Consider the following 57,671-nt stretch of genomic DNA (forward strand, 5'->3'; position numbering starts at 1 on the left):
GCGAAAGGCTCGTCGGAGGCTTTACCTGATGCAACGTTGCGGTGGGCTGCCGAGCGGCCGGGAATTGTCCTGCCTGTGAGGTGCCCTTAGACTACGGGCAATGTTGCGGCCAGAACTATGTGTATGACGTGCGGAAATGGGTGGACCGATTGTGAGTTTGTCACAGTTGCTGCGGGATCTCCTGGCGTCGGTCACGGATGTGGAAGCCGAGATCATGGCCCGCGTGTGGGGCGATGGCTACGACAATCAGCAGGTCGACCGGACCGATCTGTCCAGTGCCATCTCCTTCAACATCCCGTGGTTGCTCAAGTCGCTGAGCGCGGGCGCACCGGTAGACGACGCCGAGGCCATCGCACTGGCAAAGGACACCGGCCGTCGCCGCGCCATACAGGGCGTCCCACTGGATGCGCTGATCCGGTCATACCGCACCGGTCAGCAGGTCATCGAGGACAGGCTGATAGCCAATGCGGACAAGGGCGATGCGGCCGAACTGCTGGGTGTCATCCGGGAGCTCGGACGCCTCCTCGGAGAGCTCACCGACCACGCCGTGGAGATGTATCGGACCGTGGAGCAGGAGGTCACCGGGCACTACGACCGATTGACGACCGATCTCGTGGCGCAGATCGCGTCCGGCAGCTACCTCAGTTCCGAGGAGGTGACCCGCCGCGCCCGAATCGTCTCTGCGGATCCGAGTGCAACATACGCGGCGGTCGTGATCGGCATCCCCGAACGAGAGGACCCGGCGACCCATCTATTGATACAGCGACACCTGCTCAGCCGCCTGGGGTTGCCGATCAGATCTCGTATCCTGGTGGGCACCTTGCAGAACCGGCCGCTCATTCTGGTGCCGACCGGTGCCGGCGGGGTGGAAACTCTGAGCGACCAACTGGCCCGGGTATTGGCATCGGACAGCCTGCCCAGCGGACTCGTCCTCGGTCTCGGTGCGGCCAGCTCACCGCTGGGGGAAATGTATGCAGCCGCTCAGCAGGCGCGGCTGGCGGTGGAAGTCGCCCAACGCGGTCGGCGGAAGATCGGCGTGGTTCGCTACGAGGACGTAGCCGTGGACACCTTGCTGGTTCGGGAGCCCCAGACCGCCGAGCTGCTCGCGAGCCTGCTGGCACCTCTCGAGGCGCGCCCAGAACTGCTCGAGACGTTGGGTGCGCATTTCGCCAACGGCTTTTCCGCCCGCGCGACGGCGCGAGAACTCTATGTCCATCCGAATACGGTGTCGCACCGGCTTCGCACCATCGAACGTGAGCTGGGCCGGCCGGTGAACGATGCGCTGGGATGCGTCGACCTCATCCTGGCGCTGCGCTGGCGAAGCCTCGGGGGCAGAGCGGAGTTCGTCCGCCCGGACGGCACCCCGGGCGAATGACGAACCGCTCAGGCCCGGTAGTTGCCGGCGTCGATGTCGGCAAGCAGCCCGGGCTGCCCGGGTGACCAGCCGAGCAGATCGCGGGTGAGCGCCGCGCCGGCGGGTTGATCGACGGAGGCGAGCATTCCGAGGAATCCGAGGGTTTCCGGGTCGACCACCCCCGCCGGGACGCCGTTGGACCGTCCCAATGCTTCGGCGATCTCTCGGAAGGCAATTGCCTCGTCGCCGACCGCGTGCAGGACCGAACCGGCGGGCGCGTTCTCCAATGCGAGTCGGTACAGGTGTGCGGCGTCGGCGACATGAACGGCCGGCCAACGTTGTTCGCCGTCACCGACGTACCCGGACATCCCGGCCTCGACGGCGAGCCGCGCCAGCTGGGAGACGAAACCGTGGTCACCCGTGCCGTGTACCGAGCGGGGCAGACGCACCACGGACACCCGGACGTCCCGGTCGGCATAGGACAACGCCAGGTCGGACACCTGCTCACGCCCGGTGGCGGGAGTGCCCGCGGCGGCCTTGTCCTGCTCGGTCGACAGGCGGCCCGGAGTTGCCGGCGTGCCGCTGGTGATCACCAGCGCCCTACCGCTGCCGGCCAAGGCTTCTCCCAGGGTGCGCACCACCTGGGCATCGAGTTCGACCGCCGAGGCGAAGTTGGCGAAATCGTGGCGGAACGCCAGGTGCACCACGCCATCGGCTTGCGCGGCCTGCTCGGCGATGACGTCGCGCGACTCGAGGTCGCCGGCGACGGCTGCGGCGCCGAGCGCCTCCAGTGCTTCGGCTGATGCCTCCGATCGTGCGAGCCCGGTGACCTGATGCCCCGCGGCGACGAGCTCCGGGACGAGTGTCTTGCCCACCCAGCCGGATCCTCCGGTGACGAAAACCTTCATCGCTGGTCCTTTCGATAGCAGTTACTGCTATCGACCGTAGCACCGGATGGCAGTCACTGCCATCACCTACACTGCTCGCATGGGACGATGGAAACCCGATGCGCGCGGCCGCCTCGCCGCGGCCGCCTTCGCGCTGTACCGGGAACAGGGGTACGAGCAGACCTCGGGTGCCCAGATCGCTGCCCGCGCGGGCATGCATGAGCGGTCCCTGTTCCGGCTGTTCGGAGACAAGCGGGAAGTCTTCTTTCACGGAATGGCGGATGTGGCAGCCCATCTGAGCGAGCTCATTCGCGACGCGCCGGGCGAGGCCTCGGCGATCGACATGGTCGAGCAGGCGATGGCGGCCCAGTGTGGCCAGATCCAGCAGAACCCCGCGCACGCAAGGCTCCGAGCCGCCGTCGTCGCGAGCAACGCCGACCTACGGGAACGTGATCTGGCCAAGCACGAGGAGCTCGGCGACGCGGTGGGCGACGCGCTGCGGCTCCGCGGTGTCGACGACGTTTCCGCCCGACTCGCAGTGGGGGCCGGAATGGTCGCCTTTCGTGTCGCGCTTGCCGATTGGTTCTCGGCGGACCAGCGCACCGATCTCGTCGACCTCTTTCACGACACGATGAGCCGGCTTGCCGACGAGGTGGCCGACCGGTCGACGTAGGGCGCCGCGAATGTTGGTCGCGTGCTCGGAGCTTGTTGACCACTCGGCGAATCGGCGTGTCCGGGAGTCGCCGAACCATGCGTCAGGCGCGCTGGGGCTTGGTCAGCTCGGGCCCGAGTGCCTCGAGTTCGGTGATCCCGGTGGCAAAGTCGCCACCGACCGACGCCAGCCGCACGTGATCTGCGCCCGCGGCGAGGTGTGTCTCGATGGTGTACAGGATCTCGTCCGGTCCGCCGTGCGGTACGACCTCGGCCAGGACACGTTCGTCGAGGTCGCCGTTCGCGTCGAGCAGTGCGACACCTTCGCGTGTCAGAGCTCGCGCATACGGGCTATCGCCTTGTCCGAGAACTTGTTCGGCGAATGAACTCGCCTTCTCGCGTGCGACGCGCGGGTCGTCGGCGACGGAGATACTGAGGCCGACGACGAGCAGCTTCTCCGGCCCGAGGATTTCTCGCGCACGCCGCGTGAACGCCGGTGGCAACAGCGTCGGCAGCGCACCGTCGGCGAGCGCTCCGGCGATCTCGAGCATCGCCGGGCCATTGGCGGCCAGCAGGCGCGGATACCGGACCTCTGTTGCCGGGCTGATGGGGACCGGCTCGGTCATGCGGTCGAGGTAGTCGGTGGCCACTGTGCGGGGCTTGCCGAATTCCCGACCCACCGCGGCGGCCTGGAAGGGGTATCCGACTCCGAGTCCCAAGACGATTCGGTTGCCGAATGCCTCGACGAGCTGCGTGGCCCCGCCGTGCGCGGTCTGCGGCGATCGGGCCCACATCGAGGCGACGGCGGTCCCCAGAACCGCGCGGTCGGTCGCCGACATCAGCAGCGCAGCCTGGACCAGGATGTCCTTTCCGCCGACGCCCTCGTTGATCCACAGGGTCGAGTAGCCGGCCGCTTCGATTCGGCGCGCGGCGTCTCGCTGTTGTTCGGCTGGAACGGGCGCAGCGAACGGGATGTTGGGCAGAAATGCGCCGACGCGGCCCATCGCCGCACGGACTCCATCCCAGGTCGGTCCGACCGGGCCCGCTGCCGCTATTTCGAAATCATCCATTTTCGAAATGTAGCACTGTCGATATGATGTGGCCATGAAGCCACCCATCGTCGAGCAGAAGCCGAACCGCCGCGGCCGCCCGCGAGATCCGGTCACCGAGCGCGCGATCTTGGATGCCGCGTTCGAATTGGTTGTGCAGCAGGGCTTCTCGTCGGTGACGATGGCCGCGATCATCGATCGTGCGGGCACCTCGTCGGCAACGGTATACCGACGCTGGCCGACGAAACTCGATCTCGTCGCCGCTGCGATAGCCTCGCGCCGCTCGGTGGTCGACGACGTGGACACCGGTGGCCTCGAGTCCGATATCGAGTCGTTCCTACATCGACTGGCCGAGCGGATGTGTCTTCGTCCCGAGGATCTCGGTGACGCGCTAATCAACGACCTGCGCGGAGAGCCCGGGCTCACCGCGGCGATCGCCGAGACGATGGTGGCCCCTCGGCTGCAGGTGATCGAAGCGATTCTCATGCGTGCCCGTCGGCGGGGCGAGCTGGCGGTCGCGCCACCAAGCGCTGCGGCATACAGCCTGGTCGTCGGACCGTTGGTACACCTGGTTCAGGTTGCCGGTGATCGTCCGAGCGCCGAGTTCGTCACCGCCACGGTGGCCGGCGCGCTGGCCGCATTGCGCGGCTATCCGGTCAGCGCGGCGTCGGGCGGACCGAGTACCGGCGTTCGATCGCCGCGGTGACCCGGCCCCACTCGCTGGCCATCACGCGTGCCTGATGGGCATCGAAGGCCTCATCGTCGACGAACAGTTCGTCGACCTGCCAGACGTACGGGTCGCCGGTCGGTCGAACCTCGAAGGAGAGACAGCCCGGTTCGGCACGGGACAGGGCCCGGTGGTGCGGCAGATGCCGCCGGACGGCCGCCAGCTCCTCGTCGTCGCGACAGATCAACTGTCCGCTCAGTGCGACTCCTGGCTTCATTCCCCGATGATCGCATCGGCCCGGCGGCCGGCGATCGACGGGAATGCGTTGCGTCGGCCGTCGAGGGGGTCCGCGTTCGTGGTGGGGTGCGCTGACCCCCGCTAATGACAGTGGTTGTCATTAGTCTCGTGTCCACATCTTCCCCCATCCGACTGCCCGTCACCGTGCTGTCCGGCTTCCTCGGTTCCGGCAAGACCACACTGCTCAACAATCTCCTGGCGAACAGGGAGGGCCGTCGCATCGCGGTCATCGTCAACGACATGAGCGAGATCAACATCGATGCGGCGCTGCTCGATCTGGGCGGTTTCGACCGCACCGAGGAACGCATGGTCGAACTGACCAATGGGTGTATCTGCTGCACCTTGCGTGAGGATCTCATCGACGCCGTCGGTGAGCTGGCGCGCGCCGGCCGTTTCGACCACCTCGTCATCGAGTCCACGGGCATCTCCGAGCCCATGCCGGTCGCGGCGACCTTCGATTGGGTCTTCGACGACGGGTCGTCGTTGTCCGACCTCGCCGTGCTCGACACCATGGTGACCGTCGTCGACTGCACCACGTTCCTGGGCGAACTCGCCCGGGGCGAGCGGCTCGCCGACCGGGAACTGGAGGCCGGCGCGGGTGACGAACGCACGATTGCCGACCTGCTCGTCGATCAGGTGGAGTTCGCCGACGTGGTGATCCTGAACAAGACCGACCTCGTCGACGACGATCATCGTGGGCGCGTGGAGGCGATGGTGCGCAGACTCAATCCGCGCGCCCAGATCATCGTCACCGCGCACTCTGATGTGCCGCTGGATCGGGTGGTCGGCACGGGACTGTTCGACCACGACGCGGCGTCCGCGGTCGCCGGCTGGGACGACGAACTCCTCGGTGGGCATGTGCCCGAGACCGAGGAGTACGGCATCGGATCGGTGGCCTTCCGATCCGATCGCCCGTTCCATCCGCTGCGGCTCGCGCAGGCGCTCGACACGCTGCGAGGAATCCTGCGCAGCAAGGGATTCTGCTGGATCGCGAGCCGTCCCGACATCGTGGCGGTCTGGTCGCAGGCCGGACCGAATAGAACGATCGAACCGGTGCAGTACTGGACGCCGCCCGCCGACGACCCGCTCGCCGGGCCCGGCCAGGAACTGGTGTTCATCGGGGTTCACCTCGACGAGCACGAACCGTTGCGCGTGCTCGAGCCGGCGTTGCTCAGCGACACCGAACTTCGGTTGGGGCCGGCCGCATGGGTGGACTATCCGGATCCGTTGCCGCGCTGGAACCTCGACGCGGCGCACCGGCACTGACCGAGATCCCGTGGAACGTCAGGCGATCCACACCGACTTCAGGTTGCAGAATTCGCGAATGCCGTGGGCGGTCAGTTCGCGCCCGTACCCGGACCGCTTGACGCCGCCGAAGCCGAGTTCGGGATATGACGTGGTCATCCCGTTGATGAAGACCTGGCCCGACTCGATCTCGTCGATGAACCGGTCCTGCTCGGCGGGGTCGTTCGTCCACGCGTTGCCACCGAGCCCGAACGTGGTGTCGTTGGCGATGGCGATCGCCTCGTCGATATCCGCGGCGCGGTACAACGCGGCGACGGGCCCGAACGCCTCGGCCGAATACAGCTCCATGTCGGGGCTGATGTTGCTGATCGCCGTCGGCGGGTAGAACCAGCCCGGACCATCGACACGTTTACCGCCGGTCAATACCGTGGCCCCGGCAGCCACCGCGCCATCGACGAGCTTCTCCAGATCGTCGCGCCCCTGCTCGGTGGCCAACGGGCCGACATCGGTGGCGTCATCGGTGGGATCGCCGACGACGAGCTCCTCCAGCCCGGCGACGAACGCCGCGGCGAACTCGTCGTAGACATCCGCGTGGACGATGAAACGTTTTGCCGCGATGCAGGATTGGCCATTGTTCTGGACCCGCGCGGTCACCGCGGTCCGCGCAGCCGCGGCGATGTCGGCACTGGGCATGACGATGAAGGGATCACTGCCACCGAGTTCGAGGACGGTGCGTTTGACCTCGTCACCCGCGGCGGCGGCGACCGCGCGGCCCGCCGGTTCACTGCCGGTCAGCGTCGCGGCAACCACCCGCGGGTCCCGCACGACCGCCTCGACCATGCCCGACGGGATCAGCAAGGTCTGGAAACAGCCCTCCGGAAAACCCGCCCGCCGCAACACATCAGAGATGTAGAGCGCGCACTGTGGAACGTTGGACGCGTGCTTGAGCACGCCGACGTTCCCGGCCATCAGCGCCGGTGCGATGAACCGGACGGCCTGCCAGAGGGGAAAATTCCACGGCATCACCGCAAGGACGACACCGAGCGGTTGATAGCGCATGTAGGCCTTGCTCGCCCCAACGGCCCCGGCGTCGGCGATCTCGTCGGCGAGCATCGCCGCGCCGTGCTCGGCGTAGAAGCGGAATGCGCGGGCGCACTTGAGCGTCTCGGCTTTCGCGGACGAGAGGGTCTTGCCCATCTCCGTGGTCATCATCGCGGCGACCGTCTCGGCCTCCGCCTCGAGGAGATCCGCGGTCGCACGCAGCCAGGTGGCCCGCTGCGCGAAGGTCGTCTTTCGGTGGTCGGCGAATGCGCGGACAGCACGGTCGAGTGCGGCATCGACCTCGGCATCGGTCATGGCGTCGAATTCCCGGATCGTCTCGCCGGTGGTCGGATCGATGGTGGCGATGGCCATGGTCGGTGCCCTTCCGTCGTGGGTGAAGCTGCACCTTCATGCCTACCACCCCGTGCCCGTCGCCGACCCGGTACAGCTCAGCGGGGCAACGACCGCACGGTGACCTCGGAGAGCCGATCGCCGGCGTCGGTGCGTGCGCGGGTCCGCCGATGCTCGCGGACGACCATGAGCGCACCCAGCGCCCAGAACGGGATCTGCCAGCACATCGCGATCCGGAACGACGAGAGGTCATATGCCCCACCCGGACCGGACGTCAGGTTGAGGGTGAGGCCGATCGGCAGGATGACCATGACGCTGGCGGTGAACCCGCCGGCGTTGACGATCCCGGTCGCCGTACTCAACCGGTATGCCGGATTGTGTTCGCGCACGAAGTCGAAGGCCACGATGGAGGCCGGACCTCCGATGCCGATCGCGATCGCGACGGCAAAGAGCATCCAGGTGGGCGCATCACCGACGGCCAGCACCACGGCCCAGGCGACGAACTGACATGCGACCAGCCCCAGCACCAGATGCATCCGGTGGGCGGCGAACCGCACCGATGCCACGCCCATGACGGGTCCGGCGACCACGCCGACCACCACCGTCGTCACCAGTACCGCCTGCGCGCCGGATGCCTGGAGACCCTCGCCGGCCACCAGGAACGGAAAGCCCCAGAGCACCCCAAAGGTGTTGGACGAGAAGGGCGTCACGAAATGTGTCCAGAACGCCAGGCGGGTCCCTGGTTCGGCCAGCGACTCCCGCAGCCGGCGCAGCAATGTCGGACTCGCGTCGCCGGTGGCGGGCGATGACATCGCCGGGGTGCCGTCGCTGACGACCACCACCGAGAGCACGGCCACCAACGCGCCGGTCGCCGCGAGCAGCAGAAATCCCGGCCGCCATCCGATCACATGGACGAGATGGGCGAACGCCGATGATGCTGACGATCTGGCCGAGTTGTCCGATCACCGCAGTGATCTGCACCATCATCGGTGCCATGCGGCGAGGGAAGCGGATCCCGATGATGCGCAGCACACAGGGAAAGACGGCGGCGTCGCCGGCACCGAGCAGGATGCGTGCGGCGATCGCGATCCAGACACTCGGCGCCAGCGCCAGGACCACCTGGGACACCGCCATCATCGCCGCGCCGACGGTCAGGACGACCCGCGAACCGTACCGGTCCAGGGCCATCCCGACGGGAAGTTGCCCGGCGCCGTAGACGCCGAGTTGGATGACCGCGAACAGCGACAGTGTCGCCGGGTCGATGGAGAAATGCGCGGCGGTGTCGATTCCCAACGCCGACATCGAGGTCCGGTTGGTGATCGCGACCAGATAGGCGAAGGCCCCCACTGCCCACGTCGCGACGACGGCGGGCCCCAACCGGGCGGTCGGGACCCGATGCGGACGGGACATGAGGCCTTTCGCCGGGCACGAGACGGGGATGGATGCAGCGGGTGATGCTACGCCCGCGCCCGGGTCGGCGCTGTTCTCGCGCCCTGGCCGACGGACACTGTGGTGTGCCCCGGCGCAGGTCGGACGAGCCCCGCGAGGTCAGCGTGTGCCGAAAGCCTCGACGATCACGTCCACGAACCGGTCGATGTCGCCCGCCTCGGTGTCCCACGACGTCATCCACCGCACCACCCCGTGCGCCGCACCGCCTGGGCGATCCCAGTCGTAGAAGTGTGCGCGCGTGCGTATCCGGTCGGCGACGTCGACCGGTAGGCGCGCGAAGATCGAGTTCGTCGGACTGGGGTGGACGAATTCCAGCCCCGGCAGCGAGCCGTCGGAGATTCTCGGCTCCAGGGCGGCGCGCAGCCGGGCGGTCATCGCATTGGCGTGCGAGGCGTTCCGCAGACCCAGATCGCCGTCGAACAGCGCCAGCAGCTGTGCGGAGATGAAGCGCATCTTGCTCGGCAGCTGCGTCGTCGACTTCCGGACGTATCCGGTGCCGGCGAGTCGGTCCGGATTCAGCACCACGACGGCTTCGGCACCGAGCGCCCCGATCTTGGTGCCACCCAGGCTCACGACATCCACGCCGACGTCGGTGGTGAATGCGCGGAAGGGGAGATCGAGCGCGGCCGCGGCATTCCAGAGGCGCGATCCGTCGATGTGTACGGCCATGCCCAGATCGTGGGCGGTGTCGCACAACGCCGCGATGTGGGTGGGGGAGTAGACGGTACCGAGCTCGGTGGACTGCGTCAGGCTCACCGTCGCCGGCTGTGCGCGCTGCTCGTCACCCAGCACCCGGCCCGCGTTGATGATCTGCTCGGGCACCAGCATGCCGTCGGCGGTCGGCGCAGCGAGGATCTTGAGACCCGAAACCTGTTCGGGTGCAGCCCCTTCGGAAGTATTGATATGCGACGAGGCGACACTGAGCACCGCACCGGACCGGGGTGTGGCGGCCGTGAGCGCGACGACGTTTGCCCCGGTGCCGTTGAAGACGGGGAAGACCTCGGCCCGCTCGCCGAAGTGCGCCCGGATCACCTCCCGTAATCGCTCGGTGTAGACGTCGTGGCCGTAGGCGGATTGGTGGCCGTCGTTGGCGGCGACGACCGCGCTCAACACCTCCGGATGGGCACCCGCGTAATTGTCGCTGGCGAAGGCGTGCCACGACGGGTCGTGTAATGGGGACAACGTCACAACCATCAGATTCTCATAGGACCCGAGTCCGCGAGATGTCGCGGGCCGGTCGGGGTCTGCGGCAGACTATGGCCATGCCGACCGACAGTGCGCCGCCCGCCGATCGTCCCCTGCGTTCGCTGGGTTTCCTCACCATCGGGTCCTTCGACGAGTCGGATCCGGCCGCCGGGCACCGCGCGACACTCGACATCATCGAACGGGCCGAGGATCTGGGCTTCGACAGTGTGTGGTTGCGCAACCGGCACCTGCAGTACGGAATCTCCTCGCCGGTGGCGGTGATGGCCGCGGCGGCGATGCGGACCAGCCGGATCGCGCTGGGCACCGCCGTCATCCCGCTCGGCTGGGAGAACCCACTCCGGCTGGCCGAGGACCTCGCCACCGTGGACATCCTGTCCGGCGGGCGTGTCAATCCCGGTGTCTCCGTGGGTACTCCGATGCACTACGAGAACGTCAAGTCGGCTCTGTATCCGGAAACCCACGACATCCAGAACTTCTCCAAGGACCGGGTCGCGCGGCTGCTGTCATGCCTGCGCGGCGAGGTCGTCAGTGACTTCGAAGGCGTGGAGGGCATCGAATCGTTCTCCCGGCGCGTCCAACCACATTCGCCCGGACTGGCCGGTCGGCTCTGGTACGGCGGCGGACTGGACTCGGCGATCTGGGCCGGCCGCCAGGGGCTGAACTACCTGACCTCCTCGGTGGTGACGACCGAGGGGGCACAATCGCGCGACTTCGCGGGCATCCAGGCCGAACACATCGACGCCTACCGTGCGCACCACCCCGACCCGGCGTCGGCGCGGGTGTCGCAAGGGCTCGTGGTCATCCCCACCGACTCGGCGACACCCGACCAGCGCGACCGCTACCGGGCCTACGCGGAGTCCCGGCGCGCGCGGACACGGAGCCCGCAGGGCCCGCGGGGCCTGCTCTTCTCGCCGGACTTCGTCGGTACATCCGATGAGCTGGCCGAAATACTGCATCAGCACAAGGGATTTCAACGAGCCGACGAGGTCGCGTTCGCGTTGCCGTTCACCTTCGCCGACGAGGACTACCGGCAGATCATCACCGACCTGGCGCAACGGCTCGGCCCGGCCCTCGGATGGTCGCCTGCGTAGCGGTGGCCGACGCGAGCGCGTGACAACCGCTGAGCGAGCCGATTTCCCCGGCTCCGGATGTGACACCCTGGGACGATGAGCGACGATCTCGCCGAGCGGCTGCTCGCAGCCCAGATTTCTTTCACCATGCACGAACTGCTCGACCCGCAGTCTTACGGGAAATTCGTCGTCGACGAGGTCGACGCATTTCTCGACGATGCGGCTCGGCTGGGCCTCGACGACGTCGTCACCCGCGATCTCATCAAGGTGACGGCGCACAAGTACACGGTCGGGCTGCCGGTCGAAGGGTCGATTCCCGAGTTGGTCGGGGAGATCGCCGCACGCCTGCATCAGCACCGCCTCAACGACGAGCTGGCGATGTCGGAGGTGCTCGACTCCCGCCACGTCGACGCGTTGTTCACCGCCGTCTCCGAAACGGGTATCGCGCGCCGGATCGTCGCCGAGATCGCCACCAGTCCCGCCGTCGTCGACGCGTGTGTCGACGCCGTCTCCCATGCCTTCGATGCTGCTGTCGCCGAAGGCCGCGCCCCGGCCGATAACCGGGGACTGCGCACGTCTGCGCTGCGGGGCATCACGCGTTTGTCCATGCCGGTGGTGCCGGCCGTCTCGGCGGCTCTGGCGCTGGTGACGCGCAAGGGTGCAGGTTATGTGCTCGCCGCTGCCAAGGAGGACGGCGACGCCGTGCTGCTCGATGCCGCTCGCGACCTGTGGCGGCTGCGCTCGGCCGACTCGGTGGGCTGGTTTCGCGAACTGGTCACCGGCGAGGATATCGAGGACCTCGTCGTGGTGATCTTCGAATTCTGGAAGTCCTTCCGCGACACCGACTATTTCCGCGCGCTGCTCGACGAGGGAATCGACCACGTCTTCGACAAATACGGCGGTGTGAGTCTCGTCGAGTTGTTGGCCGACCTCGGTATCGGCCGCGCCGACCTGATCGAGGAGGGACTGCGGTTCGGTCCGGCGGTCATGACCCGCCTCGACGAACGCGGCATGCTCGAGCCGATCATCCGGCGATGGCTGGAGCCCTTCTATCGGTCCGAGGAATTCCGCGAGGCCCTCGATATCGCATGAGAACGGACTTGTTGCCGTCCGCGACCAGCCGGTCCGACAAGCGCGTGGCCACGGCCATCGGTGTCCGAGCCCTTCGGTAGGGTGCACCGGGTGAGTTCGAGCGCACCGGCGGTACCGGGAATCAAGTCAGTCAACGCGCGCCTGGCCGAGGAGTTGGCCGTCGGCGAGAACCAGGTCGCCGCAGCCGTCGCGCTGCTCGACGGGGGATCGACGGTCCCCTTTGTCGCGCGCTATCGCAAGGAGGCGACCGGCAGCCTCGACGACGCGCAACTGCGGCTGCTCGACGAGCGGCTGCGGTATCTGCGGGAGCTCGACGAGCGGCGCGCGGCCGTGCTGGCGTCGATCGACGAGCAGGGCAAGCTCACCGACGAACTCCGGGCTGCACTGATCGCCGCGGACACCAAGGCGCGGGTGGAGGACATCTACCTGCCGTACAAGCCAAAGCGGCGGACCAAGGCACAGATCGCCCGTGAAGCGGGTCTGGAACCGTTGGCGCAGCGACTGCTCGAGGACCCCGCGTTGATCCCCGAAGAGCTCGCCGCAGAATTCGTCACCGAGGATGTCGCCGATGCCGGTGCGGCACTCGAGGGCGCCCGCCACATCCTTGTCGAACGTGCTGCCGAAGACGCCGAACTCGTCGGTGCCGTGCGCGAAAAGCTGTGGACGCAGGGTGCTCTGCGGACGACGCCGCGCTCGGCGGAGACCGCGAAAACTCCTGCCGGGCAAAAGTTCCGGGACTACTTCGACTACTCCGAACCGTTGGCGAAGATGCCATCGCATCGGGTGCTCGCTGCCTTACGTGGTGAGAAAGAAGACGTGCTGTCCCTCGACTTCGACGCCGGCGACGACGCGGAGTATCAGGCGATGATCGCGGCCACGCTCGCCGTCGACCTCTCGCATCCCGGTGCGGGTACGGCGTGGCTGGCACAGACGGTGCGCTGGGCGTGGCGAACCAAGCTGATGGTGTCGGCGGCCGTCGACGCGCGGGTCCGACTGCGCCAGCACGCCGAGGCCGATGCCGTCGGCGTGTTCGCGACCAACCTCAAGGATCTGCTCCTGGCGGCACCGGCCGGGCCCCGCAGCACGCTCGGACTCGATCCGGGATTCCGGACGGGGGTCAAGGTCGCCGTCGTCGACCCCACCGGCAAGGTGCTCGACACGTGCGCGATCTACCCGCACCAGCCGCAGAAGCAATGGGACCGGGCCAAGGCGACCCTCGGTGCGCTGATCGCTCGTCATCAAGTCGACCTCATCGCGATCGGCAACGGCACCGCCTCTCGCGAAACCGACGCGCTGGCAACCGAACTCATTGCCGACCTCAAGAAGTCGGGGGCGTCGGCCCCGACCAAGGCGATGGTCAGCGAGGCCGGTGCGTCGGTGTACTCGGCCTCGGCGTACGCCTCACAGGAGTTTCCCGATCTCGATGTGTCTCTGCGCGGTGCGGTGTCTATCGCGCGCCGATTGCAGGACCCGCTCGCCGAACTGGTGAAGATCGAACCGAAATCGATCGGCGTCGGTCAGTATCAGCACGACGTCACCGCGGGCACCCTGGCGCGAAGTCTCGACGCGGTCGTCGAAGACGCGGTGAATGCGGTCGGCGTCGATCTCAACACCGCGTCGGTGCCCTTGCTCGCCCGGGTCTCCGGCATCACCGCGACACTCGCCGAGGCCATCGTCACCCATCGCGACACCGTCGGTGCGTTTCGTAATCGTAAAGCGCTCTTGGATGTTCCGCGGCTCGGGCCGAAGGCATTCGAGCAGTGCGCGGGCTTCCTGCGCATCCGCGAGGGTGACGACCCACTGGACGGATCGGGGGTGCACCCCGAGTCCTACCCGGTGGTGCGCCGGATTCTGGACCGCTCCGGGGTGCGGCTCGCGGAATTGATCGGCAACGAACGGACCCTGCGCACGTTGCGGCCGGCCGACTTCGCCGACGAGCGATTCGGCGTGCCCACTGTCACCGACATCCTCGCCGAGTTGGAGAAGCCGGGGCGCGATCCCCGGCCGGCCTTCACCACCGCCACCTTCGCCGATGGGGTGGAAAAGGTGGCCGACCTGAAGCCCGGGATGGTCCTCGAGGGCGTCGTCACCAACGTCGCGGCATTCGGCGCCTTCGTCGATATCGGGGTGCATCAGGATGGGCTGGTGCACGTCTCGGCGATGGCCGATCGCTTCGTCTCCGATCCGCACGAAGTCGTCCGGTCGGGACAGGTCGTGCGGGTGAAGGTCGTCGAGGTGGATGTGGAACGGCAGCGGATCGGACTGACGCTGCGCCTGAACGACGAGGCCGGCGGCCGTGGCGATCGCGATCAGCGGGAGGCAAAACCGGAGCGCGACAAGGCCAAGCCGAATGACCGTCGAGACGATCGCAGGACCGGCCGTCCACGCGGTGATGGACCACGCGGTGATGGACGTCGGGGTGATGGACGTCAGGGTGGCAAGGGCAGGCGGGCCGAACCCGCTGCCACCGGGTCGATGGCCCAGGCATTGCGGGACGCCGGATTCGGACGCTGACGGCCCCGTCGAGGAAATCGAACGGCATTGATGAAGCTAGGCTGGCCGGGTGCCAATCCTCAACAAGGACATGTCGCTGTGTATCTCGTTGGCCGGCCGACCGTCGAACATCGGGACCCGCTTCCACAACTTCTTGTACGACGAGCTCGGGCTGAACTTCATCTACAAGGCGTTCAGCACCGACGACATCACGGGCGCGATCGGCGGGGTGCGGGCGCTGGGCATCCGGGGTTGCTCGGTGTCCATGCCGTTCAAGGAGGCGGTGATCCCGCTCGTCGACGACATCGAGGAGTCGGCGGCGGTCATCGGCTCGGTGAACACGATCGTCAACGATGGCGGCCGACTGACCGCATCGAATACTGACGTCGAGGCGGTCGCGACGCTCATCGATGCCCACAATCTCGATCGGGACGCGTCAGTACAGGTCCAGGGTTCGGGTGGGATGGCGCGCGCCGTCGTCGGAGCGTTTCGAAACGGCGGGTTCACCGATGTCACAGTGGCGGCCCGCAACGAGCAAGCCGGATCGGCGCTGGCCGGCGAATACGGATATCGCCACATCGGGGCGCCCACGGCCGGCGCCGACATTCTGGTCAACGTGACGCCGTTGGGGATGACCGGTGCCGACGCGGACACACAGGCCTTCGATGACGCAGCCATCGCAGCCGCCGATGTGGTCTTCGACGTGGTCGCGTTCCCGGTGCAGACGCCGTTGATCACCGCCGCCCGGGCTGCCGGGAAGCGAGTGATCACCGGCGCCGAGGTGATCGCCCTGCAGGCAGCCGGTCAGTTCGAGAAGTACACGGGACGAGTACTGACCGCCGATCAGGTCGCACGCGCATCGGAGTTCTCCCGCGCGCAGTGACACGCGACGGCTGGTCTCGTTGCGGACGTCAACTCGAGACGGATTCGTGATCGGGTTATGGGTTCCGTTGCCGACCCGGCGATGAGATTGTCTCTGTAGTAACACCAGAAACTTCTGTCACAAATGTGGGCCGGTTCGGCCATGTGGCCGAGCATGGGAGATGCGACAGCGATGAAACCTGGCTCGCTCGGACGTGCCCGAACGCTGCTTGTCGCGCTCGCTGTGTCGACAGCGGCGATCGGGGGCACGCTCGTCGCGACCGGTGACGCGTCCGCAGCGCCCTGCGGGAACAGTGGCACCGGGTCGACGGGATCGCTCGGCTCGACCGGATCGCTGGGCTCCAGTGGCGCGACCGGCAGCGTGTCGGGCAGTTCACGCCGTCCCGGCACCGGACCTCAAGGGGAGCTGCCGGGCTACCAGGGGCCGAGCACGCGGACGGTCGCATGGGTCACCGGGCCCAAGAGTCCCAACCGGACCTTGTCCCGTTTTGGGGTCTCCGGCACCGACCTCGGCATCAGCTGGGACAACGGCTCCGGTCAGACCTTGATGGCGTTCGGCGACACCTTCGGAAACTGCGCGGTCTCCGGTCAGCAGTGGCGGCACAACGTGCTGCTTCGGTCGAACGACACCGACCTCGCCGACGGCATCTCCGTATCGAATGCGATTCCCGGGGACCGAAACTCGGGAAGTGTCGTGAGCGCCGACGCGCCCCGCCTCGCCCGGCAACTGATCCCGGCGATCGGGGTGAGTCAGGTCGAGGTCACCACCATCCCCACCGCTGCGATCTCGCTGCCGAACCCCGGCGGCGGTCACACCCAGTACATGAACTACATGTCGGTTCGGTCGTGGGGCGACCCCGGGCACTGGGTCACCAACTTCTCGGCGGTCGTCTACTCCCACGACAACGGGCAGACGTGGACGACCGACCCCGACACGATCCTCGTCAATGCGCCGGTGACCGTGGCGCTGCCCGGCGCGCTCCGCGCCGTCACCTACAACAATGGCAAGTTCCAACAGAACGCCTACTTCCGCGGACATGGCGCCGAGGGTGGCTACGTCTACCAACTCGGAACACCCAACGGGCGCTTCGGCGCAGCGTTCCTCGCCAGATTCAGACCCGCGGACATCCGGAATCTCGGCGCCTACGAATACTGGACGGGTGCCTCGCACGGCTGGCAGCGGGACATCGGCGCCATCCCGGACGGTCCAACGGCACAAATCGTTGCCGCGCCGGTCACCGAGGCATCGGTGGCCTGGAGTCCCTATCTGAACAAATACCTGATGCTCGACGGGGACAACGGAATTCGTGCCCGTACCGCGGATCGGCCGGAGGGGCCGTGGAGCGCTCCGACGTATCTGGTGCCGCCGGTGGCGCTGGTGCTGTACGGCCCGATGATCGAGCCGCACTCGCCGGCCATTTTGGGCACCGGAAAAGACTTGTATTTCAACGCTTCCCGATGGAGTGACTACAACGTCATGCTGCTTCGGTCCGACCTGTCGAAGGTGCCGCACTGAGAGTGCCGCACACTCCGATGGGGCGGGCGGCGGGAAGCCGAGCGGACGTTCAGTCGTCGCCGGTCGTCGAGTCGAACAGGCGCCGGAACACGTTAGTCTCGGCCAGATCGAGCAGTTCGTCACCGCGGCCGGACAACACGGTGCGGATCGCATACAGCGTGAATCCCTTGGCCTGCGCGGCACTGACGGTCGGCGGGATCGACAATTCCTGGCGAGCGGTGATCACGTCGAGAATCGCCGGACCGTCATGAGCGAGGAATTCGCGGACCGCCTGATCCAGCTCACCGGGCCGCTCGACACGACGGCCGTGGATTCCCAATGCATTTGCCACCGCAGCGAAGTCGGGATTCTTCAGATCGGTCCCGAAAGTGACGAAGCCGGCCGCTTTCATCTCCAACTCGACGAAATTGAGCGAGGAGTTGTTGAAGACGACGATCTTGACCGGAAGGCGGTTCTGCGTCAGCGTCATCAGTTCACCGAAGAGCATCGCGAGTCCGCCGTCGCCGGCGAGGGCGATCACCTGGCGGTCGGGGAACGCTGCCTGCGCACCGACCCCGTGCGACAGTGCGTTGGCCATCGAACCGTGTGAGAAGGAGCCGATCAGTCGCCGTGCGCCGTTCATCTCCAGATAACGAGCCGCCCACACCACCGGTGACCCGACGTCGGGGATGAATACCGCGTCGGCGGATGCATACTGACTCAGCAGCTTGGTCAGGTACTGCGGATGGATCGGGGTCTTGCCGTCGTCGACCGCGAGATCGTCCAGCGATGAACGTGCCTTCGCGTAGTGATCGAGTGTGGCGCGAAGGTGGTCGGAGCGCCGAGGGCCGCGGATGGCCGGGGTGAGAAGTGGCAACGTATCGGTCACGCTGCCGATCACGCCGATGTCGACCCGGGTACGGCGACCGATCTGCTCGCCCCGGATATCGAGCTGGATGATCGTCGCCTCGGAGGGAAAGAACTGCTGATACGGAAAATCGGTCCCGAGCATCACCAGGGTGTCGCACTTCTCGATCGCCCGGTAGCCCGACGAGAATCCCAGCAGCCCGGTCATCCCGACATCGAACGGATTGTCGTATTCGAGGAATTCCTTGCCGCGCAACGCATGCACCACCGGGGCTTGCAGCGCCCGGGCGAAGTCGACGACCTCGTCATGGGCGCCGTCGCAGCCCGCGCCGGCGAGTATGGTCACCCGCTCGGAACGGTTTAGTTGCTCTGCCACCCGGTGCAATTCGTCGTCGGTGGGCCGGACCACCTTCGGGATGGCCCGGATCGGCGTGCGAACCTTCCGTCGCGCGGTCTTGGCGAGGAAGATCTCACCGGGAATGATGAGCACCGACACCCCGCGCTGCTCTACCGCGGTGCGCATGGCGATATCGAGCAGGCGAGGGAGTTGCTCGGGGGTGGAGACCATTTCGCAGAATGAACTGCATTCGTTGAACAGGCGATCCGGGTGGGTTTCCTGAAAGTAACCGCTGCCGATCTCGGCTGCGGGGATGTGCGCTGCGATCGCGAGGACCGGCACCCGTGACCGGTGGGCGTCGTAGAGTCCGTTGATCAGATGCAGGTTGCCGGGCCCGCAACTGCCCGCGCACACCGCCAACTCGCCGGTGAGTGCGGCGTCGGCGGCCGCGGCGAACGCCGCCCCCTCCTCATGCCGCACGTGCACCCACCGCAGCGATCCGTCGCGCCGCAACGCGTCGGTGAAGCCGTTCAGTGAGTCACCAGGAATCCCGTAGACGCGCTTGGTGCCCGCGCCCTTGATCGTTTCGACGAGTTCTTCGGCGACGGTAGGGGCCACGGAGTCTCCTCAATTCGGACGAGCGTGTCGATTCGGGGGTCAACTCACCGGGAAGCCGGGGTGAGTGGGAATCGCAGTCCGGCCACGGCGGTCCCATTCCACAATGGATTGGAGATCTCCGCGTCGCGAACCGGGATCACATCGCCGCCACGGTCGAGGACGGTCACCACTATCGACGACAGCAGATCGTGCCCGGCGTCGTCGAAGGTGATGGCACCGGTCTGCGGATCGATGGTGCCCAGCACATCCACGGTGAAGTCGTAGAGCAACGTCGCCACCGCGCCGGCGGAGGCCGCGCGGCTGATGTCGCCCAGATCGGTCGCGACCAACCCCGACGAGACCCCGTCGGCGATACGGGTCAGGGTTGCATTGTTCCGCTCGGCGTTGAGGGCAGGCATCTCGGCGCGAATCGCGGCATCGATCTGGTCGGCGCGTAGTTCGTCGGGCGCGCCCGGTACGGTAACGACCCGCCGGCCGGTCTCGGCGTTGCGGTACAGGTCGAGTAGGGGATCGGTGGCGAACAGGAACAATGGCCGCTGTCCGTTCGGGTCTCGTGGTGTCAGTTCGGCTTTCACCGCTTCGGCGACACGTTTGGCGTAGCGCTCCAGGAGGACCTTTTTGCCCTCGTCACCGACCAGCCTGCGTACGTGGCCCCGGTCCCGGACGGTGGCGCGATTGGTCGCGTCGGCGACGTCGGTGGCGTGGTCACCGGACAGCTCCAACTCGGTCGCCACCGTGGTGGCCGTGGCCTCCCACAGGTTCCAGCCGTTGGCCGACAGGGTGAGCGCGAACGCGGACTGGGTGGCGGTCACCGCGCGCACGATCTGCCCGAGATCGAAGTACGACCCGACCTGCAGCTGATTCTCCAAGCGGTTGGGCAGGACGTAGATGTTGACCTGGTCGGGCGTCAGAAAGATCGCCAGCGACCGCGACAGCCGCACCCACGCCTCATCGAGACGGACCTTCTCCCACTGGGCACGCAACGATTCTTCGACAGCATGGCGGATCCCTGCATCCCGCAGGGTGCGGATCGCGTTGTCGAAGGCGCTCTTGGCGTTCAGATAGCTGCTCTCGCGTGCATCGGGCGCAGGCGAGGTCTCGGCGTAGATCGTGATCGCGTTTTCGCGCGGCGTTCCGAGCTCTTCGAGGGTGTCGATGGTCGGGAGTGTGAAGGTGGCCATGGTCGTCCTTTCCCGGTCGTCCGTGGGGCTCTCTTCTTCACTCTAACCATGCCGGAGGTTCAATTGGCCGTAATCGTCGGTGGCAACGCGCTCGGGCCCAGAGTATCGGCACCCAAATCTTTGACCCGCCTACGTAATTCGCGGTCAGCAGTCACCACGACCACGTGACGGAAGCGGTATCGGGTGACCACGTCGACGATGGTGTCGTCGCCGGAACCGGGTGCGTCGACGATGCTGACCGGCACGATCGACGTGACCCCGCGTGCTCTGCCCTCGCAGACCAGCACGACCCGAAGCGGTGCCGACAGACCCGGTAGCCCCGTGGTTGCCAGCGGTGCGAGGCGGTCGCGCAGCCGTTCGGTTGCGCCCCGGCGGTCTCGCCACCAGCCGTCCGGTACCGAGCCGACGACGTTCGCCGCGTCGACGACGAGAACGGTGTCGGCGGCGTCGCGATCGGGGGAGTCGGGGTCGGGCGAGTCTCGATCAGGGGAGTCCACGTACGACATCCACTCATGATGGGTCGGCCAGGTCAACCGGACCGATGCGCCTGCGCGCAAATGTCGGTTACGGTCGTCTGATGAGCCTCGCCATCGGGATGATCACCTTTGATTCGGACGATCCGGTTCGCCTCGGCAGGTGGTGGGCCGAGCAGATGAACGGAACCGTCGTGGCGGAGAACGACGGATACTTCGTGATGGTGTCCCTCGGTGACGGACGTCCCGCGCTGGGATTCCAGAAGGTGAACGATCCGACGCGCGGGAAGAATCGGGTCCACCTGGACCTCACGAGCGACGACCGTGGCGCCGCAGCGCGGCGTCTGGTGGATGCGGGTGCGACCCGTGTGGGTGAGTACGAGATGGGCGGATTCGCCTGGGTCACGTTGGCCGACCCGGATGGCAACCAGTTCTGCGTCGCCGCCGGCCAGTGAGCGACGGACCGAGCTGGGCCCGTGGGTTTCACCCGTGACGAGTTGTTGTCCTATCGCAATGCCGAGGTCCGTGATCTGATCGGCCCGGGGTGCCGGCTTATGTTCGTCGGGATCAACCCCGGACTGTGGAGCGCGGCCACGGGCGCGCATTTCGCACGGCGGGGCAACCGCTTTTATCCGGCGCTGTACCGGGCAGGTATCACCCACCACCTCATCGACGCATCGGCCGGGATGCGGCAGGCCGATCGTGACGCACTCATCGATTCCGGAATCGGCATCACCAATGTGGTGTCGCGGGCGAGCGCCACGGCCGCCGAACTGACGCCGGCCGAATTGCGTTCGGGTGGGCAGCGCCTACGCGAGACCGTACGGCGAGTGGCGCCACGCGTGGTCGCGATTCTCGGAATCACTGCCTACCGCACCGCTTTCGGCCAACGCAGAGCCGAGACGGGAAAGCAGGCGGACCCGGTGGACTGGTCGGGCGCGCAGCTGTGGGTGGTGCCCAATCCGAGTGGACTCAACGCCCACGAGACCGTCGACACGCTCGCCGTCGCCTACCGTGAGGCGGCGATCGCCGCCGGCGTCATCGAAGCCTGATCGGCCCGGACTGCCTGCGCCGAAGGGTTGGTCATTGCACGTCGTCGGATCGCAGTACCCGCGTCCGAACGGACAGCAAATCCACCTCGGGCCGCGAGGCCGCGTAACGTTCGACGGCCTCGAGGACCTCGACGGCATGTGCGCGGTCCGCCGAGACCACCGAAACGCCGATTGCGGTGCGCCGATGCACCTCACGGTGGTCGACCTCGGCGACCGCAACCGCGAAGCGTGTCTTCATCTCGGCGATGATCGGCCGGATCACCGACCGCTTCTGTTTGAGGGAATGAACGTCACCGAGCAGATAGTCGAACTCTGCGAAACCGATCCACATCGGGTGCGATCCTACGTGAGATTTCGGCGGTTCCGTCAGGGCCGGTATCAATCCGACGTGGCGAGCAGAGTTCCCACGTGATCGGGTACATATTTCGACAGCGATCTCGGGGGTCGGTGGTAGTTGCCGGTGTCGATCGGATGTTTGGGTAGATCGACCTTGGGACGCGGGACCTCACGGTAGTCGATGGTCGAGAGCAGATGCGAGATCATGTTGAGCCGGGCATGTTTTTTGATGTCGGACTCGACGACGTTCCACGGGCACACCGAGGTGTCGGTGTGCACCATCATCTCGTCCTTGGCGCGCGAGTAGTCCTCCCACCGGTACACCGATTCGAGGTCCATCGGGCTCAGCTTCCATTGCCGTACCGGGTCGTTCATGCGCCCCCGGAATCGCCGGAGCTGTTCATCGTCGGACACCGAGAACCAGTACTTGCGCAACAGGATTCCGTCGTCGACCAACATCTGTTCGAAAATCGGTGTCTGGCGCAGGAATCGGGTGTGCTCCTCAGGTGTGCAGAATCCCATCACCTTCTCGACTCCGGCACGGTTGTACCAGGACCGGTCGAAGAGCACGATCTCGCCTGGCGCCGGAAGATGCGCGACGTAACGCTGGTAATACCACTGTCCCCGTTCCCGATCGGTCGGGGCGGGCAGGGCCGCGACGCGGGCAACACGCGGGCTCAGGTACTCGGTGATCCGCTTGATGGTGCCGCCCTTGCCGGCGGCGTCCCGGCCCTCGAAGATGACGACGACCCGGGCACCGGACTCACGTACCCACTCCTGAAGTTTCACGAGCTCGGTCTGCAGCCGGAACAGCTCGGCCTCGTAGACCTTGTTCGTGATCTTGACCTTGCCCGCCTTGCCCTTCTTTGCCATGCGGGCAAGCTTAAGCCCAGCAACGCGCGGGTGGTGTTCAGGCCGGCGAGAGTTTGGCGACCGCGTCGAGTTCGGATTCGAGTTCGGCGACGGAATTCTCGATACGTGCCCGGGAGAATGCGTTGATCTCGAGTCCCTCGACGACCTGCCATCGGCCGTCCACCGAGCGTGCCGGTACCGAACTCACGAGGCCCGGACGAATTCCGTAGGCGCCGGTGGACGGCAGCGCCACCGAGGTCCAATCGTCGGCAGGAGTACCCAGCACCCAATCCCGGACGTGGTCGATGGTGGCGTTGGCCGCCGACGCGGCCGACGAGGCGCCACGGGCCTCGATGATCGCGGTCCCGCGCCGCGCGACAGTGGGGATGAAGTCGTCGGTCAGCCACTGTTGGTCGGCGGCGATCTCGGCGCCGGGGGTCTCACCGACCCGGGCGTGGAAGATGTCGGGGTACTGGGTGGCAGAGTGGTTGCCCCACACCGATACCCGACTGATCTGGCTGACCGCGGCGCCGGTGCGGCGAGCGAGCTGGGCGATGGCGCGATTGTGGTCCAACCGGGTCAGTGCGGTGAATCGGTCGCCCGGCACATCGGGCGCGTTGGCGGCGGCGACCGCCGCGTTGGTGTTGGCCGGGTTTCCGACCACGATGACGCGAATATCCTGCGCCGCGACACCATTGATGATCCGTCCCTGATCGGCGAAAATGACCGAGTTGGCGGCGAGCAGATCGGCTCGCTCCATTCCCTTGGTACGTGGCCGGGACCCGATGAGCAGGCCGAACTGCGCGCCGTCGAAAGCAGTGCGCGCATCGTCGAAGATGTCGATCGACCGCAGGAGCCCGAACGCGCCGTCCTCGAGTTCCATCGCCGTTCCTTCGGCGGCGTGCACGGCTCCGGGGAGTTCGAGCAGTCGCAGACGCACCGGGCGGTCGGAGCCGAGCATCGCGCCGGCGGCGATCCGGAACAGGCTGGCGTAACCGATGCTGCCGGCGGCGCCGGTCACGGTGACGATGGCGGGGGTGACATCAGGCATGGTCGGTCCTGTCTCGACTGGTACTCGGTTACCGGCGGTCCTCGGTGAGGACGACCGTCGTCTCGGGGTTGGACAGGGTCACCGACGAGCCCTCGCGGTGCCACGTCAGCGGGCGTTCGGTGAGCCGGCGCAGCCAGGCATCGGCGCCGTCGTGCGGTGGCAGACAGGCCATCATCGTCGATGCAAGTGTGCCGATGACCAGGATGTTGCCGGTGGCGCTGCTCTGCAGGACGGCGGAACCCATGTGCCGATTGCATCCGGCGGTCGCGGAGATGCGCCCGGGCTCCGGAAAGGCGATCGTCAACGGACCTGAGCCGGGAATCGGCACACCGGTGACCGACGTCGACGTGAACGACGTGCCGACGGGGATCGCCTGGGCCGGCGCGGACGGTGAGGTGGTGGACGGGTCGGCATCGGGGTCGCCGAGAACCGCCACGGTCACCGCGACGACCGACGCGGCCAGCACGACCGCCATGGCGAGCGTGCCGGTGAGGGTACTGCGGTGCCGTCGCTGGAAGACCACGGCACCAACCGTAGCCGAGGGAGCCTCGACGTGCCGCTGTGGTTGGGGCCCATGGATCGGTGGACATCGCTCCCGGAATTCGAGAGCGACGTCTACCGACCCGGGGAGATCGCAATCCCCGCCCGGCCCAAGGCTTCTCGCACTTGTCGGGCGTGACGAACCGCGCCGGGGGTGTCGCCGTGCAGGCAGATCGATTCGGCGTCGACGAAGACCACGGTGCCGTCGATGGCCACCACGGTGCCGTCGGAGACCATTCGCTCCACACGATCGGCGATCTCACGGCTGTCGCCGAGTACGGCACCCGCCTGCGACCGCGAGACCAGGGTGCCCGTCGGCGTGTAGGCCCGGTCGGCGAAGGCCTCGGCGATCACCGGCAGTCCGGCCGCCGATGCGCGCTGTAGTACCGGCGATCCGGCCAGGCCCATGAGTGGCAGGTCGCCGCCGAGCTCGCGCAGCGCGGCGATCACCGCGTCGGCCTGCGCCTCGTGGTGGACGATCGAGTTATATAGCGCGCCATGGGGTTTGACGTAGTCGACCGTCGCACCGACGGATCGGGCGATCGCCGTCAGACCGCCGATCTGATAGAGGACGTCTGCGGTGAGGTCGGCGGGGGCGATGTCCATGAATCGGCGTCCGAAGCCCGCGCGATCCGGGTAGGAGACCTGGGCGCCGATCCGCACCCCCGACGCCGCCGCGGCCCGGCACGTCGCGAGGAGCTCGACGGGCGTACCCGCATGGAACCCGCATGCGACGTTCGCACTCGTGACTATCTCGAGCATCGCCTCGTCGTCGCCGACCCCCTCACCGAGGTCGGCGTTGAGATCGATGATCTGACGCGGCTGCGGCCGCGTGTTCGACGTCACAGCCGCATCATAATGGTGCCGACACGACGACATGATGGTGCCGACACGACGACATAATGGTGCCGACACGGCCATGGCACCGGCCGCGTACCGTGGACGGCGATTCGATCCCGGGAAACAACTGGTAGGAGAACGCTCGGTGGGAAAGCTGACGAACAGCATGTGGCGTTTGTTGGGGGCGCAGAGTTCACGGAACCAGTCGAAGTCTCTGAGCCTGCTCAAAGATGCCGACACGCACACCGAGTGGGCCGCCGACCTCGACGACGCCGACTTCCGGGCCGAAGCCGAGAAGTTCGACATCGGCGGGGATGCCGGGGACCGCGCGAAGTTCCTCGCCCTCGCCCGCGAGGTCGCCGACCGTTCGCTGGGCCTGCGACCCTTCGACGTCCAGCTCCAGGGAGCGCTTCGGCTGCTCGATGGCGACGTGATCGAGATGGGTACCGGTGAGGGCAAGACGCTCGCCGGGGCGATCGCGGCGATCGGCTATGTACTCGAAGGTCATCGTGTTCACGTCATCTCGGTGAACGACTATCTCGCGACCCGCGATGCGGAATGGATGGCACCGCTGTTCACCGCGTTCGGCATCGCAGTCAACGTGGTCTCGGAGAACTCCAGTCGCGAGGAGCGCAAGCGCGCCTACGACGGTGATGTCACGTACGGGTCGGTCAACGAAATCGGGTTCGACGTGCTGCGCGATCAATTGGCGCGCCATGCCGAGGACCTCGTCTCGCCGACACCGGATGTCGCGATCATCGATGAGGCGGACTCGGTGCTCGTAGACGAGGCGCTGATCCCGTTGGTGCTGGCGGGCACGGCCGACGTCGAGGTTCCCGACCAGGCCATCCACGACGTCGTCGCACGGATGAAGAACAAACACTACGAAGTCGACGTCGAGGGCCGCAATGTTTCGCTCACCGACGAGGGCGCCGTTTTCGTCGAAGAGGAGCTCGGCGGGATCAATCTATACGACGAGGAGCACGTCGGCACCACGTTGGTGCACGTCAACGTCGCGATGCACGCCCATCATCTCCTCGAGCGGGACGTGCACTACATCGTGCGCGATGGCGGGGTGCATCTGATCAACGCCTCCCGGGGCCGGGTGGCGCAACTGCAGCGCTGGCCCGACGGCATGCAGGCCGCCGTGGAGATCAAGGAAGGTCTCGCACAGACCGACTCCGGCGAGGTCATCGACACGATCACGGTGCAGGCGCTCATCGGCCGGTATCCGAAGGTCTGCGGCATGACCGGTACGGCGCTGGCCGCCGGCGAGCAGCTTCGTCAGTTCTATGACCTGCGTGTATCGCAGATCCCGCCGAATACCCCCAACATCCGCACGGACCTGCCCGACCGTGTCTATGACACCAAGGCCAACAAGGTCGAGGCGGTCGTCGCCTACGTCAAAGACGTACACGAGACCGGCCAGCCGGTGTTGATCGGCACTCACGATGTCGCGGAGTCGGAGGAGCTTGCGTACTTCCTCGAGAAGGCCGACGTGCCCTGTGTCGTTCTCAATGCGAAGAACGATGCGCAGGAAGCCAAGATCATCGCCGAGGCGGGCGCCAAGGGTGCAGTCACCGTGTCGACGCAGATGGCCGGGCGCGGAACCGATATCCGGCTCGGCGGGTCGGGCGACGACGACTCCGCCCGCGAGGACATCATCGAACTCGGTGGTCTGTGCGTCGTCGGGACCGGCCGGCACGACACCGAACGCCTCGACAACCAGTTGCGTGGCCGCGCAGGCCGTCAGGGTGATCCCGGGATCTCGGTGTTCTTCAGCAGCCTCGAGGATCCGGTGGTCACCAAGAACATCTCCTTCAAGCGCGACCCGGTCTCGCAGTCCGAGGACGGTTCGATGGGATCGAAGGGAATCGACCTCATCGAACAGGCACAGCGCGTGGCCGAAGGCGTGATGCTCGAACTGCATGCCAACACGTGGCGGTACAACAATCTGGTCAATCAGCAGCGTGAGATCGTCGTCAAACGACGCATGGAGGTACTCACCACCGACACCACCCGCAACGAGCTGCGCGATCTCGAACCGGAGCGTTATGCCGAACTGACCGGCACTGCCAAGGCGGGCAAGAACACCGAGGACGACGGTCCCGTCGCCACCGACAAGAAGGAAGCCGACGGTGGGACGAACGGCGGTGGGACGAACGACGGTGGGACGAACGGCGGTGGGACGAACGACGGTGGGACGAACGACGGTGTCGAGCCGGCGGACAACGACAAGGGGACGGACGTCGAATCCTCCGATGCCGAGACGTCCGGCGAATCATCTGACGCCGAATCATCTGACGCCGAATCCTCGGATACCGAATCGCCCGACGACGCCCGGTGGATTCCGGCCGAGCCGCTCGACGAGGCGGTTCTCGAACAGGCCGCGCGCGAGATCATGCTCTATCACCTCGACCGCGAGTGGGCAGATCATCTGGCCTTCGTCTCCGATGTTCGCGCCAGCATCCATCTGCGTGCGATCGGCCGCGAGAGCCCGCTCGACGAATTCCACCGCCTCATCCTGGCGGAGTTCGCCGAGTTGCCGCAGCGAGCGGTCGAGAAGTCCCGCAAGACCTTCCGGCAGGTGGTCATCACGCCGGACGGAGTGGACCTCGACGCGGCGGACCTGCATCGGTCGACGATGACGTGGACCTACATGGTGCACGACAATCTGTTCGCCTCCGGTGGCGCCAAGACCCTGCAGGGAATCATCGGCGTCTTCCGGTGACCGAACCGCCGGGATCCGACGCCGGCGAGCCGACGACGACCGGTACCGACCGCATCGTGACGCTGCCCAACGCGCTCAGCGTGTTGCGGCTCGCGCTGATACCGGTCTTCGTGTGGCTGGTGCTGTTCGACAAGTCCTACGGTTGGGCCTTCGTCGTGCTGTTCGTGTCCGGCGTCACCGATTGGCTCGACGGAAAGTTGGCGCGGCTGCTCGATCAGTCGTCTCGGCTCGGTGAATTGCTGGATCCGGCCGCCGACCGCCTCTACATCGTGGTCATCCCCATCTGCTTCGGACTGCGCGACTTCGTACCGTGGTGGTTGATCGGGCTCATCATCGCCCGTGACGTGTTGCTGTTCGCGTCGGCGCCGTTGCTGCGTTCGCGCGGTCTGGTGGCATTGCCGGTCCTCTACGTGGGCAAGGCCGCCACGTTCGCGTTGATGAGTGCGTTCCCGTGGTTGCTTGCCGGACAACTGGATTCGGTGATCGGCACCATCTGCTACCCACTGGGCTGGGCATTTTTGATCTGGGGCGTCGGAATGTATCTGTGGTCGTTCGTGCTCTATTGGGCGCAGACGATCATGGTGATGCGACGCATGCCCGCGGTCGGCGCGGTGTCATCGACCGCGGCGGGTTAGAGTCTCGAACGACAGAAAGGGGCCACAGTGACCGAAACCAACGTGCCGGCCGAATTGACCTACACGTCCGAGCACGAGTGGATCCGGCGGGTATCACCCACCACCGTGCGGATCGGGATCACCGACTTCGCGCAGGATCAACTCGGTGATGTCGTGTTCGTGCAATTGCCGGAGGTCGGCTCAGACGTGGAGGCCGGGGAGTCGTTCGCCGAGGTCGAGTCGACCAAGAGCGTGTCCGACATCTTCGGTCCGTTGAACGGGACGATCGCATCGGTGAACGAGGAGCTCGAGTCCACGCCGGATCTGGTGAATTCCGAGCCCTATGAAGCTGGATGGCTCGTCGAGATCGACGTCGAGGACTCCGCAGATCTCGACGCGCAACTCGGCGACCTGCTCGACGCCGACGGATACCTGCAGGCCATCGACAGCTGATCGGCGAGGGCCCGTACCCGGCGAAACCGCCGGATACGCGGTGGCGGAACGGGAAACGCGCCCCAACATGCGGATGCGTATCGCCCCGGCCGCTATGATCAAGCGGTGTCTGTCGGGTTCGACGGGTCGGGTCCCGCGCGAAAAGGTAGGTTGGATTCGGGTGCCGGCGCTTGCGCCCGAGTGGAGGCCAAGAGCGCCGCACACCCGGTTCCCTGACACGCTTCGGCGCGGCCGAGCGCCTCGACGGCGCCGCGACCGATGACAGTGCACTGCGGACGACGGCAGCGCAGCGGACGACGAAGGAGAGATAGTGAGCGACAACGACAAGGACTTCGAGGCGCCCGTGGAGACCACATCGGTCTTCCGCGAGGAGTTCATCAACGAACTCGATTCGCCGAGTACCTCGAGTGAGCCCGCCGACACCGGGGTGGAGCGGCTCTCGCCTGGCACGGCGCTGCTTGTCGTCAAGCGCGGCCCCAATGCCGGATCGCGGTTCCTGCTCGATCAGGCGACCACGTCCGCGGGGCGTCACCCCGACAGCGACATCTTCCTCGATGATGTGACGGTCAGCCGTCGGCACGCTGAGTTTCGACTGTCGGAGCGCGAGTTCCAGGTGGTCGACGTGGGCAGCCTCAATGGCACATACGTGAACCGTGAGCCGGTCGACTCGGCGACACTGGGCAACGGCGACGAGGTTCAGATCGGCAAGTTCCGGCTCGTGTTCCTGAGCGGCCCGCGCGACGGATCCGCTTCGTAGGCACGTGCCGGCCTACCCAGCAGCACAGCGCGGCGACGGACCGATGTCGATTGGATCGGTCCTGACGCTCTTGCGTGAGGACTTTCCCGACGTCACCATCTCCAAGATCCGATTCCTCGAATCCGAAGGGCTGATCAGTCCGGAGCGGGCCCCGTCGGGATATCGGCGCTTCAGTCAATCCGACTGTGAGCGCTTGCGGTTTGTTCTGACCGCGCAACGTGATCGGTACCTGCCGCTGAAGGTGATCAAGGAACAACTCGAGGCCATCGACCACGGCAACGATGGGCCGGCCGCCGGTACGCGGCTGTTGTCGTCGGCGCGTTCAGCGGTGGCCCCGGCCACCGATTTCGGTTCCCGCGGTGATCGGGTGTCGCGTGAATCGCTGATAGACCGTACCGCGGTCGATTCCGCATTTGTCACCGAGCTGCAGCGCAGCGGGCTGTTGACACCCGGGCCTGCCGGCTTCTTCGACGAGGATGCGGTGCGCTTGGTCGAAGCGGCAGCAGCGCTGGCCAGTTACGGTGTCGAGACCCGGCATCTGCGCGCGTTCAAGGTCTCCGCCGATCGGGAGGCCGGTCTGGTCGCCCAGATCGCCAGCCCGATCGCGAAGGGAAAGGGAACCGGTGCGCGAGACCGCGCAGAGGAGTTGGTGCGCGAGATCGCCGCGCTCTCGGTAACCCTGCATACCCAGCTGGTCAAGGCTGCCGTCCGCGACGTGTTGGACTGAGCCGGACCCGGTTCGGCGCCTGTGTTCGTCCATCGTCTCGAGACGACTTTCGGCCCCGGGCGGTCACCGAGTCGGCGGCCATGTGACGGCGGTGCGGTGTAGCGTCGACAACAACCAAATCGGGTCCGTCGTCATCGGGTGGAGGTGCATGAGATGACCGAAATGCGCGTGGTGGGTATCCGCGTCGAGCCGCCACAGAGTCAACCCGTGCTGTTGCTGCGCGAGGTCGACGGCGCGCGGTATCTGCCGATCTGGATCGGGCAGAGCGAAGCTGCGTCAATTGCGTTGCGGCAGAAGGGTATAGAACCTCCTCGGCCGTTGACTCATGATCTGATCGTGAACCTGATCGAAGAGTTCGGGCAGACACTGGTCGAGGTACGCATCGTCGACATGCAGGAGGGCACGTTCTACGCCGAGATGGTGTTCGCCAACGACCTCCGGATCTCGGCGCGTCCCTCCGACGCGATCGCCGTCGCGATGCGCGCGGAGGTGCCGATCATCGCCGATGAGGAGGTCCTCGCCGAGGCGGGCCTACTCATCCCGGATGACGACACCGACGAGGCGCCCGACGAGAAGGAAGACGAGGTCGAGAAGTTCAAGGAGTTCCTCGACAACGTCTCTCCCGACGACTTCAAGGCCAGCGGCGGCGCGTGAGGGCGTAACCGCGCTCGGATGCTGGTAGCGACACGTCACGGATCGGCTACCGTCTGGTCTCCGTCTGCCTCCATCTCAAGTAGAGCTTGAGCCTTATGGCGCGTCGCGTTGATTCGGGATCATCGGCAGGCATAGCGTCTGTGGCAGATCGCCGCAGGACATCCGTGGCGAGCAGAGATCAACCGGTTGACGAGCGCGTAGAGTAGGCCACCGAAGGTGGGCCGACGATTTGCCCGCCCGTCCGACCGGTTCAGACGGTGGCGAGGAGTCTGCAGTGGGCGATCAGCCGATGGACAGCGACGCGACGACCGGGGATCCGGTCGCGTCGCGAACGGCACCGGCGACGCAGGGAAGTCTCGAGGACATCGCTCCGGGACTCTTCCCGGGCGATGCCGTTCCCGACGAACTGATCGGCTACCGCGGGCCGAGTGCCTGTCAGATCGCCGGCATCACCTACCGTCAGCTCGACTACTGGGCGCGGACCTCGCTCGTGGTGCCCTCGATTCGCAGTGCGGCCGGCTCGGGGAGTCAGCGTCTCTACTCGTTCAAGGACGTTCTCGTCCTCAAGATCGTCAAGCGGCTGCTCGACACCGGGATCTCACTGCAGAACATCCGCGTGGCCGTCGACCATCTGCGTCAGCGTGGCGTCGAGGATCTCGCTCGCATCACGCTGTTCTCCGATGGCACCACCGTCTACGAGTGCACCTCCGCCGAAGAGGTCGTCGACCTACTCCAGGGCGGTCAGGGCGTATTCGGCATCGCGGTGAGCGGGGCGATGCGCGAGCTGACGGGCACGATCGCGGAGTTCCCGGGTGAGCGGGCCGACGGCGGCGTCACCGAGACCGCCCCGGAGGACGAACTGGCCGCGCGGCGCAAGAGCCGAACCCGGCAGACCGGTTAGCCGGCCCCCGGGTGTGGTCGTGCGCTCCGTTTACCTGACGGTAGACTGACGTCGCGTCGCTGCATCACGGGAGAGCGCCTCCACCCCCGAGACCCGGTCAGGGCTTTCGACGAGGTGGTGGCCGCCGAAGGAGCAATACCTCTCCGTCAAACTCTCAGGCACCCGGACCGTGATGTCGACGGCGTCTCTGGAAAGTGACGAATATTTCGTCCGCCCACGGTGAAAGGCGAACGCGTCGGTGACGCCGCGTCGGCCGAATCTCTCAGGCGCCTGCTCGGACCACGGTCCGACGGCATGACAGAGGGGGAGGACCCGACGATCCGAAAGCCGGATCCCGCGAGAGGTCCAGACTTGTCCCGTCCGAGCCAGCCCCCAGTCATCCAACCCACGGCGACCCAGACCCCGGCGACCCAGACCCCGGCGACCCAGACCCCGGCGACTCAACCCATGGCCGAGTTCGTCGACCGGCACGTGGGTCCCGATGCCGAGGAGACCGCGCGGATTCTCGCCACGATCGGGGTGGACTCACTCGACGAACTCGCCGCACGCGTGGTGCCTGCGGTGATCGCCGACGATCCCCGCGACAACGGACTCGACGCGCTTCCGGCCGCGGTGAGCGAACACGAGGCACTCGCAACGCTCGCCGGACTCGCCGCTCGCAACACGGTGATGCGGTCGATGATCGGGCTCGGTTACTACGACACCCACACGCCGCCGGTGATCCTGCGTAACGTGCTCGAGAATCCCGCCTGGTACACCGCCTACACGCCATACCAGCCGGAGATCAGTCAGGGTCGCCTCGAGGCGCTGCTCAACTTCCAGACGATGGTCGCCGACCTCACCGGACTGCCCGTGGCCAACTCGTCGATGCTCGATGAGGCGACCGCGGCCGCCGAGGCGATGACCCTGATGCGTCGGGCCGGCAAGTCGAAGTCGGCGCGGCTTGTGGTCGATGCCGACCTGTTCCCACAGACGCGTGCGGTCATCGAGACCCGGGCCGAGCCGCTGGGGATCGAGATCGTGGAGGCCGCACTGAATCCGGGGCTGCCCGGGTGCGGTCTACCCGACGGCGAGTACTTCGGTGTCGTCATGCAGATCCCGGGCGCGTCGGGCCGCATCGTCGACGCCGCACCGATCATCGACGCCGCCCACGGTGGCGGTGCGCTGGTTGCGGTCGGGGCGGACCTGCTCGCGCTGACGTTGATCACGCCGCCGGGTGAGCAGGGCGCCGACGTCGGGTTCGGCACCACCCAGCGATTCGGTGTGCCGATGGGCTTCGGCGGACCGCACGCCGGCTACCTCGCGGTGCGCACGGCCCATACCCGCCAGATGCCCGGCCGGCTGGTCGGCGTCTCCCGGGACGCCGACGGAAACCTCGCGTACCGGCTCTCCCTGCAAACGCGCGAACAGCACATCCGCCGCGAGAAGGCGACCAGCAACATCTGCACCGCCCAGGTGCTACTGGCGGTGGTCGCCGCGATGTACGCGGCCTACCACGGTCCGGCGGGACTGCGCGCCATCGCAACCCGGGTGCACGAGCGTGCGGCACTGATCGCCGACAGCCTTGCCGCGGCCGGGTTCTCCGTCGAGCATGCGAGCTTCTTCGACACGGTGTCGGTGCGCGTGCCCGATGCCGCCGACGGAGTGCTGTCGGCCGCGCGACATGCCGGTATCAACCTGTGGAGTGCCGGCGACGACCTCGTCCGTATCGCCTGCGACGAGACGACGACTCTCGACGATGTGGAGGCCGTCCTGCGCGCCTTCGACGCCGCCGGGGTGGTGCCACGCGGGTTCGCGGCGCCCGTCGAGACGCGCAGCAGTGACTACCTGACCCATCCGGCGTTCAACCGCCACCGCACCGAAACGTCGATGCTGCGATACCTACGGGCATTGTCCGACAAGGACATTGCGCTCGACCGCAGTATGATCCCGCTCGGCTCCTGCACCATGAAGCTCAACGCGACCGCGGAGATGGAGCCCATCACGTGGCCGGGATTTGCCGGACTTCATCCGTTCGCACCGGAATCGGACGGCGCCGGGATTCGCGAGTTGATCGCGACCCTGGAGTCGTGGCTGGTGGCGATCACCGGCTACGACCGGGTCAGTCTGCAACCGAATGCCGGATCACAGGGCGAATACGCGGGTCTGCTCGCGATCCGCCGCTATCACCACAGCCGTGGCGACACCGATCGTGACGTCTGCCTGATCCCGTCGAGTGCGCACGGCACCAACGCGGCTTCGGCGGTGATGGCAGGCATGCGCGTGGTCGTGGTCGCCTGCCGGGCCAACGGTGACGTCGATGTGGACGACCTGCGGGCGAAGGTCACCGCGCACGGCCCACGGCTGGCCGCGATCATGATCACCTATCCGTCCACCCACGGGGTCTTCGAGCACGACATCGCCGAGATCTGCGGCGCCGTCCACGACGCGGGCGGACAGGTGTACGTCGACGGCGCCAACCTGAACGCGCTCGTCGGCGTCGCCCGCCCAGGCCGCTTCGGCGGCGACGTGAGCCACCTGAACCTGCACAAGACCTTCTGCATCCCGCACGGCGGGGGTGGACCCGGTGTCGGTCCGATCGCGGTCGGAAAGCATCTCGCGGCCTTCCTGCCCGGACATCCGCTCGCTCCCGAACTTCCCGGGGACGTCACGATCGCGGCAGCCCCGTACGGGTCGGCGTCCATTTTGCCGATCACCTACGCCTACATCGCGATGATGGGTGCGCAGGGCCTGCGCCGGGCGACGTTGACGGCAATCGCGTCGGCGAACTACATCGCGCGACGCCTGGCCGATCACTACCCGGTGCTCTACACGGGCGAGGAGGCCGCCGGTGCGGACACCGGGGCGGTGGGTGGCTGGGTCGCCCACGAGGCGATCCTTGATCTGCGGCCGTTGACCAAGGCGACCGGAGTCACCGTCGACGATGTGGCAAAGCGACTGGCCGACTATGGTTTCCATGCCCCGACCATGAGCTTTCCGGTGGCCGGAACGCTGATGGTGGAACCGACCGAGAGTGAGAACCTCGCCGAGCTCGACGCCTTCTGTGACGCGATGATCGCGATTCGCGCGGAGATCGACGAGGTCGGTGCGGGGACCTGGCCGGCTGACGACAACCCGTTGCGCGGCGCGCCGCACACCGCCGAGTCTCTCGTCGGCGAGTGGGATCATCCGTATTCGCGGGAGACCGCGGTGTATCCGCAGGGTCTGCCCTCGGCGGGTGCGCGGGCCAAGGTGTGGCCCGCGGTGCGGCGCATCGACGGTGCGTTCGGCGACCGCAACCTGGTGTGCAGCTGCCCGCCGGTGTCGGCATTCGCCGAGTGACATCGGTTCGCCTGCCGTGACGGGCGTCGGCCGCCCGAAGACCGGGTGGGCCGACGCGCCGACGGCCGATCAGCCGGCCGAGGGGCCGTAGATCAGCTTGTTGATCGTCACGATGGCCTGGTTTTCCGGATTCGGCATCGGGTCGTCGGTCACCGGAAAGGTCACTGTCGCGGTCTTCGCCGGTAGCGGGGCGTCGCCGCGGAAACCCAGGACGGTGAGTGCCCGCAAATGTTCGGGTTTGCCTGCGAAGGTGAGGAATTCGGCTACCGCGGCACCGGCGAATTCGGGCACCTGATCGCCCTTCAGATGCACCACCGGGAAGTCGGCGATGGGCGTCGGGCCCGACGGCATCACCTCGGCAAGGCGGGCGCGGGCGTCGTTTTTCGTCAGCTGATACAACCGCTGCTCGGTGATCGGCACGGCATGGATCGCGGCCGTGGCAGGATCGCTCGCGTCGGCGATCGCGCCGGCCGCTCCGGCCGGGGATCCGTCGGGGGAGCGCGGCGCCGATTCGGTGAGGGCATCGATGCTCGACGCGACGCGTGGAGAGGCGGCGTCGTCGGCGGTCAATGTGCCCATGCTCCGGGTCACCCGCATCGCCACCGCCTGCGCGGCCAGTGCGGTCGGGTCGGACTGGCCCTCCCTGGGCATTGCCATGCGCAGCGAGCCCCAGCCCTGGAGGCCGAAATCACCGAGACTGTCGTCACGTCGCTGCAAGGTGGGCAACTGGCCCCAATCGAGTCGGCCGGAGAGCTTCGTGCCGAGTTCGGGCGCGGTGGCGAGCACGACCGGGGAGGTCACCAGCGAGTCCGGATCACCGTCGACGAGATCCGGTTTGGCCGTCGTGAGCTCGGCCGCCCACACCGAGGACTGCGGAACCCAGGCGGCCGGGTAGGCCCCCATCGACGCCGTGTCCCAGTTGCCTGTCAGTCCGTCGAGGGTGACCTTGGCGTCTCGGGCCGCCACCGCGATGCGCACACAGTGGTCCCGGACGACCGGATGGGTATCGCTGTAGGCCGCAGCGACGGCCGTGAGTCCGGGGGTGATGTCCGGGTCGGCGAGGATCGTCACCGTGGCCGGCCCCTTGACGCACGTGGCGGCGGCTTGATCGGCCTCACGGTTCACGTGATCACCGACCCGGAACCACACCACCACGCACGCGGCCACCAGCACCACCGCCAGCAGCGCCAGGACGAGGCCGCGGCTCACTCCACGATGCCGCAGCTTGTTCTTGTCATCATTGACGCGATGGTGTGCCACCCCGGGTCCTCCCATTATCCGACCGGCCCGGGCGCACCTCGTGGTGTGCCCGGGCCGGTCGTTACCTCACGCCTGTGCGGCGGCTTTGTACTCGCGGCGCCGACGATGCAGGATCGGCTCGGTGTAACCGCTCGGTTGTGTGGTGCCCTCGAGAATGAGTTCCTTTGCTGCCTGCCACGCGATGTTGGTGTCGAAGTCCGGCGCCATCGGTGAATAGGTCGGATCCCCCTCGTTCTGGCGGTCGACGACCGGGGCCATCCGCTTCAGCGACTCGACCACTTCGTCGGCCGTCACGATTTCGTGCCGGATCCAGTTTGCGAGCAACTGACTCGAGATCCGCAGTGTCGCGCGGTCCTCCATCAGCGCTATGTCGTGGATGTCGGGGACCTTCGAGCAACCGACGCCGTGATCGATCCAGCGCACCACATATCCGAGGATGGACTGGCAGTTGTTGTCGAGCTCCTCACGCTTTTCCTCGTCGGACCAGTCGGTCTTGGGGGCCAGCGGGATGGTGAGGATGTCGTCGACCGACGCCGGATCACGCTTGGCGATCTCGTTTTGACGTTCGAAGACGTCGACGAGGTGATAGTGCATTGCGTGCAGGGTCGCCGCCGTCGGTGAGGGCACCCAGGCGGTGGTCGCCCCGGCCTTGGGCTGGCCGATCTTCTGCTCGACCATGTCGGCCATGAGATCGGTCATCGCCCACATGCCCTTACCGATCTGGGCCTTGTGCTGCAGACCGGCGGCCAGGCCGGTGTCCACGTTGAAGTCCTCGTACGCAAGAATCCACTTCTGCTTCTTCATCTCGCCCTTGCGGATCATCGCGCCGGCTTCCATCGAGGTGTGGATCTCGTCGCCGGTGCGGTCGAGAAAGCCGGTGTTGATGAAGACCACGCGATTCTCCGCGGCCTTGATGGCCGCCTTGAGGTTCACCGTGGTGCGGCGCTCCTCGTCCATGATCCCCACCTTGAGGGTGTTCTCGGGCAGGCCGAGGACCTTCTCCACCCGGCCGAACAATTCGGCGGTGAAGGCGACCTCGTCGGGGCCGTGCATCTTCGGCTTGACGATGTAGATCGATCCGGTGCGGGAGTTCTGCAGGCCCGTGCCGGAGAGTCCGGGGATACCGGCCAGCGCGGTGAAGAGTGCGTCGAGAATGCCCTCGGGCACCTCGTTGCCGTCGGCGTCGAGGATCGCCGGATTGGTCATCAGGTGACCGACGTTGCGCACGAACAGCAGCGAGCGACCGTGCAGGTCGAAGCCGGAGCCGTCGGGTGCGTTGTATTCGCGGTTGCCGTTGAGAGTGCGGGTGAAGGTCTTGCCGCCCTTGGCGACCTCCTCGGCCAGATCACCCTTGTTGAGGCCGAGCCAGTTCCGGTAACCGAGGACCTTGTCGTCGGCGTCGACGGCCGCGATCGAGTCCTCGAAGTCCATGATCGTGGTGATGGCCGACTCCATCACGACGTCCTTGACGCCCGCCGGATCGGTCTGGCCGATCGGCGAGGTCGGATCGATCTCGATGTCGAGGTAGAGACCGTTGTGGCGCAACAGGATCGACGCCGGCGCCGAGGCGTCGCCGCGGTAGCCGGCGAACGCCGACGAATCGGCGAGGGCCGAGGTGGAGCCGTCGGCCAGGGTGATGGTCAGCGCGCCACCGGCGATGGTGAATGCGGTGACGTCGGTGTAGCTGCCCCGCTCGAGCGGAACCGCCTTGTCCAGGAACGCCTTTGCGTAGGCGATCACCTTGTCGCCGCGAACCTTGTTGTAGGAACTGCCCTTTTCGGCGCCGCCGGTCTCGGGAATGACATCGGTCCCATACAGGGCGTCGTACAACGACCCCCATCGGGCGTTGGACGCATTGAGGGCGAACCGGGCGTTGAGGATCGGCACGACCAACTGCGGGCCGGCGGTCTCGCTGATCTCCCGATCGACCCCGGCGGTGCCGATCTCGAAGTCGTCGGGAACCGGGACGAGGTAGCCGATCTCGGTGAGGAACTGTTTGTACTCGGCGAAGGTGGCCGGATCGGTGAAGTCGGCGCCCCGGTGATCACGGTGCCAGGCGTCGATCTTGGTCTGTAGCTCGTCGCGGACCGCGAGTAGCTTTTTGTTGCGCGGCGCGAGATCGTTGATGACCTCGGCGGCCCCCGACCAGAACGTGTCGGCGTCTACTCCGGTGCCCGGCAGCGCCTCATCGTTGACGAAGTCGTAGAGAACTCGAGAGACCTGCAAGCCGTTGACGGTGATCCGGTCCGACATGTGCGCCTTCCTTCGATACGGTGCCCACGGGTTCCGGCCATGTCCGGCGATGGGCGTCGCGGTGTCGCCGACCCGTGGTTCTGCGGTGTGCGGTCCTCTATGTTACTCGGCGGAAACCTCGACCTCGGTGGCGGTGGGTTCATCGCGTTCGACGCCGGGCAGGGCGCCGAGCGCGGCAACGATCTGTGCGCGCACCGCACCGGCCCGCTGCGTGATGGCGGTCTGCTCCCGGACGTACTCGGCGCGCCCGGTGGCGGACTCGACCGGGATCGGCTGGTAGCCGAGTTCGCGCAGATCGTAGGGGCTGGCCCGCATGTCGATCTCGCGGGCGTCGCGGGCGAGTTCGAAGGCAGCGAGGGTGAGACCGGACTCGAGCAGCGGGGAGAGGGTGAAGCATGTGCGGTAGAGGTCCATGGCGACGTGTAGACAGCCGGGTTGATCGGTGCTGTGACGATCGGCAGGGGACAGGGGGCGCTCGTTGCGGGGGCGCGCCGGATCGGTGAAGAACCGGAACGCATCGAAATGTGTACAGCGCAATGGCATCGACTCGACGACGGCGTCGGTGCCGGTGGCGCCGAGTCGTAGCGGGTGCGGGTGGCGGGTGTCGCGACAGCGGTAGACCATCGCCCACTCATGCAGTCCGAAGCAGCCCAACCGCGCCGTCCGCGCACCGGTCGCGGTGAGCAACGCGCGGGCGGCGCGCACCGCATCGAGACGACGGGACAGAAACTCGGGATCGACCCGTACTCCGTCGGCCGTGCGGTGATAGCCGCGCAGCGTGAGGAGGTCACGGGCCTGCGCGTCGTCGTCCGTCTCCAGGACGACGCCGAAGCCGGGATGCCAGCGGCGGATGTGTGCGGGCCGCGAGGAGTAATAGGTGAACAGGAAGTCCAGCACCGGATGGCTGCGGCCCGTTCGACGCAGGCGCAGGTACGGGCCGATGGCCTCCTCCACCCGTCGCTCGTGCGCGGCCCGCTGCGCGAGCCACTGCGCCGGGGTCAACGTGTGCGTCGGCACGTCAGATCCGGTGGGTTTCGTCGTTGACGGTGCCGACGAACTCCTCGACGAGGTCGGCGAGGGCCACGATCCCGACGGTGCGGCCGGACTCGTCGACGACGGCACCGAGGTGCGAGCTGGTACGGCGCAGCACTCCGGTCGCCTCGTCGAGTGGGGTGTCGGCGGCGATCACCGGCAGCGCCCGGACCTTGTCGATCCCGATGACGGTGTCGGGACCGATCCGTTCGTCGAGAATGTCGTCGAGGATGTCCTTGAGATGCAGGTAGCCGGTGTAGGTGCCATCGGGATCACGTACCGGGAATCGAGAGAATCCGGTGGCACTGACCGCGCGTTCGACCGCACCCAGTGTCGGCCCGGTGCCGCCGGTCGCCGGATCACGCTCGACATCGACACTGCGCATCCGGTCGAGCGGGATCATCACCTCGGCAACCATGCGACTCACCGATCGCAGTGCCCGGTTCAGACGCGCGTGCTCCTCGGCGTCGATGAGACCTTCCTCGCGGGATTCGCCGAGCATCTGGGCCAGTTGGACCGGCGACACCGTCGAATCGAGTTCATCCTTGGGTTCCACCCGCATCGCCCGCAGCGTGATGGTGGCCAGCCAGTTGTAGATGCTGATGAACGGCCGTGCGATCTTGATGAATACCAGGTGCACCGGCACCAGTAGCATTGCCGACGCCTCCGGTCCCGCGAGTGCGATGTTCTTGGGGACCATCTCGCCGAGCAGGATGTGTAGCACCACCACCAACGCCAAGGCGACGACAAACGCGATCGGGTGCAGCAGTTGATCGGGGACACGCGCCAGATCCAATGGCGCCTCGAGTAGATGTGCGATCGCTGGCTCGGCGACCCGGCCCAGCAGAATCGAGCACACCGTGATGCCCAGTTGCGCACCGGCCAGGATCAACGACAGTTGCTCGCCGGCACGGATCACCATGCGTGCACGTGACTTTCCGCTCTCGGCAAGAGCCTCGAGGCGGTCGCGGCGCGCGGAGATGATCGAGAATTCCGCGCCGACGAAGAATGCGTTGCCCGCCAATAACGCCACCGCCAGCACGATGGCCCCGATGTCGTTCACCGGTCGCGTCCCGTCGGCGCGTCGCGCTCGGTCGGTCGGTCGGGTGTGGGCGGGGCGTCGGATGCATCGTCGGTGATGGGCTGCACGGACACGACGTCGACGCGGCGGCCGTCCATCTCGGTCACTCTCGCCCGCCAGCGCTGGGCCGGGAACTCGTCGTCGAAATCATCGCTCTCGTCATCATCGGAATCGGATTCGACCACCGGCGTGCGGGCGGGCAGTTCGAGGGTGTCGCCCGCTTGCGGAACACGTCCGAGGACAAACATCACGAGGCCGCCGAGGGTGTCGTAGGAACCGTCGGGCGCGCGGTAACCGGTGGCGTCATACAACTCGTCGACACGCAGCAGCCCCGAGCACAGGAATCCGCCGTCCCCATCGGCCTGCACATCGGGGTGCTCGTTGTCGTGTTCGTCGGTGACGTCGCCGAGGATCTCCTCGATGAGGTCCTCGGTGGTCACGATCCCGGCAGTGCCGCCGTACTCGTCGATGACGACGCACAGTTCCATACCGTCTGCCCGGATGCGTTCCATCAAGGCGTCGCCGTCGAGAGTGACCGGTACCCGCCCGACCGCCCGGGCGAGGGCCGCGACAGTGGTCGTGGACTGTTGTTCGGGTGCGACGGTGAAGGCCTGCTTGATGTGCACGACGCCGATCAGTTCGTCGAGATCACCGTCGTCGACGACCGGGAACCGGGAGTGACCGGTGGCCGAGCACGCGATCACCAGATCGCGGACACTGGCATCCCGGTCGAGACATTCGACGGTGACGCGCGGAGTCATCAGATCCTCGGCGGTCAGTTCACCGAATCGCAGCGAACGATTGACCAGCGTTGCGGTGTCCTCGTCGATGGAGCCCTGCCGGGCCGAGTTGCGGACCAGCGACGCCAGCTCCTGCGGTGAACGTCCCGATCGGAGTTCCTCCGCCGGTTCGATGCCGAACCGGCGCACCACCCAGTTCGCCGAGCTGTTGAGACCGTTGATCACGTACCGGAAGGTCGCCGAGAAGATCGTCATCAGCCCCGCGGTCGCCCGCGCCACCGCGAGCGGATTGGCGATCGCGAGGTTCTTCGGGACGAGCTCGCCGAACACCATCGACAGCGAAGTGGCGATGATCAGCGACAACGCCAGCGCGACGCCCGACGCTGCCCCGGCACCGAGCCCCGCGGCCTTCAGGCCCGGCGTGATGAGCTGGGCGAGAACGGGTTCGGCGATGTAGCCGGTGACCAGTGTGGTGATCGTGATGCCGAGCTGCGCCCCGGACAACTGGAACGAGAGGGTGCGGTGGGCGCGCTGCACCATCCGCGACCGACGGTCACCGCGGGTGGCGACATCGGAATCGACCGCCGAACGTTCCAGCGCGGTGAGCGAGAACTCGGCGGCCACGAACAACGCGGTGCCGAGGGTCAGTGCGACGAAGCCGACGAGCCCGGCGACGTAGAGGACTGTCTGCACCCGGCGCTCACCACCCGCCCGGCAAGGGGCGGCCCTCCGCGAATCCGGCGGCCGACTGCACCCCGAGGACGACCCGGTCGTGCAGTTCGGTCAGGGTGCGCGCCCCGGTGTAGGTGGCCGTACTGCGTACGCCCGAGCAGATGTGGTCGATCAGGTCCTCGACGCTGGGCCGATCGGGGTCGATCGGGATCCGCGATGACGAGATGCCTTCTTCGAACAGGCTCTTGCGGGCCCGGTCGTACGAGTTGTCATCGGCCGAGCGGGCGACGACCGCGCGTTTGGATGCCATGCCGAAACTGACCTTGTATGCGCCGTGCGCGTCCTGCTGCAGATCACCGGGCGACTCATAGGTGCCGGCGAACCATGACCCGATCATCACGTTGGACGCACCAGCGGCCACCGCGAGGGCCACGTCACGCGGATGCCGGACGCCACCGTCGGCCCAGACGTGCGCACCGTGCTCGCGGGCGGCGGCGGCGCAGTCGGCCACCGCCGAGAACTGCGGACGACCGACACCGGTCATCATCCGCGTCGTGCACATCGCGCCGGGCCCGACCCCGACCTTGACGATGTCGGCGCCGGCGCGGATGAGGTCGATGGTGCCCTCGGCGGAGACCACGTTGCCTGCGACGATCGGCACGCCGAGGTCGACGGCGGCGACCGATTCGATGGCGGCGAGCATACGCTCCTGGTGTCCGTGAGCAGTATCGATGACCAACAGATCTGCCCCGGCCTTCACCAGGTCGGTCGCCTTGGCGGCCGCATCGCTGTTGATGCCGACCGCTGCGGCGATCCGTAGGTGACCGTCGGCGTCGACGTTGGGTCGGTAGACGCCGTGACGCAGAGCCGCGACCCGTGTCAGTACGCCGGCGAGTGTGCCGTCGGCGTGGGTCAGAACCGCCAGCTCCTGACGCAGTTCGGTCAACGCATCGAATACCTCGCGGGGCGGGGTGTGCACCGGCAACGTGACCACCACCGGGGCCAGGATGTCGGCGACGCGGGCGAAGCGATCCACGTCGGCGCACGCGGCTTCGGTGACCAGACCCACCGGGACGTCATCGTCGACGACGACCGCCGCGCCGTGCGCACGCTTGGTCAGCAGCGCGAGGGCATCGGAGACCGAGTCCTCACGCGTCAACACGACCGGCGTGTCGGCCACCAGGTCGCGCGACTTGACGAAGGCGATCGAACGGGTGGCCGCCGCCAACGGGAGATCCTGCGGCAGCACCGCGAGTCCGCCTCGGCGCGCGAGGGTTTCGGCCATCCGTTTTCCCGACACCGCGGTCATGTTCGCCGACACGATCGGAACGGTGGTGCCCGACCCGTCGTGTGTGCTCAGGTCGACGTCGAAGCGCGACGTCACGTCGGAACGGTTCGGGACGACGAACACATCGTCATAGGTGAGATCGTGGGTCAGGTGATGACCGGAGAGGAATTGCATCGGAGTGCTCGAGCCCTTTCTACTGCTCCACCTCGCTGCGGTCGCCGCCCCACAGCGTGTGAAAGGTGCCCGGCTTGTCGATGCGCTGATAGGTGTGTGCGCCGAAGTAGTCGCGCAGGCCCTGGGTGAGGGCGGCAGGCAGCCGTTCGCTGCGCAGGGCGTCGTAGTACGACAGCGACGACGAGAACGCCGGTGCCGGTACGCCGACGGTGGCCGCGATCGCCACTACCCGCCGCCAGGCGTCGATCCCGGATTCGACGGCTTCCCGGAAGTAGGGAGCCAACAGCAGACTCGGCAGGTCCGGGTTGTCGGCGTAGGCCTCGCGGATGCGGTTGAGGAACTGCGCGCGGATGATGCACCCGCCACGCCAGATGGTGGCCAGCGATCCGGGATCGACGTCCCATCCGTACTCTTTGCTGCCCGCCGCGATCTGATCGAATCCCTGGGCGTAGGCGACGACCTTGGATGCGTAGAGCGCTGCGCGGATGTCGTCGATGAAGGCGGCCTTGTCGCTCGGAGCCGCACCCGGCGAACCGCCGGCCAGTCCCCGGGCCTCGGCACGCTGGTCGGTGGCGCTGGACAGGGCGCGGGCGAACACGGCCTCGGCGATACCGGTCGTCGGGATACCCAGATCGAGTGCCGACTTGACCGTCCACCGGCCGGTGCCCTTCTGGCCCGCTGCGTCGACGATGACGTCGACGAGCGGCTTGCCGGTGTCGGCGTCCACCTGCGCGAGAACCTGCGCGGTGATCTCGACCAGGTAGCTCTCGAGGTCTCCGGTGTTCCAGCCGGAGAAGACATTGCCGATCTCGGCGACCGGCAGGTCGAGCACCCGGCGCATCAGGTCATAGGCTTCGCCGATGAGTTGCATGTCGGCGTATTCGATGCCGTTGTGGACCATTTTCACGAAGTGCCCACTGCCATCCGGGCCGATATGGGTGCAGCACGGTTCGCCATCGACGTGGGCCGAGATCGACTCCAGCAACGGGCCGAGTGACTTGTAGGACTCGGCCGGCCCGCCGGGCATGATCGACGGGCCGTTGAGGGCGCCCTCCTCGCCGCCGGAGATCCCGGCGCCGACGAAGTGGAGCCCGCGTTCGGCCATTGCCTTCTCGCGGCGGATCGTGTCGGTGTACAGCGAGTTACCGCCGTCGATGATGATGTCGCCGGTCTCCATGGCGTCGGCCAGTTCGTTGATGACCGCATCGGTGGCGTCGCCGGCCTTCACCATGATCAGCACCCGGCGTGGTTTCTCGAGTGCGTCGATGAACTCGGCGATGGTCTCGGTTCGGATGAACGAACCCTCGCTGCCGTGGTTCTCGATCAGGGCGTCGGTCTTGGCGATGCTGCGGTTGTGCAGCGCGACGGTGTATCCGTGGTGCGCGAAGTTGCGGGCGATGTTGGAACCCATGACGGCGAGACCGGTGACACCGATCTGAGCCTTGGCAGCTGGGGAGGTGGCGGGGTTGGTCATTGCTCCAGCCTATGGGTTCATGGCTGCGACGGTGTGTCGCCGGGTGCCCATGTCATCGTCGACACGAGTCGAGCGCCGATCTGCCGACGACGCGGGGCCGCGACGGGCGATGATCAGGCGCAAATTTCAGCGGTGTGCAGTGAGGAGGCGGCTGATCTCGGTGAGCCACGGGATCGCGACCGCCAGTGTGGGCACCGCGAGAATGGCGATCGCCGCGGCATAAGCGGCCATCGCCAGAAACGGGGTCGGCCGGTCGTGGCATAGGCGGTTCACGCGGGTCAGGGTGGTCGGGCCACCCACCGCCATCGCCCCACGCGGCGCGACCGCATCGGCGCACGCGACGAGCGCGCGGCCCAGCGTGGTCGGCGCGGTCGCGCGGACGGCCTGATCGTCGGCGAGCGCCTCCACGAGCAGTTTGACCGCGTCGAGCGCCGAACTGCTGCGGACGAACCGTGGGAACGCCTCGTGCAACGCGATGAAGGCCTCGAGAACGAGGTCGTGTCGGGCACGTAGGTGCGCTCGTTCGTGGGCGATGACGGCGATCAGCTCGTCGCGGGTCAGGCGGGAGACGACGCCCTCGGAGAGCACCACGCGTTGACGTAGCCCGGGCAGGCAATAGGCGAGGGGCTCACTCACGTCGAGCATGCGGATGTCGCGGGCGAAGAGCGGATGTGTGTGATCGGATCGATCGCAGGCGTCGAGGATATCGATCAACTGACGGTGGTTGGCGCGCCGTGCACGGGTACGTACCCCGACCCGCACCACGGTGAACAGCAGCCGCGCCCCGATCAGCAGCGTCAGCGCGAACACCGCCACATAGACCGACCACAGCGGCGCACCGAGTCGCTCGATTTCATGGAGCGGATGGGTGGTCGGGGCTCCATCGGCCCCGGGCGCGAGGAGGTTGGCGGCGATGGCGAGCCCGCAACTGAATGCCGACAGCACGGCGGCCAGAGCTATGGCCTGCCACAGGGTCATGGCCGCGCGGGGGGCGCGGATCGGCCAGGAGGCACGAGAGAGGATATCCGGCACCGGGCCGACCAACAGCAACGTCAGGATGCCGAAAAGAAGGGCGGTCATCGTTGGCTGTCCTCGCGGTTGGGCCGATCAGGCTGTTTCAGGTGAATCTAACCGGTTTCGTGGGGCGCTCGTGCGGCTTCGAGCTCATCGAGCGCCAGACGCAGTGCTGCGGCCTCGTCCGCACCGACGCGCCCGACAAACGACACCAGCGCCGCGTGTCGCGATCCGGAGGCGTCGGCTTCGCTGAGCGCATCGACCATCAGGGAGGCGACGAGATCTTCACGCGGGTGCGTGGGCACGTACTTGTGGGCCCGATCCTCGCGGATCTGGGTGACCAGGTTCTTTTTCGCCAGACGTTGCAAGACGGTCATCACCGTCGTGTAGGCCAGGGACCGGTTCTCCGACAACGACTCGTGGACCTGGCGCACCGTCTGTGGGGTAGGAGTGCTCCACAGGGTGTCCATGACCGCCCGTTCGAGGTCTCCCAATCCGTTCATCTTTCGCATTTTACTGTTACTTCTCCTCGATGCCGCATCCGACTTGTCGGTGCTTCTGCTGTGTCGCCTCGACGTCGGCTGTTGTGTGGTGTGACGTGCAGCTTCCCCGCGGTATTCCCCAACGCTTGACACTGGCGGTAAGGCTAGCCTACATTAACTCCCGTTGGGCCGCGTGAGAGTCCTGAGGGCTGCAGAGACCCCCGGCCCACACCGCGGTAGGCCCCACACGTCAACGAGGTGTGGGGCCTACCGGTTCCTGTAAGGCATTTTTGCCCCTTCCGATCCGATGTCGTTCCCATGCGGACACCGTCCGTGCCGCCTCGGCGAACCGGGCATGACACGCTTGTCACCATGACGAGCAATGACGAATTCGTGAAGGCGACAGGCAAGATCGGCCTCGACGGCGCGCTGGGCACCGTGATCGAGACCGTGACGATCGACGGATTGGTCGCCACGCTGGAGATCGGGCCGAAACACCATCAGCCCTTCGGCATCGTCCACGGAGGCGTGTACTGCGCCGTCGCCGAGAGCGCGGCCAGCATGAGCGGCTACCACTGGCTGCAGGAAACCGGCATCGGCGGCACCGCGGTCGGGGTCAACAACAACACCGACTTCCTCCGCTCGATCAGCGCCGGCACCATCACCGCCCGCACCAGTCCCATTCATCGCGGCCGGCGTCAGCAGCTGTGGGCGGTCGAGATGTTCGACGACGCCGACCGCCTGGTCGCACGCAGCCAGGTGCGGCTGCAGAACATCGAACTGCCCGACGGCGAGCGGCAGTGACCGGCGGCATCGCCGACGAGGTTCGCGCCCGCATCGACGATGTGCTCGAGCCGGTCGACACCGACCTCGATCGCTGGTTTCCCGGTGACCGTGACGAGTCGCAGCCCGTTCACACCGTCTATGTCAGTGCCGCCGACGTCGATGTCGATACCCCTCGGAAGTGGTCGGCGGTTGCGCTGGAACTCGAGGCCACGGCCCCGGCAGTCGCCGATCTCGCCGACGCGAACGTGCGCGAGATCACCCGGCACCGGCTCGCCACCACTCCGATCGAGGATCTGCGCATAGATCTCGAAGACGGATACGGATGGCGTGGCGACGTTCGGGAGGACGCCGACGCCCGGCGGGCCGGCACGATCCTCGCCCGGTGGGCGGCCGAGCGGACCTGGGCCCCGCGATTCGCCGGGGTCCGGGCGAAAGGGCTCGGGGCACGTGAGCGGGGACGCGGGATCCGCACCTTGGAACTCGTCCTCGACGCGGCCGGCGGCGTCCCGCCGGGGTTCGTCATCACTGTGCCCAAGTTGCGTGACGTCCGCCAGGTCGACGCCATCAATGTGCTGTGTGCGGAATTCGAGCGGATCCACGGGCTCGCCGAGGGCGCGCTGCGCGTCGAGCTGCAGATCGAGATCCCCCAGGCAATTCTCGGTCCGGACGGCCGCGCGACGCTCGCGCAGGCCATCCACCGCGGCGCGCCGCGCATCGTCGGGCTGCACTACGGCACCTATGACTACAGCGCGGCCTGTGGCATCGTGTCCGCGCAGCAATCGCTCGAACACCCCGTCGCCGACCATGCGAAGGCCGTGATGCAGGTCGCCGCTGCGCAAACCGGCGTGTGGATCAGCGACGGGTCGACCCAGGTGATGCCCACCGGCAGTCCCCACCAGATCGACGCCGCCCTGCGTCGGCACCATCGGCTGGTCACGCGATCGCTCGAACGCGGCTTCTATCAGGGTTGGGATATGCATCCGGGGCATCTGGTCACCCGCTGGCTGGCCGTCACCGGTTTCTATCGGACGGCGATGCCGGCCGCCGCCGCGCGCCTGCAGGCCTATTTCGAGCGGCGCAGCGGTGACGTCGTCGACGAGCCGGCGACCGCGATGTCCTTGGCTCTGGTCATCCGACGCGGCCTGGCCGCGGGCGCGTTCACCGCCGACGAGGTGACCGATCTCGCACCCCTGTGCACGGTGCAGCGGCTCGCCGAACTGGCCGCAGGCGGCGGTGCGCTGACGCCCGACTGAGCGCCGCACTCGCTCGCCGCGCCGAGTGCCCCGAGTCGTGGCAGGATGACGGAGCCGACGCGCACCAGGGTTGCGCCGAGGTGAATTCGAATCGAACAGTGAAGCCCACACGGGGAAGTGAGGGGACCGGTGCGACTGTCGCCGCATGAGCAGGAACGGCTGCTGATCTCGTACGCCGCCGAGCTGGCCCGCCGCCGCAAAGGGCGCGGCCTGCGGCTCAATCATCCCGAGTCGGTCGCGATCATCACCGATCACGTCCTCGAGGGCGCGCGGGATGGCCGGTCGGTCGCCGAACTGATGGCGAGCGGACGCGAGGTCCTGAGCCGAGACGACGTCATGGATGGCGTGCCGGAGATGCTGCATGACGTGCAGATCGAGGCGACCTTCCCGGACGGCACCAAGCTGGTCACCGTGCACAACCCGATCGGCTGATCTCGCCGGTCGGGTACTCATCAGACAGGGACGCACATAAATGTCGGAGAAGATCTCGGCGCTGGTGCCGGGCGAGGTGATCGTCGCGGACGGCACCATAGAACTCAACGCGGGTGCCGATACCGTCACTCTCGGCGTCGTCAATCGCGGCGACCGGCCGGTCCAGGTAGGTAGTCACGTCCACTTCCTGCAGGCCAACCCGGCATTGGACTTCGACCGTGCCCGCGCGCGCGGACGACGTCTCGACATCCCGGCCGGAACAGCGGTGCGCTTCGAGCCGGGCATCGAGATGACGGTTTCGCTCGTCCCGCTCGGCGGCACTCGCGAGGTACACGGGATCTCGCTCGACGCACCCGGGAGGATCGACTAGATGGCCACGCTGGGGCGCGATCGCTACGCACAACTCTTCGGACCCACCACCGGTGACCTGATCCGGCTGGCCGACACCGACCTTCTCATCGAGGTCACCGAGGACCGCAGCGGCGGACCGGGTTCGGCCGGTGACGAGGCGGTCTTCGGTGGCGGGAAGGTCATCCGCGAATCGATGGGGCAGAGCCGCGCGACCCGGGCCGACGGCGCGCCGGACACCGTCATCACCGGTGTGGTGATCCTCGATCATTGGGGAATCATCAAGGCCGACATCGGTATTCGAGACGGCCGGATCGTGGCGATGGGCAAGGCCGGCAATCCTGACACGATGGACGGGGTGCATCCCGACCTGGTGATCGGGGCGTCGACGGAGATCATCGCGGGAAACGGCAAGATCCTCACCGCCGGCGGCATCGACTGTCACGTCCACTTCATCTGTCCGCAGATCATGGACGAGGCGCTGGGCAACGGGATCACCACTCTGGTCGGTGGTGGCACCGGGCCGGCCGAGGGCTCCAAGGCCACGACGGTCACCCCGGGCGCCTGGCATCTCGCGTCGATGCTCGCCGCCACCGATCACTGGCCCATGAACATCGCCCTGCTGGGCAAGGGCAACACCGTCAGTGCCGAGGCGATGCGCGAGCAGGTCCGTGCCGGCGCATCGGGTTTCAAGCTGCACGAGGACTGGGGGAGTACCCCGGCGGCGATCGACGCCTGTCTGCGCGTCGCCGACGAGACCGGGGTGCAGGTCGCCCTGCATTCCGACACGCTCAACGAGGCCGGCTTCGTCGAGTCGACGCTGGGCGCCATCGCGGGACGCAGCATCCACGCCTATCACACCGAAGGCGCGGGCGGCGGGCACGCGCCGGACATCATCACGGTGGCCGCCGCGGCCAACGTGCTGCCCAGTTCGACCAACCCGACGCGCCCGCACACCGTCAACACCCTCGACGAACATCTCGACATGTTGATGGTGTGCCATCACCTCAATCCGACGGTGCCCGAGGATCTCGCCTTCGCCGAGAGCCGCATCCGGCCGTCGACGATCGCCGCCGAAGACCTCCTCCACGACCTCGGCGCGATCTCGATGATCGGCTCGGACGCCCAGGCGATGGGCCGCATCGGCGAGGTGGTGCTGCGGACCTGGCAGACCGCGCACGTGATGAAGCGCAAACGTGGGTCGCTCGCCGGCGATGGCCGGGCCGACAACAACCGGGCGCAGCGCTACATCGCCAAATACACGATCTGCCCGGCCGTCGCGCACGGCTTCGACGACGAGATCGGTTCGGTCGAGGTCGGCAAGCTCGCCGACCTCGTGCTCTGGAACCCCGCGTTCTTCGGCGTGAAGCCCGATCTGGTCATCAAGGGCGGTGCAATCGCCTGGGCGCAGATGGGCGACGCGAATGCGTCCATCCCGACGCCACAGCCGGTCCTGCCGCGGCCGATGTTCGGTGCGGCCGCACCGACGGCTGCGGACACCTCGATCACCTTCGTCGCGCCGGGCTGCGACGAGAATCTCGCCGAACGCATCGGCATCCGGCGGCGCCTGGCTCCGGTCAAGAACACCCGTTCGGTGGGCAAGGCGGACATGCCGCGCAATGACGCCACGCCGAGCATCGAAGTGGACCCCGACACGTTCACCGTTCGGGTCGACGGCGAGGTGTGGGACGCCGAGCCGGTTGCGGAATTGCCGATGGCGCAACGCTATTTCCTTTTCTGAGTTGCCGGTGATCATCGACTCCTGGTCTTCCGATTCCGGCCCGCTCGGCGCGGGCTCCGGCCGGCCGTCGTCGCCACTGGCGATGATGCTGGCATTGGCCGACTCACGCTTGCCGGTGGGCGGTCACGTCCATTCCGGGGGCGTCGAGCAGGCCATCGCCGACGGCTTCGTCCGAAGTGTCGGCGATCTCGCCGCATTCCTGCACCGTCGGTTGACCACCACCGGACTCGTGTCGGCGTCGATCGCGGCGGCGGTCGCCGACGGCGCGCTCGACGTGCCGACCGCCCAGATCGAGACCGATGCACGTACCCCGTCGTCGGCGGTCCGCAAGGCGTCCCTCGCACAGGGGCGCGGCATGGTCCGCCTGGCCCGGCGGATGTGGCCCGGCGCCGACTGGTCCGGCCACCGGCCGGCCACCCATCTACCGGTGATCAGCGGGTCGGTCGGCCGCGTGTCGGCACTGTCGGGGTTTCATACCGCACTCGTCCTCGTCTACACGACCGTCAGCGGCTCGGCCACCGCCGGGCAGCGCCTGCTGGCGCTCGATCCGGCCGACGTCGCGCTGATGATCGTCGACCTCGGGGCCGAATGCGAGGCCGTCGCCGCGCAGGCCGCCACCGGGCTCGCCGACCTGTCCGACCCGATTCTCGATGTCTTCGCCGAACGGCACGAGACCCGCCCGATGCCCCTGTTCATGAGTTGAATGTTCACGCGCTGAACCGGATTCGCTCGGCCGCCGGCCGAACGATCGCCCGTCACATCACCACCAGAGAGGATCGCCCATGCCCCCGCATCTGATCGACGGAGAACCACACGACCACGGCCTCGAGCGCCCGCGTCGGCACCGGGAACCAGGTGAGCCACTGCGTATCGGCATCGGCGGTCCGGTCGGTTCCGGTAAGACCGCGCTCGTCGCCGCCCTGTGCAGGCAACTGCGCGAGGAGTTGTCGGTGGCGGTGTTGACCAACGACATCTACACCACCGAGGACGCCGACTTCCTGCGCCGGCACGCCGTGCTGCCCGACGAACGCATCACCGCGGTGCAGACCGGCGGTTGCCCGCACACCGCGATCCGCGACGACATCACCGCCAATCTCGATGCCATCGACGACCTGATCGCGGCCAATCCGCCGCTGGATCTGATCCTCGTCGAATCCGGTGGCGACAACCTGACCGCCACCTTCTCCACCGGACTGATCGACGTCCAGATCTTCGTCATCGATGTCGCCGGCGGTGACAAGGTGCCCCGCAAGGGCGGTCCGGGGGTGACCTTCTCGGATCTGCTCGTCATCAACAAGACCGACCTCGCGCCGCGGGTCGGTGCCGATCTCGGTGTGATGCGAAGCGACGCGGAGAAGGTACGCGAGGGCCGTCCGACCGCGATGATCTCGCTGACCGACGACCCGGCTGCCACCGACGTACTCGCCTGGGTGCGTGGACATCTCGCGCAGGCCGCCACGGTCGGCGGATAGGTGCACACCGAGGTCGAGATCGTCGCCGAGGCGCGGCGCTCGCCACGGATTCGATGTACCGGCGGACTGGCGGTGCGTCAGACGGGTGCGGCTTCGGCGCATCTCGTCGGTACCGCCGCCACGCCCCTCGGTGGTGACCACATCGAGGTGCTGGTGCGGCTCGGCCCGGGTGCCGCCCTCGACCTGGGTTCGGTGGCCGCCACCATCGCACTGCCCGCGGCCGATCGGGTCGACTCGACGTCGCACTGGCGGATCGAGGTCGGCGCCGGCGCACGGCTGCGCCTCGATCCCCAGCCGACGGTGATCGCCGGCGGCGCGGATCACCAGTCCGTCATCGAGGTGTACGCCGATGCCGACGCGATGATCGATCTGCACGAGCACATCCAGATCGGGCGCTCCGCGTCGCACCACCCCGACGACGCGACCGGGCGGTGGCACGGCCGATTGCACGTCGACGTCGACGACCGTCCGATCCTGCGGCACGGTCTGGCGCTGGGCAGCGGATCCGCCTCGGCTGCAGTCGGATTGACGACGATCACCAGTGTTTTCCGCTATCCGGACACCCGCCCGGCCGTGGTCGACGCCACCCATTTTGCTGCTCGACTGGCGTTGGCCGGTGACGCAACGCTGACCACGTCACTCAGCGAAGGTCTCGCGCAGGGACGGGCCCGTTGCGATGCCCTTGAGGTGGCCACGCTCATCGACCACCAGCGATCTCGACAGACGACAGCACCCGCCGACTCGCGCAGCGATACCGGCGGGTGCTGGAGGTAGCGGCGCGATCAGCTCGCGGCGGTGTCGTCGGCCCCGGCGGAGGCCGCCTCGACTTCCTCGACCGGCTTCTTCTCCAGGGCCGATAGTGCACCGATCGCGGTACGGGCATATACCTGCTGCTCGGTCACCGCGAGCTGCGAGCGACCGCGCGTGGTGAACGCGAAGAACCAGTTGATCAAGGTGTTCAGCCGGTTGCGGAACCCGACGAGGTACACCAGGTGCAGTGCAAGCCAGCCCAGCCACGCGAAGTAGCCCTCGGTTTCGAACTTCTTCTTGGTTCCCGGGATCGGCACCTGCATCACGGCACTGAAGCGGGAGATGGTGGCCATCGACCCCTTGTCGAAGTAGCTGAACGGCTTGCGCTGATCCGGCGTCTGGCCCTTGAGCTCGGCCTTGATCGCATCGGCAGCGTACCGGCCGCCCTGGATCGCACCCTGTGCGACGCCTGGCACCCCGTCGACCGCCATCATGTCGCCGACGACGAAGACATCCGGGTTACCCGGAATGGTGAGGTCGGCTCGCACCTTGACCCGGCCCGCGCGGTCGAGTTCGACGCCGGATTGTTCGGCGAGCTGTTTGCCCAATGGGCTGGCCTGCACCCCTGCCGACCACACCTTGCACTGGGATTCGATCCGGCGGGTGGTGCCGTCCTTCTCCTTCACGACGAGTCCGTCGTAGTCGACGTCGACGACCATCGCGTTGAGCTGGATCTCGACGCCCATCTTCTCCAGCCGCGCCGCGGCCTTGCGGCCGAGGTTCTCTCCGAACGGGGGCAGCACCGCCGGTGCCGCATCGAGGAGGATCACCCGTGCCTCGGTGGGATCGATGTTGCGGAAGGCGCCCTTGAGGGTCTTGTCGCTCATCTCCGTGATCTGGCCGGCCAACTCCACGCCGGTCGGTCCGGCGCCCACGACCACGAAGGTCAGGAGCTTGGCGCGTTCGGCGGGATCGTCGGACAACTCGGCCTGCTCGAACGCCCCCAGGATGCGCCCGCGCAACTCCAGCGCGTGGTCGATGGTCTTCATGCCCGGCGCATATTCGGCGAAGTGGTCGTTGCCGAAGTAGGACTGGTCGGCGCCGGCGGCGATGATGAGCTTGTCGTAAGGGGTGACGGTGACGCGCTCCAACAGTCGCGATGTCACGGTCTTGGCCGTCAGGTCGATCTCGAAGACATCACCCATGAGCACCTTGGTGTTGTGCTGCTTGCGGAGCACCACGCGGGTCGCCGGGGCGATCTCGCCTTCGGCGACGATTCCGGTGGCGACCTGATAGAGCATCGGCTGGAACAAGTGATGAGTCGTCTTGGCGAGGAGCGTGACGTCGACGTCCGCCTTCGCGAGGCGCTGGGCTGCGAAGAGACCACCGAAGCCGGAGCCGATGATGACGACGTGAGGACGTGCCGAAGTCGGGGTGGGACTGCTCATCCGAGAACGTCTCCTACTCGATTGTGGTGATGCCCGATGGTGGACATGAGCGCTCGGTTGTTGCCGGGCGCTACTTGCCATCGTGTACGAACGCGGTCACGTGCGCACGGTTTCCCACGGTAGTCCTCGTCGATGGATCGGTCGCGGCGAGGCGTCACTCACCGACGCGGGTCGCGGCGCGATCCGCGCGGCGGCCGAGGTTGTCAGGCGGTGAGATCGGTCGACGACGGCCAGACGGCGTTGCGCCGCTGCCAGTCCTCGCGCAACAAGTCGTATTCGACCTCGCCGAATCCGTGCGGGTCGTACTCGTCGCCCACGTGTATGCCACAGACGCGCATGCCGAGCTTCTCCATGACGCGCCGAGACGCGGTGTGGGTGGATGTGGCGCTGGCGAACAGGCGCTGCGCCGCGAGATCGGTGAACGCACGGTCGGTGACGATGCGGGCCGCCTCGGTGGCAAGACCCCGGCCCCAATATTCGCGACGCAATCGGTAGCTGAGTTCGAGTTCGGGCCGGCTGGAATGCCGCGGTGCCCGCAGGGACACCCAGCCGAGGAAGGCTCCGTAGCGGCGGTCGATCACCGTCCACATCCCGCCCCGCCCGGTGCGCAACTCGGTCTGGGCCCGCGGTACCACCCAGTCCTCGATGGTGCTGCGCGGAGTTGCATCACCGCTGCTGACGAAGCGCATCACGAGTGGATCGCTGTCGAGGCGCACCAGGTCGTCGATGTCATCGCGCTCGACCGGGCGCAACAGCATCCGCGACGTCTCAATGATCACCCGGTCCCCAATGCCCTCATGCGTGCTTCCCCGATGTGTGCTGGTGGACTCCCGCGACCGGTGCACAATCGGCACGCACGGCAGGGTCCGCTCGGGACACGAGTGTACTGACTCGGTTGGTCCTCCGTCGTCATTTGCGGGTGTGTCGCGGCGGACCCGCCGGCGTGTTCGGCGCAGTGTGCGATGTCGGCGAAACCGGCCCGGCCGTTTCCGTCGGTGGGCCCCGCTAGGCTGCCTCTTGTGGCCATCGATACACCGCCGGGCGACTCCCGGCCCGCCGAGCCGGCAGCAGGGCCGGGCGCGCCCCTTGAGATCGAGCTCCAATTGCGTTGGGGTGACATGGATCTCAACGCTCATGTGAACAACGTCCAGGTCTCCAGGCTGTTCGAGGAGGGGCGTGTGCGGGCGTTCAGTCAATGGTTCGCCGGGGGGATCGATCGGCTCCCCGTGGTGGTGGTACGGCAAGACGTCGAGTTCCGCGCACCTCTGTACTACAGCCTCGAGCCGGTGGTGGTCCGGCAGGCGATCACCCGGGTCGGCACCAGTTCGTACACCATCGGTGCCACCATCACCGCTGCCGACGGCACACTGTGCGCCCTGGCCCGCACCACGCTGGTGGCGGTCGACCCGACGACCAACCGGCCCACCGCCATCCCACAGTCCGCGCGCGACATCCTCGAAACCAACCGGGCCGATATCCCGGAACTACGCCCGCAGAACTGACGGGGTCACACTCGCTATGCTTGCGCTCCACCGTGCCGAACGCACCGACGTCCTCGCCGACGCACTCGCCGAGGTGTTGACCACCCCGCTGTCGGATCCCATGGCCACCGAACTCGTGGCAGTACCCGCCCGCGGCGTCGAGCGCTGGTTGTCGCAGCGGTTGGCGAGTCGGTTGGGGACCTCGGCGGCCCGCGGTGACGGCATCGCCGCCAACATCGGGTTCTGTTCACCGAACGCACTGACCGACATGGTCGTCGATGCGATCGGCGGTGTGGAAACCGCGACCACCCCTGCCGAGCACTGGCGCTCCGACGGATTGGGCTGGCCGGTGCTGGCGGTGCTCGACGATCTCGTCACCGACCCGCAGATGCGAATGCTCGCGCGGCATATCGGTGCACTGGACGAATCCGACGACGGACGGGCCGGACGCCGCTATGCCACCGCTCGCCACATCGCCGATCTCTTCGAGCGCTACGCACGCCGGCGTCCGGGCATGCTCGCCGACTGGGCCGCGGGAGGGTCGGAGGACGGGGCAGGCGGGTCGTTGCCTGTCGACATGTCGTGGCAACCGAGATTCTGGCGCGAGGTGCGTCACCGGATCGGCAGTCCGCATCCGGTGGAACGGATGGGTGCCGTGTGTGATGCGATACGCGCCGATCCGCAGGCGGTCGACCTGCCGGACCGGGTGTCGATCTTCGGGCCGACCCGCGTCAACGAGACCTTCCGTCAGGTGGCTGCGGCGCTGGCGGTCCACCGTGACGTCCACCTCTTCGTTCCCCATCCCGGGCCGGCACTGTGGCGGGCGGTCGCCGGCGCTGGTGCCCCCGACGATGGCCGGCGGAGTTCGTGGCGTGCGCCATCGTTGCGAAATCCCTTGTTGGCCGGCCTTTCCCACGATGTCCAAGAATTGCAACTGACCGTCGCGCCGCTGGTGG

At 67.1% G+C, this 57,671-nt stretch carries 54 protein-coding genes, 1 pseudogene and 1 riboswitch (1 of these 56 only partly in view); of the genes and pseudogenes, 29 read left to right on the forward strand and 26 right to left on the reverse strand.

From position 1 onward, the window contains the following. The first annotated feature begins 151 nt into the window (after positions 1 to 151). A complete protein-coding gene (locus ACPXB3_RS15035; protein WP_425702394.1) occupies positions 152 to 1,375 on the forward strand; it encodes a PucR family transcriptional regulator in 1,224 nt (407 codons plus the stop codon). 8 nt (positions 1,376 to 1,383) lie between these two features. Here ACPXB3_RS15035 and ACPXB3_RS15040 read toward each other — a convergent pair whose 3' ends face one another. Beyond that, the gene (locus tag ACPXB3_RS15040; RefSeq protein ID WP_425728210.1) at positions 1,384 to 2,262 is read right to left on the reverse strand and encodes an SDR family oxidoreductase; all 879 of its coding nucleotides are present in this window, start codon (positions 2,260 to 2,262) and stop codon (positions 1,384 to 1,386) included. 79 nt (positions 2,263 to 2,341) lie between these two features. Between ACPXB3_RS15040 and ACPXB3_RS15045 the strand changes: the two genes are divergently transcribed. Continuing rightward, positions 2,342 to 2,914, forward strand: coding sequence for a TetR/AcrR family transcriptional regulator (locus ACPXB3_RS15045; RefSeq protein WP_425702398.1), 573 nt, complete (start codon positions 2,342 to 2,344; stop codon positions 2,912 to 2,914). 82 nt (positions 2,915 to 2,996) lie between these two features. On the opposite strand, the gene ACPXB3_RS15050 is transcribed toward ACPXB3_RS15045, so the two are convergent. Next, positions 2,997 to 3,962, reverse strand: coding sequence for an LLM class flavin-dependent oxidoreductase (locus tag ACPXB3_RS15050; RefSeq protein WP_425728212.1), 966 nt, complete (start codon positions 3,960 to 3,962; stop codon positions 2,997 to 2,999). A gap of 34 nt (positions 3,963 to 3,996) precedes the next feature. On the opposite strand from ACPXB3_RS15050, the gene ACPXB3_RS15055 reads away from it, so the two are divergent. After that, positions 3,997 to 4,647, forward strand: a complete 651-nt coding sequence (locus ACPXB3_RS15055) for a TetR/AcrR family transcriptional regulator (RefSeq protein ID WP_425728214.1) — start codon at positions 3,997 to 3,999, stop codon at positions 4,645 to 4,647. Here the strand turns inward: ACPXB3_RS15055 and ACPXB3_RS15060 are convergent. Further along, positions 4,598 to 4,885 (reverse strand): putative quinol monooxygenase, encoded by a 288-nt coding sequence (locus ACPXB3_RS15060; RefSeq protein WP_425702403.1) that lies wholly within the window; start codon positions 4,883 to 4,885, stop codon positions 4,598 to 4,600. The genes ACPXB3_RS15055 and ACPXB3_RS15060 overlap by 50 nt on opposite strands. Positions 4,886 to 4,989: 104 nt before the next feature. On the opposite strand from ACPXB3_RS15060, the gene ACPXB3_RS15065 reads away from it, so the two are divergent. Continuing rightward, on the forward strand, positions 4,990 to 6,171 hold the full coding sequence (locus tag ACPXB3_RS15065; protein ID WP_425728216.1) for a GTP-binding protein: 1,182 nt from the start codon (positions 4,990 to 4,992) through the stop codon (positions 6,169 to 6,171). 18 nt (positions 6,172 to 6,189) lie between these two features. On the opposite strand, the gene ACPXB3_RS15070 is transcribed toward ACPXB3_RS15065, so the two are convergent. The 4 genes and pseudogenes from ACPXB3_RS15070 to ACPXB3_RS15085 all read right to left on the reverse strand — a co-directional run bounded on the left by ACPXB3_RS15070 (position 6,190) and on the right by ACPXB3_RS15085 (position 10,179). Continuing rightward, the gene (locus ACPXB3_RS15070) at positions 6,190 to 7,563 is read right to left on the reverse strand and encodes an NADP-dependent succinic semialdehyde dehydrogenase (RefSeq protein ID WP_425728218.1); all 1,374 of its coding nucleotides are present in this window, start codon (positions 7,561 to 7,563) and stop codon (positions 6,190 to 6,192) included. Between the two features lie 77 nt (positions 7,564 to 7,640). Continuing rightward, the gene (locus tag ACPXB3_RS15075; RefSeq protein WP_425728268.1) at positions 7,641 to 8,450 is read right to left on the reverse strand and encodes a hypothetical protein; all 810 of its coding nucleotides are present in this window, start codon (positions 8,448 to 8,450) and stop codon (positions 7,641 to 7,643) included. Positions 8,451 to 8,538: 88 nt separating this feature from the next. Further along, a pseudogene (locus ACPXB3_RS15080) lies at positions 8,539 to 8,952 on the reverse strand (MFS transporter); the annotation flags it as partial. Positions 8,953 to 9,090: 138 nt separating this feature from the next. Beyond that, positions 9,091 to 10,179, reverse strand: a complete 1,089-nt coding sequence (locus ACPXB3_RS15085; RefSeq protein WP_425728260.1) for a threonine aldolase family protein — start codon at positions 10,177 to 10,179, stop codon at positions 9,091 to 9,093. 74 nt (positions 10,180 to 10,253) lie between these two features. Here ACPXB3_RS15085 and ACPXB3_RS15090 point away from each other — a divergent pair, with 74 nt between their 5' ends. From ACPXB3_RS15090 to ACPXB3_RS15110, 5 genes are all read left to right on the forward strand, one after another. Next, positions 10,254 to 11,288 carry an LLM class flavin-dependent oxidoreductase gene (locus tag ACPXB3_RS15090; RefSeq protein ID WP_425728220.1) on the forward strand — a complete coding sequence of 345 codons (1,035 nt, stop codon included), beginning with the start codon at positions 10,254 to 10,256 and terminating at the stop codon, positions 11,286 to 11,288. A gap of 75 nt (positions 11,289 to 11,363) precedes the next feature. Then, on the forward strand, positions 11,364 to 12,359 hold the full coding sequence (locus ACPXB3_RS15095; protein ID WP_425728222.1) for a hypothetical protein: 996 nt from the start codon (positions 11,364 to 11,366) through the stop codon (positions 12,357 to 12,359). A gap of 120 nt (positions 12,360 to 12,479) precedes the next feature. Then, a complete protein-coding gene (locus tag ACPXB3_RS15100) occupies positions 12,480 to 14,873 on the forward strand; it encodes a Tex family protein (RefSeq protein ID WP_425728262.1) in 2,394 nt (797 codons plus the stop codon). Positions 14,874 to 14,922: 49 nt separating this feature from the next. Next, positions 14,923 to 15,735, forward strand: a complete 813-nt coding sequence (locus tag ACPXB3_RS15105) for a shikimate 5-dehydrogenase (protein WP_425702411.1) — start codon at positions 14,923 to 14,925, stop codon at positions 15,733 to 15,735. 171 nt (positions 15,736 to 15,906) lie between these two features. Then, positions 15,907 to 17,250, forward strand: a complete 1,344-nt coding sequence (locus tag ACPXB3_RS15110) for a DUF4185 domain-containing protein (RefSeq protein WP_425728224.1) — start codon at positions 15,907 to 15,909, stop codon at positions 17,248 to 17,250. A 49-nt stretch (positions 17,251 to 17,299) separates the two neighbouring features. Here the strand turns inward: ACPXB3_RS15110 and poxB are convergent, their stop codons facing one another. The 3 genes from poxB to ACPXB3_RS15125 are packed head-to-tail and all read right to left on the reverse strand — an operon-like array spanning position 17,300 to position 20,738. Next, on the reverse strand, positions 17,300 to 19,051 hold the full coding sequence (gene poxB, locus ACPXB3_RS15115; protein ID WP_425702415.1) for a ubiquinone-dependent pyruvate dehydrogenase: 1,752 nt from the start codon (positions 19,049 to 19,051) through the stop codon (positions 17,300 to 17,302). A gap of 44 nt (positions 19,052 to 19,095) precedes the next feature. After that, positions 19,096 to 20,232: a hypothetical protein gene (locus ACPXB3_RS15120; RefSeq protein WP_425702417.1), complete on the reverse strand. Its 1,137-nt coding sequence runs from the start codon at positions 20,230 to 20,232 to the stop codon at positions 19,096 to 19,098. Positions 20,233 to 20,291: 59 nt separating this feature from the next. Then, positions 20,292 to 20,738: a hypothetical protein gene (locus ACPXB3_RS15125; RefSeq protein ID WP_425702418.1), complete on the reverse strand. Its 447-nt coding sequence runs from the start codon at positions 20,736 to 20,738 to the stop codon at positions 20,292 to 20,294. Between the two features lie 71 nt (positions 20,739 to 20,809). On the opposite strand from ACPXB3_RS15125, the gene ACPXB3_RS15130 reads away from it, so the two are divergent. Both ACPXB3_RS15130 and ACPXB3_RS15135 read left to right on the forward strand, forming a co-directional pair. Next, on the forward strand, positions 20,810 to 21,160 hold the full coding sequence (locus tag ACPXB3_RS15130; protein WP_425702419.1) for a VOC family protein: 351 nt from the start codon (positions 20,810 to 20,812) through the stop codon (positions 21,158 to 21,160). Between the two features lie 21 nt (positions 21,161 to 21,181). After that, complete coding sequence (locus tag ACPXB3_RS15135; RefSeq protein ID WP_425702420.1) at positions 21,182 to 21,757, forward strand: mismatch-specific DNA-glycosylase; 576 nt, start codon at positions 21,182 to 21,184, stop codon at positions 21,755 to 21,757. A gap of 31 nt (positions 21,758 to 21,788) precedes the next feature. On the opposite strand, the gene ACPXB3_RS15140 is transcribed toward ACPXB3_RS15135, so the two are convergent. The 5 genes from ACPXB3_RS15140 to ACPXB3_RS15160 form a co-directional block, all read right to left on the reverse strand. Beyond that, positions 21,789 to 22,088, reverse strand: coding sequence for a DUF503 domain-containing protein (locus ACPXB3_RS15140; protein WP_425702422.1), 300 nt, complete (start codon positions 22,086 to 22,088; stop codon positions 21,789 to 21,791). Positions 22,089 to 22,135: 47 nt separating this feature from the next. Then, positions 22,136 to 22,966 (reverse strand): polyphosphate kinase 2, encoded by an 831-nt coding sequence (gene ppk2 / locus ACPXB3_RS15145; protein WP_425702423.1) that lies wholly within the window; start codon positions 22,964 to 22,966, stop codon positions 22,136 to 22,138. Positions 22,967 to 23,003: 37 nt separating this feature from the next. Further along, entirely contained in the window at positions 23,004 to 23,996 is a 993-nt protein-coding gene (locus tag ACPXB3_RS15150) for a malate dehydrogenase (RefSeq protein WP_425702424.1), read from the reverse strand. 28 nt (positions 23,997 to 24,024) lie between these two features. Further along, on the reverse strand, positions 24,025 to 24,519 hold the full coding sequence (locus ACPXB3_RS15155; protein ID WP_425728226.1) for an META domain-containing protein: 495 nt from the start codon (positions 24,517 to 24,519) through the stop codon (positions 24,025 to 24,027). Positions 24,520 to 24,611: 92 nt separating this feature from the next. Then, a complete protein-coding gene (locus ACPXB3_RS15160; protein WP_425702427.1) occupies positions 24,612 to 25,382 on the reverse strand; it encodes a LamB/YcsF family protein in 771 nt (256 codons plus the stop codon). A 139-nt stretch (positions 25,383 to 25,521) separates the two neighbouring features. Here ACPXB3_RS15160 and secA2 point away from each other — a divergent pair, with 139 nt between their 5' ends. The 8 genes from secA2 to gcvP all read left to right on the forward strand — a co-directional run bounded on the left by secA2 (position 25,522) and on the right by gcvP (position 35,534). Next, on the forward strand, positions 25,522 to 28,107 hold the full coding sequence (gene secA2, locus ACPXB3_RS15165; RefSeq protein ID WP_425702429.1) for an accessory Sec system translocase SecA2: 2,586 nt from the start codon (positions 25,522 to 25,524) through the stop codon (positions 28,105 to 28,107). Further along, positions 28,104 to 28,742 carry a CDP-alcohol phosphatidyltransferase family protein gene (locus tag ACPXB3_RS15170; protein WP_425702431.1) on the forward strand — a complete coding sequence of 213 codons (639 nt, stop codon included), beginning with the start codon at positions 28,104 to 28,106 and terminating at the stop codon, positions 28,740 to 28,742. Before secA2 ends, ACPXB3_RS15170 begins: the two co-directional genes overlap by 4 nt. 27 nt (positions 28,743 to 28,769) lie before the next feature. After that, positions 28,770 to 29,174: a glycine cleavage system protein GcvH gene (gene gcvH, locus ACPXB3_RS15175; RefSeq protein ID WP_425702432.1), complete on the forward strand. Its 405-nt coding sequence runs from the start codon at positions 28,770 to 28,772 to the stop codon at positions 29,172 to 29,174. Positions 29,175 to 29,481: 307 nt separating this feature from the next. Beyond that, the gene (garA, locus tag ACPXB3_RS15180; protein ID WP_425702908.1) at positions 29,482 to 29,931 is read left to right on the forward strand and encodes a glycogen accumulation regulator GarA; all 450 of its coding nucleotides are present in this window, start codon (positions 29,482 to 29,484) and stop codon (positions 29,929 to 29,931) included. A gap of 43 nt (positions 29,932 to 29,974) precedes the next feature. After that, a complete protein-coding gene (locus ACPXB3_RS15185; protein ID WP_425728228.1) occupies positions 29,975 to 30,658 on the forward strand; it encodes a MerR family transcriptional regulator in 684 nt (227 codons plus the stop codon). Positions 30,659 to 30,811: 153 nt separating this feature from the next. After that, positions 30,812 to 31,312, forward strand: coding sequence for a bifunctional nuclease family protein (locus tag ACPXB3_RS15190; RefSeq protein WP_425702435.1), 501 nt, complete (start codon positions 30,812 to 30,814; stop codon positions 31,310 to 31,312). 274 nt (positions 31,313 to 31,586) lie between these two features. Beyond that, the gene (locus tag ACPXB3_RS15195) at positions 31,587 to 32,213 is read left to right on the forward strand and encodes a MerR family transcriptional regulator (RefSeq protein WP_425702436.1); all 627 of its coding nucleotides are present in this window, start codon (positions 31,587 to 31,589) and stop codon (positions 32,211 to 32,213) included. Positions 32,214 to 32,270: 57 nt separating this feature from the next. After that, positions 32,271 to 32,393: riboswitch (glycine riboswitch) on the forward strand. Positions 32,394 to 32,660: 267 nt separating this feature from the next. Then, complete coding sequence (gene gcvP / locus ACPXB3_RS15200; RefSeq protein WP_425728230.1) at positions 32,661 to 35,534, forward strand: aminomethyl-transferring glycine dehydrogenase; 2,874 nt, start codon at positions 32,661 to 32,663, stop codon at positions 35,532 to 35,534. Positions 35,535 to 35,603: 69 nt separating this feature from the next. On the opposite strand, the gene ACPXB3_RS15205 is transcribed toward gcvP, so the two are convergent. The 9 genes from ACPXB3_RS15205 to ACPXB3_RS15245 form a co-directional block, all read right to left on the reverse strand. Continuing rightward, positions 35,604 to 36,794, reverse strand: coding sequence for a hypothetical protein (locus ACPXB3_RS15205; protein WP_425702437.1), 1,191 nt, complete (start codon positions 36,792 to 36,794; stop codon positions 35,604 to 35,606). 66 nt (positions 36,795 to 36,860) lie between these two features. Further along, positions 36,861 to 39,047, reverse strand: a complete 2,187-nt coding sequence (locus ACPXB3_RS15210) for a malate synthase G (protein ID WP_425728232.1) — start codon at positions 39,045 to 39,047, stop codon at positions 36,861 to 36,863. A gap of 102 nt (positions 39,048 to 39,149) precedes the next feature. Continuing rightward, on the reverse strand, positions 39,150 to 40,064 hold the full coding sequence (locus tag ACPXB3_RS15215) for a 3-methyladenine DNA glycosylase (RefSeq protein ID WP_425702439.1): 915 nt from the start codon (positions 40,062 to 40,064) through the stop codon (positions 39,150 to 39,152). A 1-nt stretch (position 40,065) separates the two neighbouring features. Then, positions 40,066 to 41,142: a hemolysin family protein gene (locus ACPXB3_RS15220; RefSeq protein ID WP_425702441.1), complete on the reverse strand. Its 1,077-nt coding sequence runs from the start codon at positions 41,140 to 41,142 to the stop codon at positions 40,066 to 40,068. Further along, on the reverse strand, positions 41,139 to 42,593 hold the full coding sequence (locus ACPXB3_RS15225; protein ID WP_425702443.1) for a hemolysin family protein: 1,455 nt from the start codon (positions 42,591 to 42,593) through the stop codon (positions 41,139 to 41,141). The genes ACPXB3_RS15220 and ACPXB3_RS15225 overlap by 4 nt, the downstream gene beginning before the upstream one ends. A gap of 7 nt (positions 42,594 to 42,600) precedes the next feature. Then, a complete protein-coding gene (locus ACPXB3_RS15230; RefSeq protein WP_425702445.1) occupies positions 42,601 to 44,034 on the reverse strand; it encodes a GuaB1 family IMP dehydrogenase-related protein in 1,434 nt (477 codons plus the stop codon). Between the two features lie 19 nt (positions 44,035 to 44,053). After that, the gene (gene gndA / locus ACPXB3_RS15235) at positions 44,054 to 45,508 is read right to left on the reverse strand and encodes an NADP-dependent phosphogluconate dehydrogenase (RefSeq protein WP_425702446.1); all 1,455 of its coding nucleotides are present in this window, start codon (positions 45,506 to 45,508) and stop codon (positions 44,054 to 44,056) included. Positions 45,509 to 45,634: 126 nt separating this feature from the next. Next, complete coding sequence (locus tag ACPXB3_RS15240; RefSeq protein ID WP_425702448.1) at positions 45,635 to 46,588, reverse strand: M56 family metallopeptidase; 954 nt, start codon at positions 46,586 to 46,588, stop codon at positions 45,635 to 45,637. A gap of 47 nt (positions 46,589 to 46,635) precedes the next feature. After that, positions 46,636 to 47,034, reverse strand: coding sequence for a BlaI/MecI/CopY family transcriptional regulator (locus ACPXB3_RS15245; RefSeq protein ID WP_425702450.1), 399 nt, complete (start codon positions 47,032 to 47,034; stop codon positions 46,636 to 46,638). A gap of 342 nt (positions 47,035 to 47,376) precedes the next feature. Here ACPXB3_RS15245 and ACPXB3_RS15250 point away from each other — a divergent pair, with 342 nt between their 5' ends. From ACPXB3_RS15250 to ACPXB3_RS15285, 8 genes are all read left to right on the forward strand, one after another. Continuing rightward, positions 47,377 to 47,808: a PaaI family thioesterase gene (locus ACPXB3_RS15250; protein ID WP_425702452.1), complete on the forward strand. Its 432-nt coding sequence runs from the start codon at positions 47,377 to 47,379 to the stop codon at positions 47,806 to 47,808. Next, positions 47,805 to 49,043: a DUF6986 family protein gene (locus tag ACPXB3_RS15255; RefSeq protein ID WP_425702453.1), complete on the forward strand. Its 1,239-nt coding sequence runs from the start codon at positions 47,805 to 47,807 to the stop codon at positions 49,041 to 49,043. Before ACPXB3_RS15250 ends, ACPXB3_RS15255 begins: the two co-directional genes overlap by 4 nt. A 129-nt stretch (positions 49,044 to 49,172) precedes the next feature. Continuing rightward, a complete protein-coding gene (locus tag ACPXB3_RS15260; RefSeq protein WP_425702455.1) occupies positions 49,173 to 49,475 on the forward strand; it encodes an urease subunit gamma in 303 nt (100 codons plus the stop codon). A gap of 40 nt (positions 49,476 to 49,515) precedes the next feature. Beyond that, on the forward strand, positions 49,516 to 49,845 hold the full coding sequence (locus tag ACPXB3_RS15265; protein ID WP_425702456.1) for an urease subunit beta: 330 nt from the start codon (positions 49,516 to 49,518) through the stop codon (positions 49,843 to 49,845). After that, positions 49,846 to 51,564 (forward strand): urease subunit alpha, encoded by a 1,719-nt coding sequence (locus ACPXB3_RS15270; protein ID WP_425702458.1) that lies wholly within the window; start codon positions 49,846 to 49,848, stop codon positions 51,562 to 51,564. 82 nt (positions 51,565 to 51,646) lie between these two features. Beyond that, positions 51,647 to 52,267: an urease accessory protein UreF gene (locus tag ACPXB3_RS15275; RefSeq protein ID WP_425728264.1), complete on the forward strand. Its 621-nt coding sequence runs from the start codon at positions 51,647 to 51,649 to the stop codon at positions 52,265 to 52,267. 79 nt (positions 52,268 to 52,346) lie between these two features. Then, positions 52,347 to 53,036: an urease accessory protein UreG gene (ureG, locus tag ACPXB3_RS15280; RefSeq protein WP_425702460.1), complete on the forward strand. Its 690-nt coding sequence runs from the start codon at positions 52,347 to 52,349 to the stop codon at positions 53,034 to 53,036. Continuing rightward, complete coding sequence (locus ACPXB3_RS15285; RefSeq protein ID WP_425728234.1) at positions 53,037 to 53,810, forward strand: urease accessory protein UreD; 774 nt, start codon at positions 53,037 to 53,039, stop codon at positions 53,808 to 53,810. Positions 53,811 to 53,818: 8 nt separating this feature from the next. Here the strand turns inward: ACPXB3_RS15285 and ACPXB3_RS15290 are convergent, their stop codons facing one another. Beyond that, a complete protein-coding gene (locus tag ACPXB3_RS15290; RefSeq protein WP_425702464.1) occupies positions 53,819 to 55,234 on the reverse strand; it encodes an NAD(P)/FAD-dependent oxidoreductase in 1,416 nt (471 codons plus the stop codon). Between the two features lie 203 nt (positions 55,235 to 55,437). Beyond that, entirely contained in the window at positions 55,438 to 56,013 is a 576-nt protein-coding gene (locus tag ACPXB3_RS15295) for a GNAT family N-acetyltransferase (RefSeq protein ID WP_425728236.1), read from the reverse strand. Between the two features lie 240 nt (positions 56,014 to 56,253). Here ACPXB3_RS15295 and ACPXB3_RS15300 point away from each other — a divergent pair, with 240 nt between their 5' ends. Next, positions 56,254 to 56,736 carry an acyl-CoA thioesterase gene (locus ACPXB3_RS15300; protein ID WP_425728238.1) on the forward strand — a complete coding sequence of 161 codons (483 nt, stop codon included), beginning with the start codon at positions 56,254 to 56,256 and terminating at the stop codon, positions 56,734 to 56,736. Positions 56,737 to 56,752: 16 nt separating this feature from the next. Beyond that, positions 56,753 to 57,671, forward strand: partial view of an exodeoxyribonuclease V subunit gamma gene (gene recC / locus ACPXB3_RS15305; RefSeq protein WP_425728240.1) — the beginning only. 2,498 nt of this gene lie beyond the right edge of the window; 919 of the gene's 3,417 nt are visible here — the first part of the coding sequence; its start codon is at positions 56,753 to 56,755; its stop codon lies off the right edge, out of view.

This window comes from Gordonia sp. DT219 (assembly GCF_049847065.1).
Lineage (GTDB): Bacteria > Actinomycetota > Actinomycetes > Mycobacteriales > Mycobacteriaceae > Gordonia.

Coding starts and splice junctions, on each gene's coding strand:
- ACPXB3_RS15290 (WP_425702464.1), bottom strand. CDS start 55,234: ATGAGCAGTCCCACCCCGACTTCGGCACGTCCTCACGTCGTCATCATC.
- ACPXB3_RS15095 (WP_425728222.1), top strand. CDS start 11,364: ATGAGCGACGATCTCGCCGAGCGGCTGCTCGCAGCCCAGATTTCTTTC.
- gndA (WP_425702446.1), bottom strand. CDS start 45,508: ATGACCAACCCCGCCACCTCCCCAGCTGCCAAGGCTCAGATCGGTGTC.
- ACPXB3_RS15150 (WP_425702424.1), bottom strand. CDS start 23,996: ATGCCTGATGTCACCCCCGCCATCGTCACCGTGACCGGCGCCGCCGGC.
- ACPXB3_RS15120 (WP_425702417.1), bottom strand. CDS start 20,232: ATGGCCACCTTCACACTCCCGACCATCGACACCCTCGAAGAGCTCGGA.
- ACPXB3_RS15190 (WP_425702435.1), top strand. CDS start 30,812: ATGACCGAAATGCGCGTGGTGGGTATCCGCGTCGAGCCGCCACAGAGT.
- ACPXB3_RS15055 (WP_425728214.1), top strand. CDS start 3,997: ATGAAGCCACCCATCGTCGAGCAGAAGCCGAACCGCCGCGGCCGCCCG.
- ACPXB3_RS15125 (WP_425702418.1), bottom strand. CDS start 20,738: ATGTCGTACGTGGACTCCCCTGATCGAGACTCGCCCGACCCCGACTCC.
- ACPXB3_RS15275 (WP_425728264.1), top strand. CDS start 51,647: ATGATGCTGGCATTGGCCGACTCACGCTTGCCGGTGGGCGGTCACGTC.
- ACPXB3_RS15270 (WP_425702458.1), top strand. CDS start 49,846: ATGGCCACGCTGGGGCGCGATCGCTACGCACAACTCTTCGGACCCACC.
- ACPXB3_RS15060 (WP_425702403.1), bottom strand. CDS start 4,885: ATGAAGCCAGGAGTCGCACTGAGCGGACAGTTGATCTGTCGCGACGAC.
- ACPXB3_RS15250 (WP_425702452.1), top strand. CDS start 47,377: ATGACGAGCAATGACGAATTCGTGAAGGCGACAGGCAAGATCGGCCTC.
- ACPXB3_RS15040 (WP_425728210.1), bottom strand. CDS start 2,262: ATGAAGGTTTTCGTCACCGGAGGATCCGGCTGGGTGGGCAAGACACTC.
- ACPXB3_RS15065 (WP_425728216.1), top strand. CDS start 4,990: ATGACAGTGGTTGTCATTAGTCTCGTGTCCACATCTTCCCCCATCCGA.
- ureG (WP_425702460.1), top strand. CDS start 52,347: ATGCCCCCGCATCTGATCGACGGAGAACCACACGACCACGGCCTCGAG.
- ACPXB3_RS15265 (WP_425702456.1), top strand. CDS start 49,516: ATGTCGGAGAAGATCTCGGCGCTGGTGCCGGGCGAGGTGATCGTCGCG.
- ACPXB3_RS15210 (WP_425728232.1), bottom strand. CDS start 39,047: ATGTCGGACCGGATCACCGTCAACGGCTTGCAGGTCTCTCGAGTTCTC.
- ppk2 (WP_425702423.1), bottom strand. CDS start 22,966: ATGGCAAAGAAGGGCAAGGCGGGCAAGGTCAAGATCACGAACAAGGTC.
- ACPXB3_RS15130 (WP_425702419.1), top strand. CDS start 20,810: ATGAGCCTCGCCATCGGGATGATCACCTTTGATTCGGACGATCCGGTT.
- ACPXB3_RS15045 (WP_425702398.1), top strand. CDS start 2,342: ATGGGACGATGGAAACCCGATGCGCGCGGCCGCCTCGCCGCGGCCGCC.
- ACPXB3_RS15070 (WP_425728218.1), bottom strand. CDS start 7,563: ATGGCCATCGCCACCATCGATCCGACCACCGGCGAGACGATCCGGGAA.
- ACPXB3_RS15240 (WP_425702448.1), bottom strand. CDS start 46,588: ATGACCGCCCTTCTTTTCGGCATCCTGACGTTGCTGTTGGTCGGCCCG.
- ACPXB3_RS15245 (WP_425702450.1), bottom strand. CDS start 47,034: ATGCGAAAGATGAACGGATTGGGAGACCTCGAACGGGCGGTCATGGAC.
- ACPXB3_RS15185 (WP_425728228.1), top strand. CDS start 29,975: ATGTCGATTGGATCGGTCCTGACGCTCTTGCGTGAGGACTTTCCCGAC.
- ACPXB3_RS15230 (WP_425702445.1), bottom strand. CDS start 44,034: ATGCAATTCCTCTCCGGTCATCACCTGACCCACGATCTCACCTATGAC.
- gcvP (WP_425728230.1), top strand. CDS start 32,661: ATGGCCGAGTTCGTCGACCGGCACGTGGGTCCCGATGCCGAGGAGACC.
- ACPXB3_RS15110 (WP_425728224.1), top strand. CDS start 15,907: ATGAAACCTGGCTCGCTCGGACGTGCCCGAACGCTGCTTGTCGCGCTC.
- ACPXB3_RS15090 (WP_425728220.1), top strand. CDS start 10,254: ATGCCGACCGACAGTGCGCCGCCCGCCGATCGTCCCCTGCGTTCGCTG.
- ACPXB3_RS15050 (WP_425728212.1), bottom strand. CDS start 3,962: ATGGATGATTTCGAAATAGCGGCAGCGGGCCCGGTCGGACCGACCTGG.
- ACPXB3_RS15140 (WP_425702422.1), bottom strand. CDS start 22,088: ATGTGGATCGGTTTCGCAGAGTTCGACTATCTGCTCGGTGACGTTCAT.